The sequence below is a fragment of the Stenotrophomonas sp. YJH_SMC_123 genome, from assembly GCF_059368215.1.
This window is the reverse complement of sequence record NZ_JCAFRM010000002.1, coordinates 619295-674914: the sequence shown is the minus strand read 5'-3', so window position 1 is coordinate 674914 and position 55620 is coordinate 619295. Positions and strand designations below refer to the sequence as shown.

Below are 55620 nucleotides of genomic sequence, written 5' to 3'. Positions count from 1 at the left end.
GCACTCGTTGCGACGGCGAGTGCAAGCGTCAGGCAACGGCCGGGGGACATCACGTGCATGGGCATTCCATTGCAGGGTTCCAGCGCCACTATAGGGAACCGGGCGTCAACGGAACAGGAACCGCGTCGCAGCCCTTCACGGCACCAGGCAGCGTTCCACCTGCAGCGACAGCGCCTGGCAGGCGTTGAACAGACCTTCGACCACGGCGGCGGAGGGACAGCAGGCAGGATCGTCGTTCTCCCGTGCCACATGCGCGGCATGCAGCACCGCGGTCAACGCCGTGATGCCCGAAACGCTGCGGGTCGCCAGGGCCATGTCGAAGGCGCGGCCGGGGCTCAGGCACATTTCACTCCAGGCCTCGCCATCAGCGCGCAGGTTCCTGCCGTGGCCTTTCAGGTGTGCAAAGAATGCCGATGGGGTGACGAACTCGGCTGATTCGCGGAGCGCGTCCTCCAGCGTTTCGGCCAAGGCAGCGGGAAGATCAAGTACAGCGGCACCCAGCAGCGCGTGCAGGCGGGGATGGTCGGGAAGACGTTCGGGCATGACGGCAACCTCACGATGTGGCCACCTGCAGATGCAAGGTGGCGGACGGTGCGGGTTGGCGTGCCGGATACGTACCGCTAAAGCCGGCGGATCGGAAGATCCCCACGCACCGTCCACCATGAGCCGGTAGGCGGTGCATTGTCGCGGTTGCAGCTTCGGCTGCAATCGCGACCGGTAGCGGTACGTAAGTTCGGGACGCCAATCCCGGCCAGGGCGAGTGCCTTGGCGCGGCGATGATGGGCGCACTCCATCGCCGAAGCAAAGTAGGAAAAGTCCGCGCTGACGCGTTCCTACGCTGGTTGCGTCACAGGATGGCGAACCGTCCACCGACTGACGTGCTTCGTTGATACATCGCGCCTGCCTGCGCGTACTACCCAACGATCACATCGAGCCGAACGCGACACGCCGACCATGGCGATCGCGCAGAAATTCGCAATACGCACGGCCTCCGCCTTCAGCTGGAGCACAGACGTTCCGCGCTGGATGCACACCGGGAACGCTTGCATGGAGGAGCCCACAGGCACATTCGAGCGCGATCTGATCACAACGAAATGTCTGCGCCACGCCATTTTCGTACGAGATCCGCGAGGTGAGGACTATAGTCGCCGACCTCAATGGATCAAGAGCTCATTATGGAATTCACTTCCTGGCGCAACATTCTTGTTGCCGCTGGCGTGGCGGTCGCACTTTCCGTGGCCGCCTACAACGACCATCACCGTCATGCCCTCACTGACGGTGCTGAAGGGCGCGATGCAGTGGGCCTCGTCACCGAGGTGCATTGGGATGAGAAAAGGGGCAGAAAGAGCAACTTCGTCCTGAATGTCGAGTTCGAAACCGAAGACGGCCAATCACGCGTCGAGAAGATCGCGGTCTCCAACGACCTTGGCAATCGGATGCGTGCCACCGACGAGGCGGAAGAGATTGATATCCGCTACAACGCCGAGGATCCATCGGTGGCTGTGGCTGTGGCCGCGGGCGAAGCGGACAACTCCCTGCTGTTGTTGTGGCTGGCAATCGCCTCCGCGCTGGTCACCCTGGCACTGCTGGCCACCCGGGTGGTGCAGGGCCGGAAAGCGCAGCCGGCCTGAGCCATCCAGGCGCGGGCGCATCCAGAATGCGCTCGCGCAGAGCCAAAAGTGTCTTCAACTCTGGCAATCGCCTTCCGTGCTTCCATGGCCGCGATAGGTTTCACCCCACTCGCGCATGGCCAGCAGCACCGGCACCAGCGTGCGCCCGAACTCGGACAGCTCGTATTCCACTTTCGGCGGCACTTCGGGGTACACGTGGCGGATCACCACGCCATCGGCTTCCAGTTCACGCAGCTGGCTGGTGAGCATGGACTGGGTGGCATTGGGCACCCGTCGCGTCAATTCCATGAAACGCCGCTTGCCGGTCATCAGGTGAAACAAAATGATCGGCTTCCACACGCCGCCGATCACCGACAGCGTGACTTCCACCGCGCAACCGCTCTTGCCGTCCCACCGTTTGCTACGCATGCATACTCCGGAAAACCATAGTACCTACGGAAAATCGTCGTTCTTGTTGCGATAACGGTGCGAGCCTAGCATGGGGCCATCCACTGAACGTGAGCCCCCAACCATGAGTTTCAAGGCACTGCTGACCCGCAAGACGAACGACGGCGTATCCACGGAACTGGTCGATTTCAATGAAGCCGACCTGGTGGACGGCGACGTCCTGGTACAGGTCGAGTACTCCACGCTCAACTACAAGGATGCGCTTGCCCTCACCGGCAAGAGTCCGGTCATCCGGACGTTCCCGCTCATTCCCGGCATCGATCTGGCAGGCGTGGTGCTGGAATCCAGCAGGGCCGACTTCAAGCCAGGCGACCGCGTCGTGCTCAATGGCTGGGACCTGAGCATGGGCCACCACGGCGGCCTGGCACAGCGCGCCCGCGTACGCGGCGAATGGCTCAACCGGATTCCCGGCAACCTGAGCACCCGCGACGCCATGGCCATCGGCACCGCTGGCTATACCGCGATGCTGTGCGTGCTGGCCCTGGAGCATGCAGGGGTGACGCCTGCACAGGGCGATGTGCTGGTTACCGGTGCCAACGGCGGCGTCGGCTCGATTGCGGTGGCGATCCTTTCAAAGCTGGGTTATCGCGTGGTGGCCGCCACCGGGCGGCCGGAGCACGCCGAGTATCTGCACAACCTGGGTGCGGCCGAGATCATCGATCGTGCGCAGCTCTCGGAGCCGCGCGAGCGGCCGGTGAGTGCCGAGCGATGGGCCGGCGTGGTGGATGTGGCCGGCGGCCCAACGCTGGTCAATGCCATCGCCGAAACGAAGTACCGCGGTGCCGTGGCCGCCTGTGGCCTGGCCCAGAGCGATGCACTGCACGGCTCGGTGCTGCCCTTCATCCTGCGCAATGTGACCCTTGCGGGCGTGGATTCGGTGAATGCCCCACAAGAGGTTCGCCAGCGCGCCTGGGATCGGCTCGCGACCGACCTGGACCCGCAGAAGCTGGAAAGCACCGTGCAGCAGATCGGCCTCGCCGAGGTGCTGGATGTCTATGAGCAGATCATCCCCGGCAAGGTGCGTGGCCGCATTGTCGTGGATGTGAACGCCTGACGCCTGCCGCGCCGGCGAGGGTGCAATGCCATCGCTGGCGCGCGTGCGCGAGTGACCGGAAACCCAGCGTGCCATGCCAAGCGGCCTTATCATGGGGCGGCAAGGGCACTTTACGCCCGGTGACGTACGCAAGGCAGTATCTGGATGTCTATGGAATGGCGCCCCTCGGGCTGGGGCCAGCGTGTGACCCGCTCGCCGGACTGGCAGTTGCGGCTGGATGGCGAACAGCTCGCGCTTTTGATCGACGGCAGGCAATACCACCAGCATGTGGCGAACGAACACAGCGTGCGGGTCGTTCGCGGCGTGCTCTGGTCCCGGGTCGAACTGACGACCGAGCGCGGTGAAGCACTGTCCGTGGATGGGCTGCCCAACAGCCAGGGCTCCCGGCTTGCGGCGGCGCTGCAGCAGGTGCGCTTTGCGCGCACCACACGGGGACGCAAGGCCCTGTTTGACACGATCCTGGAGCAGATCCAGGCGTGGTTGCGCGCTGCCGATGCGCTCATCGACCGCGGCAGTGCCGGCCGCCGCTGGATCAGCCACGAACAGCAGCAGGCGTTGCTGGCCGACCGCCCCGCCCTGCCCCTGCCGCCCGCCGAGCTGGAGCAGCTGTTCCTCGACGAGGAGGTGCACGACGACCTGCACGCGCCCGGCCACCGCATGGCGCTGGACGCCCTGCACGACTGGCAGCTGGATTGGCCCGCCGTCTGGGCCGAGGCCAACGCGACCATGGCAGAGCGCGAGCGGGTGCTGGCCAAGGACTTCCTGGACCGGATCGAGAGCAAGCCCCTGACCGAGGAACAAGCCCACGCCGTCATCTGCTTCGACAACCGGGTACAGGTCGTGGCCGCGGCCGGCTCTGGGAAAACCTCCACAATGGTCGCCAAGGCCGCTTATGCCATCGACCGCGGCTTTGTCGAACCCGAACGGATCGTGATGCTCGCCTTCAACAAGGACGCCGCCCAGGAGCTGGAGGAGCGCGCGCAGCGATGCTTCGACCGGCTCGGCATGGGCGACACCGTGGTGGAAGCCCGGACTTTCCACGCCCTGGGCCTGTCCATCATCGCCAAAGCCACAGGGCGCAAGCCGGATATCCCGGAATGGGCGGTCGACGCGACGCTGGGCTTCAACAAGCTGGCCGAACTGGTGGACGACCTGAAGGACCGCTCGACCCATTTCCGCACCCAGTGGGACATGTTCCGCCTGGTGTTCGGGCGCGACCTGCCGCCGTTCGGTGCCGACATGATGGCCGATGGTTACGACCGCGATGGCACGCCCTACATCCGCACCCTGAAGGGTGAGCGGGTGAAGAGCCTGGAGGAGTGCGTCATCGCCGACTGGCTGTTCTACAACGGCGTGGCGTACGACTACGAGCGGCGCTACGAATTCGATACCGCGACAGACACCCATCGCCAGTATCGCCCGGACTTCTACTATCCGGACGCCCAGTTGTATCACGAGCACTTTGCGCTGGATGCCGATGGCCAGCCGCCGAAGCACTTTGCCAACTACAGCGAAGGGATGCACTGGAAGCGCCAGCAGCATGTGGCGCGCGGCACCGCTCTGGTCGAGACGACGTCGTTTGGCCTGCGCAGTGGACAGGCCCTGCAGCATCTTGCCGAGCGGCTTGGCGCGTCTGATGTCGAGCTCGACCCGAACCCGGACCGCGAGCTGCCTGATCAAGGCGCCAAGCCGATGCCGGACGCAGACCTGATTGGCCTGATGCGCACCTTCATTGCCCATGCCAAGAGCAACTGCCTGACACTGGACGATATGGCGGCGCGCCTGCGGCAGATGCCCGAGGATCAGTTCAAGGAACGCTACCGGCGCTTCCTGGAGATCGCCGGGCCGGTTTTCCGGGCCTGGGACAACGCACTGGCTGACGAGCGCAGCATCGATTTCGAGGACATGCTCAACATGGCGGCCGGGCTGCTGGAACAGGGCCACTATGAATCGCCCTACGAACTGGTGATGGCCGACGAATTCCAGGACGCATCGCGCGCCCGCGCGCGCCTCTGCCGTGCGCTGGTCAGCCAACCGGGCCGCCATCTGTTTGCGGTGGGCGATGACTGGCAATCGATCAATCGCTTCGCTGGCGCCGACGTTGCGGTGATGACTGGATTCCGCGAATGGATGGGCCATGGCCAGGTGCTGAAACTGGAGCAGACGTTCCGCTGCCCACAGGCGCTGTGTGATGTGTCCAGCCGCTTCATCAGCCGCAACCCCGCGCAGATCGCCAAAAACGTTCGCTCTGCTGCGCCGGCAATGGGCCCGGTGCTGCAGGCGTTCCAGATGAACCGGCGCGAGGAGGTGCAGGATGGCGTTCGCCAGTACCTTGCGAAGCTGCACCAGCAACTGTTGTCAGGTGCAGTGCCGCAGGGCCGCACCGGGCGCGTGACGGTCTTTGTTCTGGGGCGGTATCGCGCGGATCGCGGTGCGATGCCTTCGGATTGGAAGACGGCCTTCGGCAGCACGATGGACGTCGAGTTCCTTACCGCACATCGATCGAAGGGGCGCGAGGCGGACTACGTGATCCTGCCGGGCATGATCAACCGCAGCTTCCCGAGCCTGCGCGCGGATGACCCGGTGCTTTCGCTGGCAATGCCGGACGGCGATACCTATCCGCTGAGCGAAGAACGGCGCCTGTTCTATGTCGCGCTGACGCGTGCGCGACGGTCGGTCGCGATGTTCACCCTGCAGGGCAAGCACTCGCCATTCCTGGATGAGCTGGTGAAGGACGGGGCAGTGGAAGTAACCGCGATTTCAGGCGCGGCCATCCACGATGAGCGCTGCCCGGTGTGCAAGGTGGGCGTATTCGTGGACCGGAATGGGCCACATGGGGCTTTCCGGTCGTGCTCGAGTTACCCGTTGTGCCACAACAAGCCAACAGGTGGGCGTCGGGGCTGAATGCCGCTCCCTCCACATATGCCTGCCTGCATCAGGGCACATAGGCACCGTCTCGGTTTCGCCCCCGGCACGATGCGCGCCATGGCGTTTCCGGAAGCGAAAAAGCCCCGGCAGGACCGAGGCTTTTGTCTGGAGGGTGGCAAGGTTGCAGGGTATCGCAAGGTCCCCAGACGTCCCCGCCGCGCCCTGCTACGGGATAATGCAGCCGTTCAGACGCAGGCATTGCATATAGTTGCGGGTACAGATACTCAAGTTTGTACCTGACGCCTCGCACGCAATGTATTGGACCTCGCAGACGGAACATGGGCCAGGGGCTTTCGCCGTGGCGCTGCTGATTCCAAAGGTCAACGCACAGGCCGCAACAGCAACAGAAAGCTTGAATCCAATCTTCATGCCATGACTCCGTTGGTCGCCCTCCTTGGGCATCCGAAGCCTAGCGCGGGTGTCTGGCACATTCAAATTGCCCGGCGCCAACGTCAGCGCTTGTGCACCTGCAACGATTACGTCCTTGAATGAAGCAATTCCCTGTTGGGTCAGAGGAATGCACCGGTTCATTCGTTCACCTGACCTTGGTTGCCGGATGGCTGGCCAGCAAGGGCCGTAGAAACAGAAAAGCCCCTGCTTCCAGGGGCTCTTCTGAACTTCTTGGCGGAGAGAGTGGGATTCGAACCCACGGAAGGTTTAACCCTTCGCCGGTTTTCAAGACCGGTGCCTTAAACCGCTCGGCCATCTCTCCAATCGGGTCCCGGTCGCCCGGGCAGCGCCGTATTCTCGCACGTGAAGGGCATTTGCCCAAGACCACCTTGCCCCTGCCCTCCGCATCCGGCACGGTGGGGGCCTTCACCGCACTCGGAGCCGCCATGGCCCATCTCGATCTGGCCAACCTGCGCACCTGCTTGCTGGACGACACCCAGCTGGCCGCTGTGGCCCTGCACCGCACCTTCGCCGGGCACCTGCCGGTCAGCAGCGGGCATCTGGTGGTCTGCGATCCGTTGGTGCAGGCCGAGGCGCCTGCGCTGGCCGACTACACCGCCCCGCTGGGCCGGCATCCGGTCGAGATCATCGTGCACAGCGGCCGCCCGGCGTTGGCCGTGGTCTGGTTCAAGCCACGCGAAGCTCTCACCGCGACCGCCCTGCACTGGCAGATGGCGCGCTGGACCACGCAGGACCTGACCGGACTGGATGAGGACAGCTTCATCGGCTACCCGGTCGACGCTGGCATCGGTTGCTTCATGGACACCGACACCCAGCAGGCGCTGCTGGCCCTGATCGAACGGGCCGATGGCGACGAAGAGAATGAATGGTCGGATGCACTGATCGACCACGATGGCCTGGATGAAGGCGCCGAATATCGCCCCTGGGGCGAGGACTCGCCGCACGGCCTGGTGGTGTTCACCAGCGGCTGGGGCGACGGTGTCTATCCCAGCTACTGGGCGCTGGATACGTCCGGCATTCCGGTCGCCCTGGTCACCGATTTCCTGTGCATCCAGGGCGGCGACGGGCGCGACGAGCGCGAGATTGCCGACCAGGCCTATCGCGACAACCTGCCAGCTGCGGAAGCCGAGGCGCTGGCGCGGCTGGTGGCTGCAGTAGAACGAGACGACGCGGAGGCATTGCAAACCCTGTTGGAGGATGCGCCGCAGCGCGCCAACCTGATCGAACCGGGCTGTGGCGGCACCGCCCTGTACGAGGCGATCCGCCTGGATCGTCCGCAGGCATTGCGGGTGCTGTTGCAGGGCGGCGCATTGCCGGCAATGCCCGAACGCCTGCACATGAGCAAGGTGACCAGCTATCTGGACTATGCGCGATTCCTGAAGAAGCCACGCAGCGCGGAACTGATGGCGGTGCTGGAAGCGCCCGTCGTTGCAGCCGGACCGCCACCGGCCGCACCGCGACGCCGTAGTTTCTGGGACCGGCTGTTCGGCCGGAACTGATCGGCGCCGGAATACAGCAACGCCGGGCATGGCCCGGCGCTACCTTCGCGCCTTCTCAGCCGGCATCCACCGCCAGCGCACCCAGTGCACTGGCCTTGATCCGCTCCTTGGCCTTTTCACAGGCGCCACCGCAATCCAGGCGCGAGGCCTCCAGCTGCGGCGGCAGGTGCTCGGCCAGGAAGTCGATGAACACGCGCACCGCCGGCAGCAGGCCGCGGCGCGAGGCGAACACGGCGTGGCACACGCCCTGCGGCAGCGACCAGTCCGGCAGCACCACTTCCAGCTCGCCATTACGCACGGCGTCGGCGCACACGGTTTCCGGCAGCATGGTGATGCCGAAACCGTCCTTCACCATGCTCTGCAGCAGCGGGAAGTCGAAGCCGGCCACGCGCGGCTGCAGGTCGACCCGGCGCACTTCGCCTTCCGGGCCATGCAGTTCCCAGCGCTGGCGGGCTTCGTCTTCGCTGATGCTGAGGGTCACGTGCTGGGTCAGCTCTTCCGGGTCCTTGGGGCGGCCGGCGCGGTCGAGGTACTTCGGGCTGGCCACCAGCAGTTCCTGCACCTGGCCGAAGCTGCGCATCACCAGGCTGCCGTCGTCGTCCAGGCGCGAACGCACGCGCAGGGCCACGTCGTAGCCTTCGTTGATGATGTCCACGCGGCGGTTGCTGATGTTCAGCTGCAGCCGCACCTTCGGATACTGCTCAAGGAACTTGGGCAGCAGCTTGGGCAGCTGCATCTGCGCCAGTGACACCGGCACGCTGGCGCGCACCACGCCGCGCGGTTCGGCGCTGAGGCGGTCCACCACTTCGCGGGCGGCCTGGGCCTCGGCCAGCATCGTCTGCGCATGCCGGTGCACGCTGGTGCCGACATCGGTGACCGCGAAACGGCGCGTGGAGCGCTGCAGCAGGCGCACGCCCAGGTCGGTTTCCAGCTGGCTGATGCGGCGGCTCAGTCGCGACTTGGGAATACCCAGCGCCCGCTCGGCGGCGGCGAATCCGCCGTGGTCGACCACCATCGCGAAGTAGTACAGGTCATTCAGGTCATGCATGCCCGAGTTCCATATCTAGAACAATACGTGGCATTCAATCACCTTTATTCCGCCCTTGCAACAACCTATCGTTCTCTCCGTCGGCGGGGCCACCCCGCCCCCTTCCTCCCAGAACATAGGTGACTGCCATGAAGCTTCTGCATCTCGACGCCAGCGTGCTTGGCGACAACTCCGTCTCGCGCCAGCTGTCGGCCGCCGTGGTCGCCCGCCTCGCCAGCCAGATCGACGGCCTGCAGGTCGATTATCGCGATCTTGACGCCAATCCGGTACCGCACCTGCGCAGCAGCTCGCTGGCCAAGACCGACGCCGCTGAAGCGACCGATGCTGAACAGGTGATGCAGCAGTTCTTGGAGGCCGACATCGTGGTGATCGGCGCGCCGATGTACAACTTCAGCATCCCATCCACGTTGAAGGCCTGGATCGACCGCGTGGCCGTGGCCGGCCGCACCTTCAAGTACACCGAGAACGGCCCGGTGGGCCTGGCCGGTGGCAAGCGGGTGATCATCGCCAGCAGCCGTGGCGGCATCTATACCGACTCGCCGGCCGACTTCCAGGAGCCGTTCCTGCGTCAGGTGTTCGCCTTCATGGGCATCAACGAAGTCGAGTTCGTGCGCGCCGAGGGCATCGCCTACTCGCCGCAGCACCGTGAAGACGCCATCGCCGGTGCGCTGGCGGCGCTGCCGTCGCACGAAGCGGCCGAAGCCGTCGCGGCGTAACGCGTTCCAACGTTCGGCGCCCCTCTCTCCTCGTCTGGGCGTTGAACGCGGGCCGGGATCCCCTCCCCCTCCCGGCCCACCCTGGCGGCCCCGCTGTGCGGGGCCGTTTTCTTTTGCGGCGCGCTAGGCTGGGGGCATGAACTACATCGTGACGGCTGCGCACCGCAGCGAATTTCCGCACCCGATCATCCTGCGCCGCGGCCAGGCGCTGGTGGTGGGCGAACGTTATGAAGGCCCGGAGGGCTGGGACGACTGGTTCCTCTGCGAGGCCGAGGGGCAGCAGCCCGGATTCGTGCCGGCGCCGGTGATCGGCCGCGATGCGCAGGGTGGCGCGTTTGCCACGCAGGATTACTGCGCGCGCGAACTGGATGTGGACCCCGGGCAGACGCTGCGCGGGATGCGCACGCTCAATGGCTGGGCATGGTGCGTGCCGGAGAACGGCGAACCGGGATGGGTGCCGCTGGAGAAGCTGCGGGCCATAAAGGAGAGCCGAGCATAGGCTCGGCTCTACACAGATCTGTAGCGCCCGAGCCCATGCTCGGGCGGCGGCGCGCAGCGCCGGCTATCAGCCAATGGTTTCCAGGCCACCCATGTACGGGCGCAGGGCCTCCGGCACGGTGATGCTGCCGTCGGCATTCTGGTAGTTCTCCATCACCGCGATCATCGCGCGGCCAACGGCCACACCCGAGCCGTTCAGCGTGTGCGCCAGCTCCGGCTTGCCGGTGGCCGGGTTGCGCCAGCGCGCCTGCATGCGGCGGGCCTGGAAGTCACCACAGTTCGAGCACGAGGAAATCTCGCGGTAAGTTTCCTGCGACGGCAGCCAGACTTCCAGGTCGTAGGTCTTCACCGCCGAGAAGCCCATGTCGCCGGTGCACAGCAGCACCTTGCGGTACGGCAGGCCCAGCTTTTCCAGCACCACTTCGGCGCAGCGGGTCATGCGCTGGTGTTCGGCGTCGCTGTCTTCCGGGCGGCTGATTGAGACCAGCTCGACCTTCTCGAACTGATGCTGGCGGATCATGCCGCGCACGTCGCGGCCACCGCTGCCGGCCTCGGCACGGAAGCACATCGAGTGGGCGGTCATGCGCAACGGCAGGCGCTCGGCGTCGACGATCTCATCGCGCACGATGTTGGTCAGCGGCACTTCCGAGGTCGGGATCAGGTAACGCGTGGAGTCGCCCACGGCGGTCTTGAACAGGTCGTCCTCGAACTTCGGCAGCTGGCTGGTGCCGCGCAGCGAGTCGGCGTTGACCAGCAGCGGCACGTTGGTCTCCTCGTAGCCGTGCTCGCCGGTGTGCAGGTCGACCATGAACTGGGCCAGGGCGCGGTGCAGGCGCGCGATCGGGCCACGCAGCACGGTGAAGCGCGAGCCGGACAGCTTGGCCGCGGTCTCGCCGTCCAGCCAGCCGTTGCGGGCGCCCAGTTCGACGTGGTCGAGCACCTTGAAATCGAACTGGCGCGGGGTACCCCAGCGCGCCTGCTCGACGTTGTCGTTCTCGTCGGCACCGGCCGGCACGTCGTCGGCCGGCAGGTTCGGAATGCCCATCGAGATCGCTTCGATCTTCTCGCGCAGTTCGTCCAGCGCCACTTCCGAGGCCTTCAGCTCGTCGGCGAAGGCAGCGACCTCGGCCATGATGGCCGAGACGTCCTCGCCCTTGGCCTTGGCCTGGCCGATGGCCTTGGAACGGCTGTTGCGCAGGCTCTGCAGCTCCTGGGTCCGCACCTGGATGCGCTTGCGATCCGCCTCCAGGGACTCCAGGGCAGACACGTCGAGCTCGAAGCCGCGGCTGGTGCGCAGGCGTTCGGCGAGGTCGGCGGGCTGGTGGCGGAGCAGGGCTGGATCAAGCATGGCAGGTGTCGTGGTGGGTATCAGGGATGGGATTATCGCTTGTTATACGGATTTCTGCCGCCCGGTTCATTCCTGGCGTGGCAGAATCGGGCTATTCCGTACTGGTCCGGTCCATGTCTGCACCCCGCTCGTCGTCCGCCAAGTCGTTCACTGTGCATATCCCGCGCAACGCCCTGAAGATCGCCGGCATCGCTTTCGGCGTGGGCGTGCTGTTGTTCGTGCTGGTCTGGTTGACCGGCCGCGACAAGGAGTTCTTCCGTGCCGATCCGGCCGCGCAGACCCCGCAGGAGACCGCGCAGGTGGAACCGCTGCCGGAGCCGCTGGCCGCCGCCGCAGGCTCCAGCGACATGCCCGATGCCAAGCCGGCCCCGGTAGAGGACGACGCCCCGAAGCTGGTCGAAACCGCCCCGCCGCCGCCGGCGCCCATCGCTGAACCGGCCCCGGCCACGCCGAGCCCTGCGCCAGCCGCCACCGGCAACAGCCAACCGATGCCGATTGCCGGCCAGTCGCCGCCGCCGGCCTACCCGGCCGCGGCCCTGCGCGCGGGCGAGACCGGCAGCGTGGTGGTGCGCGTGGACGTGGATGCCACCGGCTACCCGAACAATGCCACGGTGATCCAGCGCAGCGGCTCACGCGAGCTCGACCGTGCCGCCACCGACGCCGTGCGCCGCTGGCGTTTCACCCCGGCGCAGAGCAACGGCCAGGCCGTACCGGGCAGCATTGAAGTGCCGTTCGACTTCAAGACCCAGTAACTGAACGTTTCCCGGCAGGCAACCTGAACCCTGCCGGTGACGTTGACGCAACGCTGACACTTCCCGCCACTGGCCCGCGCAACACTCTCCCCGTCGTCCATTGACGGAAGGAGTTTGCGATGACCGCCACCACCCACGAAGACCTTCATTCGCCGCAGCTGCAGCAGGACGCCAGCGAACAGCACAAGCCCACGTCGCCCTGGATGTGGATCGCGCTGATCGTGGCGATGTTTGCCGCCGCGTTGCTCTGGCTGCGTCACTCGAATCAGGAAGACGTGGCGCCGGCACCGGTCGGCGAGCGCATGCTGCCCGCCCCCGAGCAGGCGCCGGTGGCCGACGCGCAGGAGCCGGCGGCCCGCCAGGCCGCACCGGTCGGCAACCAGCGCAAAGCCGCCCCTGCGGTACGCAATCGCGAGGCGCGCCCGCTGGCAGGCAACATCAAGCCGACCTACCCCGCCGCCGCGCTGCGTAATGGCGTACAGGGCAGCGTGATCGCCAGCCTGAATGTCGATAGCCGCGGCCAGGTGACCAATGCCGCGATTGTTTCGCGCAGCGGCGAACGCAGCCGTGACCTGGATCGCGCGGTGCTGAGCGCCGTGCAGAACTGGAAGTTCCAGCCGGCGATGCATGAAGGCCGTGCAGTGGCCAGTGTGGTGCGGGTCCCGGTGGATTTCCGTACCGAACAGCGTTGATCGCGGACGAGGGGTTCGTGATGTTTAGACGGAGGCTTCGGCCTCCGTCCTTTTATCTGGAGAGGCGTGCCAACCAGGGTTGGCACCTGCCGGGTGATGTGAGCGTGCCAACCAGGGTTGGCACCTACCGGGTGATGTGAGCGTGCCAACCAAGGTTGGCACCTACCGGAAAACGCGATCCGCCGATCAGGCCAGGTTGAAGCCGGCGCTGCGCGCCAGGCCATCGAAGTCCGGGAAGGACGTGGCGACGTTGGCGATGTCGTTGATGCGCACTTCGCCGTCGCTGATCTGGCCGGCAATGGCGAATGCCATGGCGATGCGATGGTCGCCGTGGCTTTCGATGGTGCCACTCCCCAGCCGAGCCCCGCCGTGCAGGGTGGCGCCATCCTCGGTCTCGTCCACCTGCATGCCCAGCGCGCGCAGGCCAGTGGCCATCGCCGCAAGACGATCGGATTCCTTCACCCGCAGTTCGGCAGCACCGCTCACCACGGTCTGGCCTTCGGCGGCGGCGGCGGCCACGAACAGCGCCGGGAACTCGTCGATCATGTCCGGCACCAGTGCTTCGGGAATACGCGCGCCCTTCAGCGGAGCGTAGCGCACCACCAGATCGGCCACCGGCTCACCGCCCTGCTCGGCCGGATTCTCTTCGCTGATATCCGCCCCCATCAGGCGCAGCGCGTGCAGCAGGCCGGTGCGACGCGGGTTCAGGCCGACCTGCTTCAGGCGCAGTTCGGAACCGGGAATGATGCTGGCGGCGACCAGGTAGAACGCGGCCGAAGAGAAGTCGGCCGGCACCACGATGTCCGTGGCGCGCAGGCGCTGGCCGCCCCGCAGGCGCGCCTCGCCCGGCGAGAATTCGATGTCCACGCCGAAGGCGGACAGCATGCGTTCGGTGTAGTCGCGGGTCGGGTGGGGTTCCACCACGCGGGTTTCGCCCTGCGCGTACAGGCCGGCCAGCAGCACGGCCGACTTGATCTGTGCGCTGGCCACCGGCGAGGCGAAGTCGATGCCATGCAGCGTCTGGCCGCCATGCACGTGCAGCGGCGGCGTGCCGTCGTCCTGGGTATCGATCCTTGCGCCCATCTGCGACAGCGGGCCGGTGACACGGCGCATCGGGCGGCCGGACAGCGACTCATCGCCGATCAGCGTGCAGTCGAACGCCTGGCCCGCCAGCAGGCCGGCCAGCAGGCGCATGCCGGTGCCGGCATTGCCGCAGTCCAGCGGTGCCTCCGGTGCTTTCAGGCCGTCGATACCCACACCATGCACGATGCGCTGCGACGGGCTGGGGGTTTCGATGCGCACACCCAGCTGGCTGAAGATGCGCGCGGTGGCGCGGGTGTCCTCGCCTTCCAGGAAGCCTTCGATATGCGAAGTGCCATCGGCCAGCGCGGCGAACATCACCGAGCGGTGCGAGACCGACTTGTCGCCGGGAATGGTCAGGCTGCCCTGCAGCGGCTGGCCCTTGCGGGCGATCCAGTGTTGCGCGTTGCTCATCGTTCGATCGTTCCGTAAACGCCGGCAGCGCCGGCGATGCATCAGGGAGCGGCGGCCAGGGCCGCCACAGCAGCACTCAGGGCACGGCCACCGGGTAGGAGCCCAGCACCTTGATCTGCGCCGAGTGCGCTTCCAGTTCGGCCAGCGCCGCCTGCATCGGCGCGTCGTCGATGTGGCCGGCCAGATCGATGAAGAAGCCGTATTCCCACTTGCCGTGGTGCGACGGCCGCGACTCGATGCGGTTCATGCTGATGCCGTGGCGGGCGAACGGGCTGAGCACATCGAACAGCGCACCGGGCTTGTCATGGATGAACACCAGCACCGACGTGCGATCGTGGCCGGAGGTCGGGAAGATGTTGCGACCCACCACCAGGAAGCGGGTGGTGTTGTCGGCATCGTTCTGGATCGGCTTGGTGACCACCTTCTTCAGGCCGTACACGTGGCCGGCGCTCTCGCCACCGATGGCCGCCGCATCATCGGCGTTGCGCGCGCGACGCGCGCCTTCGGCGTTGCTGGATACCGGAATCTTCTCGGCCTTCGGCAGGTTGGCGCGCAGCCACGCCGAGGTCTGCATGAACGACTGCGGGTGTGCGTAGATGCGCTCGATGTCCTCGATGCGGCCGCTGCGCGACATCAGGTACTGCTGCACGCGCAGTTCCACTTCGCCACAGATCTTCAGGTTGGAGGTCAGGAACATGTCCAGGGTGATCTGGATGGTGCCCTGTCCCGAATTCTCCACCGGCACCACGCCGAAATCGGCGTTGCCCGCTTCCACTTCCTGGAACACTTCCTCGATGCTGGCCATCGGCAGGCCCAGCGCGGAGCGGCCGAAGTGCTTGAGCACGGCCTGCTGGCTGAAGGTGCCTTCCGGGCCGAGGTAGCCGATCTTCAGCGGCTCCTGCTGGGCCAGGCAGGCCGACATGATCTCGCGATAGACATGCACCAGCAGCTCGTCGCTGAGCGGGCCTTCATTGCGGTCCACCACCATGCGCAGCACCTGCGCTTCGCGCTCGGGGCGGTAGTAGTCGACAGCGGCGGCCAGCTTGCCCTTGGCCTTGCCGACCTGGTGGGCGAAGCGCGCGCGCTCGGCGATCAGGCTCTGGATGTCACGGTCGATCTGGTCGATCTTCGAGCGCACATCGGCCAGCGCCAGCGGTGCCAGGGTGGGTGCCGGGTTCGAGGCGGCCTTGGCCTTGCCCTTCGCCTTGCTGGGCGCGCTGTCCTTGGCCGGTTCGGCCTTCTTCGGCGCCTTCTTGCTGGATTTGCTGCTTGCCATCGGAATTCCTTGTTGCGGGACCCGCACCCGACGGTGCGCGCCGTTCATTGCTCAGCCGTGACGCTGCTGGAAATCGGCCATGAAGGCGACCAGCGCCTCGGCCCCGGCCAGCGGCATGGCGTTGTACAGCGACGCACGGATGCCCCCGACCACCTTGTGTCCCTTCAGCGCCAGCAGGCCGGCAGCCTTGGCTTCGGCGACGAAGCGGGCATCAAGCCCGGCATCGGGCAGGAAGAACGGGATGTTCATCCGCGAGCGTGCCGCATGCGCGACCTCGTTGCGGTAGAAGCCGCCGGAGCCATCGATGGCGCCGTACACCAGTGCCGCCTTGGCGGCATTGCGCCTGGCGAATTCGGCCACGCCGCCTTCGGCCAGCATCCACTTGAACACCAGGCCGGCCAGGTACCAGTTCCAGGTCGGCGGGGTGTTGAGCATCGAATCGCGGGCGACATGCGAGCGGTAATCGAAGATGTCCGCGCGCGGCTGGCCAGTGCGCTCGAGCAGATCGCGGCGGACGATCATCACTGCGATGCCGACCGGGCCCAGGTTCTTCTGCGCGCCGGCATAGATCACACCGTAGCGGCGTACATCCAGCGGCTCGCTGGCGATGGACGAGCTGAAGTCCGCCACCAGCGGCACATCGCCGGTATCCGGCACATCACGGAACTCGACGCCGTGGATGGTCTCGTTGGCGGTGATGTGCACATAGGCGGCGTCGGGCGAGAGCTGCCAGTCGGCGCGGGGCGGCAGCGTGCGATAGCCGTCGGGCTCGCTGCTGGCGGCAATGTTGACGTCGACGTAGACGCCGGCCTGCTTGACCGCAGTCTTTCCCCAATGGCCACTGACCACGTAGTCGGCGCGCTGGCCGGGGCTGGCGAAGTTGAGCGGGATCAGCGCCTGCTGGGTGGTGGCACCACCGGACAGGAACAGCACCGCGTAGTCGTCGGGGATATCGAGCAGGCGGCGCAGGTCGGCCTCGGCCTCGGCGGCCACGGACATGAATTCCGCGCCGCGATGGCTCATTTCCACGATCGAGGCACCACTACCATGCCAGTCCAGCATTTCCGCCTGCGCCTGGCGCAGGACCGATTCCGGCAAGGTCGCAGGGCCGGCACTGAAGTTGAACGCGCGCGTCATGTCACACCTGTGGGGCAAGACCCCTAGTATGCCGCAGTGCACCAGCCTTGCGGCCTAGTGCGGCAAGGGAAATTTGGTTTCATTGGAATCCATTCGCCGCCGGCGTGGCGCTGGTAGTCGCCGACCTTGGTCGGCGTACGCCGTCAGGCGTCATGCCCGCCGAAAAAGCGTGCCGACCAAGGTCGGCACCTACCAAAGCCATGCGCCGTCGGGCGTCATGCCCGCCGAAGAGGCGTGCCGATCAAGGTCGGCACCCACCAGCGCGCGGACCCAGCGGATTCAGATCAGCAGCAAAGCCCCGGTAGTCGCCGACCTTGGTCGGCGTACGCCGTCAAGCGTCATGCCCGCCGAACAAGCGTGCCGACCAAGGTCGGCACCCACCAGGGCGCGGACCCAGCGGATTCAGATCAGCAGCAAAGCCCCGGTAGTCGCCGACCTTGGTCGGCGTACGCCGTCAGGCGTCATGCCCGCCGAACAAGCGTGCCGACCAAGGTCGGCACCTACCAAAGCCGTGTGCTGCCAGGCGTCAAGCCCGCCGACGGAGCGTGCCGATCAAGGTCGGCACCCACCAGGGCGCGGACCCAGCGGATTCAGATCAGCGCGCGCCGAACCAGAGCAGCAGGCTGAGCAGTGCGGCCAGCAGCAGCGCACTCACCAGCAGCCACGGCCAGCGCCGGACCCTGCGCGGCGCGGCCGGCAGCACCGGCGCCTGCTCGGCCTCGTGGCTGGCGTCGTCCTCGGCGGGCAGCGGCCGCCGGCGCGGATCGTGCGGCACTTCCAGCACGAACCGGTGCTGGCCATCGAACACGACCTGGTCGCCGGCCTGCAGCCAGCAGTGGCGCACGGCCACGCCGTTGACCCGGGTACCGTCGGCGCTGCCCAGGTCGCGCAGCAGCACGCGCTCGCCGTGCACTTCCACGCGGGCATGCTGTTCGGCGAAGGCCGGGTCATCGATGGCGATGTCGGCCTCGTTGCCGCGGCCGATCAGGCGGGCCTGCGACAGGGTGAAACTGCGGCCATGGTGCAGGCCACCGACACCGCGCAGCAGTCGTTGCTGCTCGTCGCTGCCATCCTCGTTCTTCGGCGCAGGCGCCTGCAGCAGGCTCTCGACTTCGCCCTGCAGCACCATCTCCACGCCATCCACGTATACCGCATCGCCCGCGCGCAGCAGGGCCATCCGGCGCACCGGTCGACCATTGACGTGGATGCCGCGGATGCCATTGCCGACCTGCAGCCAGAGGCCGCGATCGTCCATGCAGAACTGGGCCAGCAGCAGGGCGCCGTGGCCGGCATCACCGAGCCGCACGCTGCCGTTGGCCTGGCGCACGATGCGCTGCACCCCGGGCCGCAGGGGCTGGTCGGGCTGTTGTTGCTGACTGAAGTGAACTAGCAGGTTCTGCACGCGGCGCAGCCTAGCAGGTTGGTCGCCAACGAAGAAGAACCCACGATGAGTGCTTGGCGCGGCGGCCCTTGATGCGCACAATGCTCGCCCTCTTTGATCATCCCCGCCCTGCGCCAGGAGCCTGCATGTCCACCATCGATGTCCGCCACGCCCACGCCCTGCCCGACGCACAGGCGCGCGCCGCGATCGAACAGGTCGCTGCCAAGCTGTCCGAGCGCTTCGGCCTGAAGTCGTCCTGGACCGCCGACGTCCTGAACTTCTCCGGCAGCGGTGTGGACGGTGCGATCGAACTGCAGCCGGGCGCCGTGCGCGTGACCGCCAAGCTCGGTTTCCTGCTGTCGGCGATGAAGGGCATGGTCGAAGGCGAGATCCAGCGCGTGCTGAAGGAAAAGCTGGGCTGAATCCTGGCGGCGGCCATCACGGCCGTGCAACGCCACCGCGCGCTACTCTCGGGGCAGGCCCAACTCCCACGGGAAGTGCGATGAACCACTACGAGAACGACGACCGCCGCAACGACGACGCCTCTTTCGGTGACCAGGCCGAGCGCTTCTCGCGCAAGCTCAGCGATTCGGCGCAACAGGTCTGGCTGGCCGGGCTGGGTGCGCTGGGGCGCGCGCAGGCCGAGGGCAGCCGCTTCTTCGACGGCCTGGTGAAGGAAGGCGAAGCCTGGGAAGCCCGCCGCCGTGAACGCAGCGGCGAACAGGGCCCGGGCTGGCGTGACAACGTCGAAACCTCACTGGACGAGGCCCGCGAGAAGGCCTCCGGCACCTGGAACAAGGTCGAGAAGGCCTTTGATGACCAGGTACAGGGCGTGCTCAAGCGCCTGCATGTACCCACTGCCGACGAGGTGACCGCGCTGGAAGCCCGCATCGATGCCCTGCACGCGCGCCTGGCCAGGCTGGAAAACCGGGCAGCTTCGGGTGCAGATGCCCCCGCCCCGGGCAGCCATCAATCGCCGGACAGCATTCCCTGAGCGCAATTGTTGCAATGCAATAAATTTTGATTAACAATCGCGAGCAACCCGCCAATCGCTTCGGCTGCCGTTTGTTCCCTCCCCTCACGGCTTCAGGATTGGCGGGTTTTTCGTGTCCGCCGTATACCGATCTGCGCGCTCCATCACGCTTCCTGTCAGGAACATCCTGACCCAGCCGGGCACCGCGACCTTTACACTGTCGCTCTCCGCTTTCGCCCCTTCCGCCCTACTCCTGCATGCTCCCCTGGATCCTGGCCCTGCTGTCGGCCCTGCTTACCTGTTCCCTGGCCGTTGTCTATCTGTGGTGGATCAAGCGGCGGCAGAAGGAGATGCAACTCGGCCTGCAGGCTCTGGCAGGCATGCACTGGCGCGAATTCTCGGTTCTGGTCAAGCGCATGCTGCGCGAACAGCGCGGCCTGCGTGAGCTGATCGATCCGGCCGAAGATGCCCGCGAGCCGAGCAGCGACTTCCTGCTCAGCGATGGCCCCAATCAATGGCTGGTGTCGTGCAAGCACGGCCTGGCCTACCGCATCGGCACCGCCGCAGTGAACGAACTGGGTGCGGCCGCGCGCCTGGCCGGCGCCAAGGGTGGCGTGCTACTGACCGAAGGCCGGATGGAACGCGACGGGCGCAGCGCTGCCGAGAAGCAGGCGGTCGAGGTGCTGGACGGTCCACGCCTGTGGCCGCTGCTGCAGCCCTACCTGCCGGCGGAAATCGAAACCCGTGTGCGCGCCAGCGCCCGCCATGAAGCCCTGCGCCGGATCGCCATTGCCGCGCTCGGCGCGGTCACGCTGGGCCTGCTGGTGGGATTGAGCCTGCAAGGCTTGCATGTGCAGGACACCGCGCCTGTTGCCGAGGTGGCGGATACCCCCGCGCCGGTTGCGCCTGTGGTTGAAGCGGCACCCGAACCGGCGCCGGCCCCCGCCACCACGCCGCCGGCCGCTGCGCCTGCACCAGCCGCGCCCTCAGCCGACGCGCGCAGCAATCCCAACCCGGATGCCGCCACGCTGGAGCGCTTCCAGGCCGATCTGGCCCGCGCCCTGGCCGGCAAGCCCGGCATCGCCAGCGGTGTCTGGCTGACCCGGCAGACGCTGGCGATCAACCGCACCGGCGAACTGGAAAAGGTCTGGCCGCAGGTCTGCGAGGAAGTGCTGCACTACCCCGCCCTGCGCAACGTGCGCATCCAGCTCAACGCCCGCCCCGGCGTGGATGAGCCGGTGCGCTGGCGGCAGTGCGCCACGTACTGATGGGGCCGCATCCACGCGTGGCGTGGATTTACTGAACCCCGATGCGCGACCCCTTGGTAGATCCACGCCACGCGTGGATGCCTTTGCAGAGTTGAGCCACACGCGAACAGCAGCCGAGCATCGGCTCGGCTCCACATGGCGCCAGCTCAGCCCAATGCCGCGAGATGGGCGATGTAACTGGAGCGCGATTCACCCGCCGCTCTGGCCTGCGCATCCAGCCTCGCCAGGATCCGGCGTGGCAGGCTGATATTGACCCGCTCGATGGTATCGTCCAGCAGAGCCGGATCAATGCAGATGTACGCAAGAATCCAACGGAGGTCCTTGGATGCCTCGGCGGCGATCTTCTGCGGCGCGGAAGGTGTCGGAATCGAGCGCCCCTCATCCAGGGCCGCATCAATCCAGGCGAGTGCAGCTTCCTCGGCAGCGCTGAGCGCATCGTCAAGCGTGTCGGCCGCCGAGAAGCACCCCGGCAGATCTGGAACGACCACACCCCACGCGGTGCGCTCATCGCCTGCCTCGATCAAGACTGGATATCGCATGGGCCCTCCTACGTCAGTCCTGCGAGCTTCCGCAACGCCTGCACCAGCCCTTTCCCCAGATCCTTCCTTGGGTGAGGAACGGTGATGATGTGAGGGTGCTGCGAGTGCACGAATACATGATGGAATCCGCGGATCCGACGACAGATCCAACCTGCCGCTTCCAGTTCCCGGATGAGGTCCCTGCTCTTCATGCAGCGACGATACACATCGCACACACGCCCCGACAGAGTTCAAGGCGACAGTCGTTTCGGCAGGGTAGATCCACGCCATGCGTGGATGGAATCCCTATCGCGCGCCCGGCGCGAAGCGCGCCACCAGGTCCCAGGCATCCCCCAGGAACACCTGGCGAACGCGGGTGATCGGCTGTTCGCCACGCCAGGTCAGGCGTTCGATCACCAGGCAGGCGGTACTGGGCTTCACATCCAGCAGCCTGGCGGTGGCAGTATCCGCGCCCCAGGCACTGATGCGATGCTGGGCACGGGTCCAGGACACGTTCTGCAGCAGCCAGCTGCCCGGGGCGGTGGTGCTGAAGTCGACCTCCAACACCTCGGGCACGCCCACCGGGCTGATCAGGCGGTGCTCCAGTGCCAGCGGGCGGCCATCGGCCAGGTGCAGGCAGCGCATCGCCAGCAGCATTTCGCTGCCGGCCAGCTCGACTTCGCCGGCATTGCCGGCATCGGCCAGGCGCAGGTCGCGCTGCAGCAGTCGATAGGCGTACTGATGTCCCCGCGAGCCGACTTCCATCGCGATATCGGGAATCTCCAGCGCCACCTGCTCCAGGTGCGGTGGCTGACGCGCCACGAACGAACCCGCGCGACGGCGGCGCTCGATCATGCCGCTCTCGGCCAGTGCGGTCAGCACCTTGTTCACCGTCATCCGCGAGCATCCGTACTGCTCCATCAACTCGTGCTCGTACGGAATCCGGAAGCCCGGCGCCCACTCTCCACTGAGGATGCGGCTTTCCAGATCGCTGCGGATACGCTGGTTGAGCGTGGCGGACTTGCTGGCCTTCACGTAATGGGGTCTCGGTGGCGGTAGGCGATCAGCCCAGCACGCCGCGCAGGGCGGCAGCGAAGGCGCTGGTGATCGCCTCGCGCTGCAGGTGGCGGCCCTCGGCCACGCACTGGCGGCCATGGCGCCAGACCGATCGCAGCGCGCCATTACGTGCGGCGAACACCCAGCTGTCAAGCCATGCGTCATCCTGTCGCGCCTGCAGCGCCGGGTGTGCGGCGTCCAGTTCAACCAGGTCGGCACTGGCGCCGACCTGCAGGCCGGCGGCCACGCCCAGCGCCTGTGCGCCACCGTGCAGTGCGCCTTCGAACAGGAAGCGGCCGGTGCTGCGGGTGGCATCCGGGGCCAGTACGTTGCGACCGCGCAGGGTAAGCCGCTGGCCGTACTCGAGCAGGCGCAGTTCTTCGGCCGCGTCGATCAGCACATTGGAATCGGAACCGACGCCGAAGCGCCCGCCCTCGCGCGCGAACGCCTGCATCGGGAACAGGCCGTCGCCCAGGTTGGCCTCGGTGATCGGGCACAGGCCGGCCACGGCCTGGCTGGCGACGATGGCCGCGCGCTCGTCATCAGTGATATGGGTGGCATGCACCAGGCACCAGCGCGCATCCACCGGCGCATGGTTGTACAGCCACTGCACCGGGCGCTGGCCGCTCCAGGCCAGGCAGGCCTCCACTTCGCGCACCTGCTCGGCGATATGGATGTGCACCGGGCCGTCGGTCAGCGGCAGCAACGCACTCAGTTCCTCGCCGGTGACCGCACGCAGGCTGTGCGGTGCGATGCCGAGCACCGCGTCGGGCAGCGCGGCCAAGGCCGGCTTGGCGGCCTCCAGCAGCTGCGCGAAGCCGTCCACGTCGTGGATCAGGCGCCGCTGCGCTGGATTCGGCGCCGCCCCGCCGAAATCGGCATGTGCATAGAACACCGGCAGCAGGGTCAAGCCAATGCCGGTCTGGTCGGCGGCGGCGGCGATCCGCGCACTCATCTCGGCGCGGTTGGTATACGGCCGGCCGTCGGCATCGTGGTGCAGGTAATGGAACTCGCCGACGCGGGTGAAGCCACTTTCCAGCATTTCCATATAGGCCTGGGCGGCAATGGCCTGCACCGCGTCTGGGCGCAGGTGGGCCAGGAAACGGTACATCAGCTCGCGCCAGCTCCAGAAGCTGTCACCGTCGCCGCCGCCGATCTCGGTCAGCCCGGCCATGCCGCGCTGGAAGGCATGGCTGTGCAGGTTGGGCAGGCCCGGCACCAGGATGCCGACCCGGGTGTCGCCCGCCTGCGCGCCCTGCCCCGTGCTGATGGCCGCGATGCGACCGTCCTGCACCTGCAGGCGGACATCGCGGACCCAACCCTCGGCCAGCAGGGCGTGGGCGGCATGGAAACTGTGCGGGGAACGCGAATCGGACATGGCTGGACAACCCGAAATGGACGCCTATATTGTATAGACATATAAGCACAGCCGCGTTGTGGATGCCATGCACGTCGATACCCTCTGGTCCAACGTCCACCTGATCACCCTCGATGGCGAAGGGCTGGGTGTCATCCGCGATGGCGTCCTGGCCTGCGCCGACGGCCGCATCGTCCATGTCGGCGCGGCCGGCAGCGATGCCCACCTGCAGCCGACCACCCGCATCGACGGCGAAGGCCGCTGGATTTCGCCCGGCCTGATCGACTGCCATACCCACCTGGTCTACGCCGGCAACCGCGCCAACGAGTTCGAGCAGCGCCTGCAGGGCGTCAGCTATGCCGAGATCGCCCGTGCCGGCGGCGGCATCGTTTCCACCGTGCGCGCCACCCGTGCCGCCACGCCGGAACAGCTGGCCCGCGAAAGCCGGCCACGCCTGCTGGCGATGCGCGCCGAGGGCGTGACCACCCTCGAGATCAAGTCCGGCTACGGCCTGACCCTGCCCGACGAGCGCAAGCAGCTGCAGGTGGCGCGTGCGCTGGGCGAGGAATGCCGGGTCAACGTGGTAACCACCTTCCTCGGCGCACACGCGGTTCCGCCAGGCCGCGAAGCACAGGAATACACCGACGAGGTGTGCAACGTGATGATTCCGGCCATCGCCGCCGAAGGCCTGGCCGAAGCGGTGGATGTGTTCTGCGAGAACATCGCCTTCTCGCCGGCGCAGGCGCGCCAGGTCTTTGAAGCGGCGCGCGCCAACGGGCTGTCGGTGAAGATCCACGCCGAGCAGCTGAGTAACCAGCATGGCGCCGAACTGGCGGCCCGCTTCGGGGCACTGTCGGCCGACCATGTCGAACATCTGGACGATGCCGGCATCGCCGCGATGGCCGCTGCCGGTACCGTCGCCGTGCTGCTGCCCGGTGCCTTCTATTTCACCGGCGATACCACCCTGCCGCCGATCGCCGCACTGCGTGCGGCCGGCGTACCGCTGGCGCTGGCCACCGACAGCAACCCGGGCACTTCGCCGCTGACCAGCCCGCTGCTGGCGATGAACATGGGCGCCACCCTGTTCCGCCTGACCGTGGACGAGTGCATCGCCGGCTTCACCCGTGAAGCGGCGCGCGCACTGGGCCATGGCGAGCGCATCGGCCGCCTGGCGGTGGGCATGGACTGCGACCTGGCGATCTGGGACATCGATGCCCCCGCCGACCTGGTCTATCGCATTGGATTCAACCCGCTGCACGCGCGCGTGGTGCGCGGACAGCCCGACCTGCCTGCCTCCTGGAGCAACACATGAGCAACACCCTGGTTCTTCGCCCCGGCCATGTCACTCTCGCCCAGTGGCGGCAGGTCTATCGCGGTGCGCCGCTTGCACTGGACCCGGCCGCGCTGCCGGTGGTGCGCGCCAGTGCGGCGGCGGTGGCCGCCATCGTCGCCAAGGGCGCGCCGGTGTATGGCATCAACACCGGCTTCGGCAAGCTGGCCAGCGTGCGCATCGAGCGCGAAGATCTGGCCACGCTGCAGCGGAACATCGTGCTCTCGCATGCCGCTGGCGTGGGCGAGCCGATGCCGGCCAGCGTGGTGCGCCTGATGATGGCGCTGAAGCTGGTCAGCTTGGCGCAGGGTGCTTCGGGCATCCGCGAGGAAACCCTGCTGCTGCTGGAAGCGATGCTGGTCAAGGGCGTGCTGCCGGTGGTGCCCGCGCAGGGCTCGGTGGGTGCCTCGGGTGACCTGGCGCCGCTCTCGCACCTGGCCAGCGTGATGCTGGGCGTAGGCGAAGCCTTCATCGGTGACGAGCGCCTACCGGCAGCCGACGCACTGGCACGTGCCGGCCTGCAGCCGATCGAACTGGGCGCGAAGGAAGGCCTGGCGCTGCTCAACGGCACCCAGTTCTCCACCGCCTATGCGTTGGCCGGCCTGTTCGAGATCGAAACCGTGTTCCAGGCCGCACTGGTGACCGGCGCGCTGTCGGTGGAAGCTGCCAAGGGTTCCGACACGCCCTTCGACCCGCGCATCCACGCGATCCGCGGCCAGCGCGGGCAGATCGCCACCGCCGCCACTCTGCGCGCGCTGATGCAGGGCTCGGACATCCGCGAATCACACCGTGACAACGACGTGCGCGTGCAGGATCCGTACTGCCTGCGCTGCCAGCCGCAGGTGATGGGCGCGGCGCTGGACATCCTGCGCCAGGCCGCGACCACGCTGGAAATCGAAGCCAACGGCGTCTCTGACAATCCGCTGGTGTTCACCGATACCGGCGAAGCGTTGTCCGGTGGCAACTTCCACGCAGAGCCGGTGGCCTTCGCGGCCGACATGCTGGCGATGGCGGTGTGCGAGATCGGTTCGATCAGCGAGCGCCGCCTGGCGATGCTGGTGGACCCGGCGCTGTCCGGCCTGCCCGCCTTCCTGACCCCGCGCCCCGGTTTGAATTCCGGTTTCATGATTCCGCAGGTGACTGCCGCGGCGCTGGTCTCGGAAAACAAGCAGCGCGCCTACCCCGCCAGCGTTGACTCGATCCCGACCTCGGCCAATCAGGAAGACCATGTGTCGATGGCCGCGCACGGTGCGCGCCGCTTGATGCAGATGGCCGAGAACGCGGCCAACGTGATCGGCATCGAACTGCTGGCCGCTGCGCAGGGCTGCGACTTCCACGCCCCGCTGCGCTCCAGTGCCGCGCTGGAAAGCGTGCGCGCCACCCTGCGTGCGCAGGTGCCGACACTGGAAGAAGACCGCTACTTCCATCCGGACATGGTGACCGCCACGAATCTGGTGCGCAGCGGCGCGCTGGCGCAGGGCCTGACCGACCTGCTGCCAACCGTGGAACCGCAGGCATGAATACCCATCCCGAATGGCTGACGGTGCACGAGGGCGATGCCCCCCTCATCGTCAGCTTCCCGCATACCGGCAGCGAGCTGCCGCACGACCTGATCGGCGACTACCACTCACCGTGGCTGGCCCGCCGCGACGCAGACTGGTGGGTACACGACCTGTACGACTTCGTGCGTGGCATGGGCGCGACCACGGTGCGCTCGGCGATCTCGCGTTCGGTAATCGACCTCAACCGCGATCCCAGCGGCGTCTCGCTGTATCCGGGGCAGAACACCACCGGCCTGTGCCCGCTGACCACCTTCGACAACCAGCCGCTGTATCACGCCGGGCGCGAACCGGACGAAGCGGAAATCGCCCGTCGCCGCGACACGTATTTCCTGCCTTACCACGATGCGCTGGCGGCGCAGATCACGCGCCTGCGCGCACACCACAGTACCGTGGTGGTGTACGACGCGCACTCGATCCGCTCACACATCCCGCACCTGTTCGAAGGCGAGCTGCCGCAGTTCAACCTGGGTACCGCCGGCCCCTCCGGTGCACCGGACACCTCCTGCGACAACGCCTTGAGCGATGTGGTGGAGAACCTGCTGGCGCTCAGTGGCATGAGCCAAGTGCGCAACGGCCGCTTCAAGGGCGGCTGGATCACCCGCCACTACAGCAACATCCCGGGCGGCGTGCACAGCCTGCAGATGGAACTTGCCTGCCGCGGCTACATGCACGAGCCGCTGCCCGGCCAGGTGGACGAACACAGCTGGCCCACCCCGCTCGACCCCGCCCACGCCGCACCGCTGCGCCACACCCTGGCGCAGGTGCTCAACGCCTGCCTTGAATTCGCTACGAACCGGAGCGCCGCATGACCCGCAACGACCCGTCCCGCACCATTGCCGCGCCGACCGGCACCACGCTCAACGCCAAAAGCTGGCTGACCGAAGCGCCGCTGCGCATGCTGATGAACAACCTGCACCCGGACGTGGCCGAGCGCCCGCAGGAACTGGTGGTGTACGGCGGCATCGGCCGCGCCGCGCGCGACTGGGAAAGCTTCGATGCCATCGTCGAGACGCTCAAGCGCCTGGACGACGACCAGACCCTGCTGGTGCAGTCGGGCAAGCCGGTAGGCGTGTTCCGCACCCACGCCGACGCGCCGCGCGTGCTGATCGCAAATTCCAACCTGGTGCCGCGCTGGTCCAACTGGGACCACTTCAACGAGCTGGATAGGAAAGGCCTGGCCATGTACGGCCAGATGACCGCCGGCAGCTGGATCTACATCGGTGCGCAGGGCATCGTGCAGGGCACCTACGAGACCTTCGTGGAAATGGGGCGCCAGCATTTCGGCGGCGACCTGACCGGGAAGTGGCTGTTCACCGGTGGCCTCGGCGGCATGGGTGGTGCACAGCCGCTGGCTGCCGTGATGGCCGGCGCCTCCTGCCTGGCCGTTGAGTGCCGCAAGAGCAGCATCGACATGCGCCTGCGCACCGGCTACCTCGACACCTGGACCGATAATCTGGACGAAGCGCTGCGCCTGATCGACGAGTCGTGCAAGGCCGGCACGCCGAAGTCGGTGGGCCTGCTCGGCAACGTTGCCGATGTGCTGGCCGAACTGCTCAAGCGCGGCGTGAAGCCGGACCTGCTGACCGACCAGACCTCTGCACACGACCCGGTGAATGGCTACCTGCCACAGGGCTGGACGGTCGAGCAGTGGGACGAGAAGCGTGTGAGTGCACCGAAGGAAGTGGAGAAGGCTGCGCGTGCATCGATGGCCAACCACATCCGCGCCATGCTCGGCTTCCACGCGCTGGGCGTGCCGACCGTGGACTACGGCAACAACCTGCGGCAGATGGCACTGGAAGAAGGCGTGGCCAATGCCTTCGATTTCCCGGGGTTCGTGCCGGCCTATATCCGTCCACTGTTCTGCCGCGGCATCGGCCCGTTCCGCTGGGCCGCACTGAGCGGTGATCCGGAAGACATCGCCAAGACCGATGCAAAGGTGAAGGAACTGATTCCGGACAACCCGCACCTGCACCGCTGGCTGGACATGGCCGCCGAGAAGATCAAGTTCCAGGGCCTGCCGGCACGCATCTGCTGGGTCGGCCTGGGTGATCGCGATCGACTCGGCCTGGCGTTCAACGAGATGGTCGCCAACGGCGAACTGAAGGCGCCGGTGGTGATCGGTCGCGACCATCTGGACAGTGGCAGCGTCGCCTCGCCGAACCGCGAAACCGAAGCGATGGCCGACGGCTCCGATGCGGTGTCCGACTGGCCGCTGCTGAACGCCCTGCTCAACACCGCCAGCGGCGCGACGTGGGTGTCGCTGCACCACGGTGGCGGCGTGGGCATGGGCTTCTCGCAGCACGCCGGCATGGTGATTGTCTGTGATGGCACCGAAGCGGCGGCGAAGCGGATTGGCCGCGTGCTGTGGAACGACCCGGCCACTGGCGTGATGCGCCATGCCGATGCGGGGTATGGCATCGCGATCGACTGCGCGAAGGAAAAGGGACTGGATCTGCCTGGGATCCTCGGCTGATCACGGAGGTGCCGGCCAGGGGCCGGCACTACCGAAACGTGTGGTAGTGCCGGCCGCTGGCCGGCTCTCCCCGATGCGGGAATCGGCGGCCTTGACCCGCTCGTCGGTCGTGACCAACATGCGCCATCACCGCTGATGGATCACCGCGATGTACCGCACGCTCGCTGCCGCATTGCTCTGCACGCTGTTTGCGATCCCGCCCGCTTCGGCGCGTGACGTCCCCACCAATCTCTCCACTCAGCTAGACGCCCAACTGCAGAGCAACCGCGAGCGCTACGGCATCGCCGGCCAGGCGGTACTGGTCGCACACAACGGCCAGGTGCTCTACCAGGGCGCCAGCGGTGAACGTGATCCCGCTGCCCATGCCCCTGCCACCGTCGAGACCATCTTCGCCGCGCAGTCGATGGCCAAGCTGCTGACCAGCACGCTGGTGATGCAACTGGTCGATCAGGGCAAGGTGGATCTGGATGCGCCGGCCAGCCGCTACGTGCCGGGCCTGCCGATTGCATGGCAGGCGATCCACGTGCGTGATTTCCTCAACCACAGCTCCGGCATCGGCGAGTACTACGACCGGGTGGATAACCGCTGGGTGAGCAAGGGCTACCCCGGTGTAGCGCCTGACCTTGGCGCGGCACTGAAGGTGGCCGGTGCGGCACCGATGCAGTTCGCCACCGGCAGCCGCGTGCAGTACACCCAGGCCAACTACCTGGTGCTGACAGCGCTGCTGGAAGCACACTACCGCACGCCCTACCCGGCCATCGCGCGCGAACGCATCCTGCAGCCATTGAAGATGACCAGCACGTCATGGGGCATCGCCAACGTGCCGGTCGAGCGCGCGGCGGTGCCGTACATCGGCAAGGATGGCGCGTTGCAACCGGCCAATGAAGATCCCTGGCCCAACTACGGCTGGGGGCATGCCGACCTGCAGACCACCGTGGGCGACATGAACCGTTTCCTGCAGGCGCTGGCGACCGGCAAGCTGGTGCGCACGGCGACCCTGGAAAAACTCTGGCAGCCGCAGAAGCTGAGCGGTGGCGGCAGCAATTTCTTCTCCACCGGTTGGGATACCACCCGCAGCGATGGCTACACCCAGGTCGGTCATGATGGCGGCACCCGCGTTCGTGCGCGGTTGGCCTACAAGGGCACGCTGGCCAACGGTTACTGGGTGTTCGTGTACCTGACCAATGGCAGCGCCCGCAATGTCTGGTCCAGCACGCTGGTGGAGAGCGCGATGGCGGTGGTTGCGCCCGGGGAGTTTCCGCATGCGGTGTTGTCCGAGCGGCTGATCGGCTATGCGCTGGATGACAGCACCGATGCGAAACCGCAGATGCGTAGCTGGCTGCGCGACAGCAATGGCGTTCCCAACGGCGAACTGGAACGTGCGATCAACAGTGATGGCTATGCCATCCGCGAAAGCCTCGGTGCACGCAAGGCGCTGAAGGTGTTCGCGCTGAACACCGAGCTGTATCCGCAGTCCGCCAACACGTGGGACAGCCTGGCCGAGTGCCACGCTGCATTGGGGGAGAGGGAAGCGGCTGATCGGCTGTACGCGAAGGCCAAGAAGCTGGCGAAGCCCTCGCCATAAACCCTGCTGTAGCGCCGAGCCCGTGCTCGGCTGCTCTTCGCCGCGATGGCAGACAACCCGCGCTGCGCGCGATTAGCCGAGCGTGGGCTCGGCTCTACAGGAACACGGCGGGCGGCCATACGCCGCCGGCGGGTGACGCGGCGCTGCCGACCTGTTAACTTGCGCGCAACTTTCGTGGTTTACAGCATTCCCGCATGTCGCTTCCGTCGTACCGCCCCCACCCGTCGCTGCTGTTCCTGGCTGTTTCCCTCGCCCTGGCTTCCACCGCCGCCGCCGCCCCGCAGGCCACCACCCTCGATGCCGTGCAGGTCACCGCTGCCGCCGATGCCAGCGCGCAGGCGCGCGAGGCCCTGAAGCGCATCCCCGGCGCCAGCAACGTCATCGACGTGGCCAAGGCCGACAGCCGACTATCCACCAGCGCCGATGTGCTGGCCTACCAGCCGGGTATCAGCGCGCAGTCGCCGGGTAATGAGGGCACCAAGATCTCGATCCGTGGCTCGGGCATCAACCGGGGCCCGGGCGCGCACGCCTCGGGCATTGCGGTGTCGATCGACGGCCTGCCACTGACCGGCCCGGGCGGCACGCCCTACGAGCTGCTGGAACCGCTGTGGCTGTCGCGCGTGGAAGTGCTGCGCGGCGCCAACGGCTTCGAGCGTGGCGCGCTGGCGCTGGGCGGTGCCATCGACTACGTCAGCCGCAGCGGTCGTGATTCGGCGGGCGTGCAGCTGCACTACGAAGCCGGCAGCCGTGGCTACCAGAAGCGCGGCATCAGCTGGGGCGGCGTCAGTGGTGATGTCGACTACTTCCTGGCCTACACCGATACCGAATTCGACGGTTACCAGCGTCATGCGCGCGGCGACGGCAAGGGCGCGATGGCTAACATCGGCTGGCAGATCACGCCCGACCTGCAGACGCGTTTCTTCGTGCGCTACCGCGAAACCAATCATGAAACGCCCGGTCGCCTGACCCGCGATCAGATCCGTAACGATCCGCGTGCCGCGAATGCGGCCAACCTGGCCATCGATGCGCGTCGCCCGCAGCCGGGCAGCACCTGGGTGGGCAACGTCACCACGCTGCAGATCGATGAAGACTCCTCGTTGCAGGCCGGGCTGGTCTATCACACGTACCCGATGGACTTGAACGAGAGCCTGTACCGGCAGCAGCTGGACTACGCCAACCTCAACGCCACGCTGGACTACCGCCGCCGCCACCGGCTGTTCGGCCTGGACAGCGAAACCACGGTCGGCCTGCGCGTCACCCACGATCTGGACGCCGATGTGCGCGAGTCGCTGCGCTTTGCCAGCAACGGCTATGCCGCCGGCACGCGCACGCGTGACTTCCGGCACCACGGCACCGACAGCACGCTGCACGTCGGCAACACCCTCACCTTCAATGACCGCCTGCGCATGCAGGCCGGGCTGGCACTGATCAACACCCGTCGCGATGTGCAGGTGACCTGGCCGAGCAGCGGTGGCCGCCTGCGCGACCACGACTGGGACCATGCGCCGCGACTGGGCTTCACCTGGCAGCACAGCGCCCAGACCCAGTGGTTCGGCAACCTCAGCCGCTCGGTGGAGGCGCCGCACCCGTGGTCGATGATCTGGGGCTCGAACCAGTACTTCGGGCCAGGCAATGGCCCGTCTACCGGCCGCCAGCGCGCGCCGGTGCCGATGCAGAACCAGACCGCCACCACGCTGGAACTGGGCGCGCGCGGTGACGCGGCGCTGGGCCGCTGGGAACTGACCGGCTACTACGCGCACGTGAACCACGAACTGCTGAGCGTTGAACTGCAACCGGTGCCGAACCTGTTCATCGCCGAGAACAACGCCAGCCCCACCGTTCACCGCGGCATCGAGGCCGGATTGGACAGCACGCTGTGGCAGGCTGCACCGGGCCGGCTGTCGCTTCGCCAGGCCTATACCTTCAGCGATTTCCGCTACCGCCACGACGCGCGTTTCGGCAGCAACCGCCTGCCCGGCCTGCCGCGCCACGCCTACCAGGCCGAGCTGCGCTTCGATCATGCATCCGGCCTGTACGCCGCGCTCAATACCGAATACGCCTCTCGCATCGCCGTCGACTACGCCAACAGCTACTGGGCCGACAGCCATGTGATCTTCGGCAGCCGCATCGGCTACGACGCACCCGGTGGCCGCTGGCAGGCCTGGGTGGAGATGCGCAACCTCGGCAACCGCCACTACGCCGCTACGGTCACGCCGGGTTACGACGACGCCGGCAAGGATGTCGCGCGCTCGACCCCGGGCGAAGGTCGTGGCGTCTATGCGGGCATGCGCTGGCGCTTTGACTGATTGCCGCAGGCGGCGCCGGGTGTGATCCGGCGCCGCCGTTCCAGTGTCAGCCGATACGCCAGGCCGGCAGGCGCTCGCTGCGCTTCCAGATGGAAGGCGCCAAGCCGATCAGCACCAGTGCCGCCAACCACTTCGGCGAGGTACTGAGCAGTGTCGAGGTGAGCGAGCCATCGACGGGGGCGGCCATTTCCTGCCACGGGTTGTAGCCCAGGTAGACGACGCTGCCAGCCCACCACAGCAACGCCACACCGACACCCACCAGCAGCAGGGCCAGCGTGCGGCAGGTCCAGCGCTGCGAGGTAGTGCCCCATTCCCGCGACGCCGCGGTCAGCAGGCCCACCACCAGCAGCGACACCAGTGCCACCAGGCCGATATCGACCTTGGTTCCAATGCGCTCATAGGTACAGGCGCGGCACTGCGCCTCTTCCGCGGCGGTGGCGGCTTCGGCGCCATCGGCCTGCCCGGCTGCGGGCTGCGCCAGTGCTGCAAACGGCAACAACGCCGCCAGCAGCGTCACCATGATCCAACGAAACAACGTCCTGTTCCTGCGTGCAGCGACATCCATGCGCTCTTCCTCGTCAGTGGTTGTGTGTCCCAGTGGGCGTCCGGCCATCCAGCGCCCCTGTTTCAGATGCAGTACGACAAGCTCCCGATAGGTGACACCGCCGGGACACGAATCCCGGCCGACCGCGATCATAGCCTACTGTTCAGTGCAGCTGAAAACGGGGCGGGTCCAGGCGATATGAAGGAGCCAACCGCACTCCCCCCCCCTTGGATGACCTGCAGCAGATGGCTCGCACCCGGCACGCATTCCTGCGCGAGCCAGCCCAGTACGGCGAAAAACAGCAGCAGGCCGAGCAGCGGCCAGATCGTATGCGACACGCATACCCGCCACCATCCCTGTTCCTGCATGCCCTGCATGCGAGGCGATGGGCTGCCACCGCCCACATCCGGCGACAGTCCCTCCAGTACGCTGCCCAGCGCCAGCGGATCCAGATCCACACCAGCAGCAGGAACACGCCATAGGCCAGCAACACGGCCATCGGGTAGCGAAGCAACATCGCGTCGATGCCGGCCAGGCGCAGCAGGTACGAGGCAAGGAATCCGGCCGCACCGGTCAGGGCGACGATCAGGGCCATCTGCAGGCGTGGCCAACCCCCCTGCTGCAGGTACCGGCGCGCACGCACGACTTCGCTGCCGTGGTTTACGGGCAATTTCAGTGGACTGCGTGAAAAATGGCGCGAGCGCTTCATGCCGCCGCGAGGGGGCGGGAGGCAGCGCGGCAAGGGACCTCGGGAACCTGATACTGCATGCGGACATCCTTGCCGGGCACGCGTAGGCGGTGGTGGACGGATTCCAGCGCGATGGGGCCGTGGGTCCATCACCCACAGGCCGCACTGGCGCCGGCCTTGTACCCGCGCGCCGGCGGCTGGATCATGACTTTCCGCCACGAAAAAGTATGCTCTACGGCATGCACGTCTACCAGCTCACCCGCTCCACCGCCCTCGTGATGTTCGTTCCAATGATTGGCCTCGCCGGTTGGGGTTCGTGGTTTGGTAGCCGCTGCATCAGCGATGGCTGCCTCGGCGTCCTGGTGGCATGGCTTGCCGCCGTGGCCACCTTTGCGGTGCAGGCGTTGCTGGTGCTCCCGACGCATGCCTGGGCCCTCAAGCGGCAGGGATCCCCCGCCTCCCGCAGCTACCTGCGTTGGTTGGGCGCGTCGGCCATCGCTGCCTTCCTGCCCATCGTGCTCGGCTGGGGCTATCTGATGATCTTCCGATGACCTGCTGCGCGTCTTCCGCACGCGGATAGCCGGATCAAGGACGCGCGGCCGCCTTCAGCAACTGCGCGGTCACCTGGTCGAACGGGGCGATGTCCTGCAGTGCGCGGCACATCGCCACTGCGCCTTCCACGCTGGCAATCACCAGGCTGGCCAGCTCGCCCGCCGCTGCGGGGGCGCGCCCTTCAGCGACGAACGCCGAGGCGAGGTGCCCCTGCCAGCGCGCGAACACTTCGGCAGCGGCAACGCGTGCCTGGCTGGGCACGGCCTCCACCGGCTCTTCCACTGCCGCGGCCAGCACCGGACAGCCCGCGCGGAACCCGGAACGCAGCAAGCGCTCACGCCACATCGCCAGGAACTGCTGCAGGCCCTGCACCGCCCCCCCCTTCAGCAGCTCCACCAGCAGCGCTTCTACCTTGTCGCCAGCCATGTGGGTGGCGCGCGCCAGCAACTCCTGCTTGCCGCCGGGAAAGTGGTGATAGGTGGAGCCCAGCGGTGCCTCGGCCAGCTTGGTCACCTCACGGATGCTGGTGGCATTGAGACCCACGCGCGCCAGCATCTGTGCCGCAGCATCAATCACGCGTTGTGGCGCATCAGAGGGACGCGGGCTCACGGCGGGCTCCTTGCTAAGACAGTCGTCATAGATTAGCGTACCGGCGATTCTATAACAGTCGTCATAACCATGAATCTCTGGTTCCGCCTGCTCCACCTGCTGCTGTACAGCCTGTTCCGGCCGAAGCTGGAGGCCCCGTTCGGGGTCTCGCGCCTGCAGTTCCGGGTGCTGCCCAACGATCTGGACAGCAACCTGCACATGACCAACGGTCGCTACTGGAACATCTTCGATCTGGGCCGGCTGGACCTGATCCTGCGCATGGGCCTGGGCCGGGTGGCGCTGCGCGAGAAGTGGGCGCCCATCGTAGGCGCCGGCACCATCCAGTTCCGTCGCGAGCTGAAGCCGTTCCAGCGCTTCACCCTGGAAACGCGCCTGGTGGGCTGGGTCGGCTCGCGCGGCATCATGGAGCAGCGCGTGCTGATCGGCGCCGAGCAGAAGATCGCCACGCGCGCGCTGCTGGTCACCGGCATCTACGACCGGCGTGCGCGGCAGTTCCTGGGCATGCCGAAGATGATGGAAGCGATCGGCGTGGTCGCCCCGCCGTCGCCGCCGCTCAGTGCGGCCGCCGAAGCGTTGCTGGCCGCCGATGCGGCGTTGAAGCAGGACGACGCCTGAGCTTCAGGGGGCCGCCACCGGCACCGCGTGCGGTTCGCGCGACACGACCTGGGTGCGCCCTCCCACGTGCAGCACGTACTCGAAGGACTGCCGCATGCGGCTGTATGCGCCGCCATCCGGCACGCCGTAGTTGGCACCCACGCTGAGGGTATGCCGGCCCGGCGGCAACGGCTTGAGCATTACCCAGTAGCCGTCGGCGGCGGCCAGCCGAGAGTGTTCGTCGCCGGCATCCATGCGGAAGCAGCCTTCGCTGCGGACCCGATGCCTGCGCATGTCGCCCAGTGGCTGGCCGTCCAGCAGCACCACCGCGCTGATCAGGTAATCGTTGTTGACCGCCGCCCCCGCCTGCAGCTCCTTGCAGGACACAGCCTCATCCACCTGGTAGTGCGCCATGTTGATGATCGGCAGCAACAGGTACTTGCCAGCCGGCACCACGCATTCGCGATGTGGCCGGAAACGGCCATTGGTGCCGGCCAGGTTCCAGACCGGGCCTTCCTGGCCCAGATCACACACACGGCCATCCGGGTCGAGATAGGGCGCGCCGCCCTGGGCGTCGGCCCAGCGCCACCAGCGGGCGGTCCATTCGGCCAACGAAACGCCGCCCACCGGTTCACGCGTCAGCGGCGAAGGCACCGCCGTGTCTGCACTGAACGCCGGCACGGCGGCCAGCAGCAAGGCCATCGTTGCGCCACTGCGGCAAAGCCATCCCTGGATTCCCTTCCGCATCACCCACCCCATCGTCCCTGGCGGCCACGCGGCGTGGCCAGCTTCGGCGCCACTGTACCTTGGCGGGCTGGATCCTGTGCAGTGCGGGTACTGTGCCTACTCCAGCGCCATTGCGCGCTTGACCGCCGCCTCGGCCAACGGCGCCATCACCGCATAGCCCTTCGCGGTGGGATGCACGCCGTCGTCGGCCAGCTGCGGATCCAGCCCTCCAGCGGCATTGGCCATCGGCGTGTAGTAGTCCAGATAGACCAGCTGCTTCGCATCGGCATAGCGCTTCAATGCCGCGTTCAATGCGCGCACCTTGGGCGCAGGTGCCGTGCCCGGCAACCACGGGTAATCGCTGACCGGCAGCACCGATGCCAGCACCACGGCAATGCCATGTGCACGAGCCAGGTCCACCATCGCGTGCAGGTTGTCTTCGATCATCGCCTGCGTGGACGGGCCGGTGTTGCCGGCGATGTCGTTGGTGCCAGCCAGGATCACCACCACCTGCGGCTTGAGTGCCAGCACGTCCTGCGGGAAACGCACCAGCATCTGCGCCGTGGTCTGGCCGCTGATCCCGCGATTGAGCCAACCCTTGCCGGGAAAGAACGTCGCGCTGCCCTCCCTGCCCCAGCCTTCGGTGATCGAGTCACCGAAGAGCACCACGCGTGGTTGCCCCGGTACGGCGGCAGGCAATCGCGCGTTGGCATCGCGGTAACGCTGCAGTTCCGGCCAATCGGCCAGGCGCTGCTGCATGAAGCGCACCTCGTCCGGGCGCAGTCGCTCGACAGGTTCCACCAACAACGGGTTGATGGCGGGCACGTCGGCCGCCATCCCATGGGCGCTCATCGCGCTACCGAGGGCAACCGCGGCCAAGCCAGCGGACAAGGAACGCATGGGGTCTCTCCGTTGAATGTCTGCGCCAGTCTAGCGCGCGGCCCCGCGCTCAGCGTGCCGCCGACCGCGCCGCCACGCCTGTCACCTTGGCCGGCATCCACATGCCTGGCGTCCAGCCACTGGCGGCCAGGATCGCCTTCGGGTTGTCCTGCTGGATCAGCGCACGCACCGCGTCACGCTTGTCCTCGGCCTGCAGGTAATAGGCCTTGGCGATGCGATAGCCCACCCAGTAGCCCAGATCATAGGGTTCCTGCGAACCGGGCTTGTAGTTGTACAGCCACGGCGACAGATCGGTGCTGTCCACATCCAGTGCGAAGGCGCTTTCGATATGTACTTCCCGGCCACGGGTCCAGGCCGCGTGGCGACCGTTGCCGACATTGCCGGAAATCAGCTCGCCGATGAACTCGGCGATGCCTTCGCCCAGTGAAACACGCAGCACCGTCGCATGCGGGTCGCCCGGCTCGACGTCGGTCAGGCCGGTCTGCTGGATGTGCACGTACTCGTGCGCGATCACGTGCACGAAGCGGTCCTGCACATTGGGATTCATGAAATCGGCTGCGCACAGCGCTTCCAGGCCGATGATCACCCCGCTCTTGGAGGTCAACCCGACCGGTCGGCCGCGGCCGACCGCGATGGTCACCGGCGGAAACGCGGCCTGCGGATAGATCGCCTGCAGGTTGCCGAACACCTGCACCAGGCGCTGCTTCACCGCCGGCAGCTCTGCAAGGCAACCGCGTCCCTGCGCATACACCCCGGGCTGGCTGGCAATGGCCTCGGCCATACGCTCGGGCGTGACCCGGCGCGCCTTCGCCAGTTCACCCAAGCCCGGACTGCCTTCGGCCAGGTAACCGGCCAGCTGGGCGATGCTGGGCTTGCCGCCGGTGCTGTCGTAGAGCGCGTAGAAGCGGCTGGCATCGGTGGTGAGGATCTGCGGCCCCGGCGGGGTTCCCGCCGACGCCACGCCGACCGCCCCGGCACAGGCCAGGGCAAGCAGGCAACGCAGGAAACTGGACATCGCTCCGTCCTTGGTGGAGTGCATGCGAAGCGCGCAATCTACCACTCCGCCCCGGCCACCGCAGCGGGCACATGCAGGCCCTTCGGGGCTGTGCCAGACTCACTCAGGCACCTGCCATGGATGATGGAGCACCGCACGATGATGATCGTTCCCGCGTACTGGGCCGAAGCCCGCCTGCAGGCCCGTTTCCGTGGCCGGCCGATGGTCGTGCGCCGCTTCGGCTGGTCCGACGAGGGGCCTGCCCAAGCCCAGGCCCACGCCGACGCACGTGCCCATGAAGCCCTCAACGCCATCATCGCCGGGCAGGTGCTGCCGCGTCGCGAAGTGCGCAGCAACTACGGTGTGGAGGGCGTGCCGATCCGCGAGCAGATCGTACAGCGCGATGGCGATGTCATCATCACCCGCAACAGCTATGGCGCGCTGTGCCTCAACAGCCCCGACGTGCTGTTCGCCGACATCGACCATGCGCAGCCACCGGCTGGATGCGTGATACCGGCCATCGTCGCGGCGGTCGTACTGCTTGCCGGCGCCGTCATCGGCACCGTGCTCTGGCATTGGCTGGTGGGCCTGGTACTGGGCGTGGCGGCAGTGCTGCTGGTCAACGCGGCACTGCTGATGCGGCGGAAGCAGCGCCTGGCCGCTGCCGGCGGTGCTGAAGGGCTTGCGCTGAAGCGCGTGGACGCCTTCAGCGAGCAGCATCCCGATTGGCATCTGCGCGTCTACCGCACCCCGGCGGGGCTGCGCGTGCTGGCGATGCATGCCACGTTCTCACCCGAGGACGAGCAGCTCCAGTCATTCTTCAAGGCACTGGGCACCGACACCCTGTACGCGCGCATGTGCCGGCTGCAGCATTGCTTCCGTGCCCGACTGACACCGAAGCCGTGGCGCGTCGGCCTGCGTTATCGCATCAGGCCACCGGTGGCTGCGTGGTCAGCCGAACAGGCCAACAACCCGGACCGGTTGGCCTGGATTGCCGATTACGAAAAGAAGAGTGCCGGCTTCGCCGCCTGCGCCTACCTGCGCAGCTTCGGTGATACCACCCGGGTGCATGCCAAGGCCGAGCATGTGCGTGACCTGCATGACCGGCTGTCACGCGCGCAGGATCGCCTACCGCTGGCGTGAGAGTGGCAGACGCTCAATCAGCGCCCTGCACGAACGGCTGCCCTGCCAAGGTAGTGCCCAGCTGCACCGCGATCTGCTGCCCGCCCTTCTCGAAGATTGTCGCGCACTGCTTTCCGCCCTTCTGGCATCCGACTTCCGGAAAGCCCTCAAGTGACTCGGGGGCGCCCTGTGCCGGACTCGCCTGCCAACCTGCCGCATCCAGCAGGCGCTTGGCCTTGGCATAGGGCATGCCGGCGACGATGCCCAATTGCGTCAGCTCAGCAGGAAACGACTGGGCATGGGCGGTTGAAACCAGGGCCAACGACAACGTTGCAGCAAGGAGAATGGCTTTCATCGCAGTGACCTGAAACGAGCTATCAGGTTCAGCCTAGATCATTTGCGTGGCGTGCGAATGTGCCGGTAACACGCCGTTACCGTGTCTCCACGGTTGATTTCAGGACATGCGCAATTGATCACATGGCGGATTCCCTGCCCCTGGCGCCACAGTCCAGCGACTCCATCGCGAGATCCCTGCGCAGCCGGTCATGCAACCAGCGCGTCTGGAAACGCCTGCGTGAGTCTTCCCCTTCCGGCAGCAGGGCAATCACCGCTTCGCTCAGTTCCGGGTGCCACTGCTCCTGCGCGTTGTCCAGGTCCTGCTGCTCGAAAACCACCGAGGGCAGGCGTTTCCAGGGCAGCATCATTACCTTCTGTGAGGTCGACACCAGCACCACATCCGGACGCCCCGGCCGGCTCACGACAACCGTCATCATCGGCACATCATCGGTCCAGAGCCCGGAGAAATGCCGGTCGACACGCGACTGCAGGCTCCGTCCGGACAGCGCCTTGCGCGCCCACGCGCGCTGCTGTGCGAACGAGCAGGCATCCGTGTCCAAGCTGTGCAGCCCCGGGTCCAGGGACAGTATTTCGGCGCGATCCAGCCGCGAAGCGATCCGCTGCACCGCGGCCGCCCTGGTCAGCGGGGCGGTCTGCAGCGCGGTGTCGAGCGCCGCCATGGCGCCAAACGGCAGCAGCTCCGGCAATCGCGCCTTGCCGTCGGGCCTCTCCACCACCTGCACGCGGGTGGTCAGGCCATAGGCATCGCGCCGGATCACCCAGTGCTCCGATACCGAGCCCCAGCCGTACCAGTCGTATCTCACATCGACGCTCATCTGTGGCTGTGCCGCCATCGCCGCAGACGATGCGCACACCGCTGTCAGTCCCAACAACCAAGTCTTCATGGAGCTGCCTTGCCTCTGGGGTTCCGGCGAACGGCAGCCGAGCATGGGCTCGGCTCTACAGAATGGAGGAAGGCCGCTCTGAGGCGGCCTTCCTGTTCCTTCACTTGGCGTTCTTCACGTAGGTATCGAACCAGTTCAGCATTTCCGCCACCAACTGTTCGTTCGATTCCAGCGCGGTGTACCAGTGCGGCTCGTTCGGCAGCATCACCAGCCGGGTGGTGCCGCCGTTGCCGCGGATCGCCTGGTACAGCTTGCGCGACTGGAACGGCTCGGTGCCCGGGTTGGCGTCGTCCTCGCCGTGGACCAGCAGCAGCGGCAGCTTGATCTTGTCGGCATAGAAGAACGGCGAGGCCTTCAGGTACACGTCCTGCGCCTGCCACACCGAGCGACGCTCGTTCTGGAAGCCGAACGGGGTAAAGGTCTTGTTGTACGAACCGCTGGTCGCCACACCGGCCTTGAACAGCTTGGTGTGCGCGATCAGGTTGGCGGTCATCAGGCCGCCGTGGCTGTGGCCGGTCACGCCGATGCGGTTGCGGTCAACCACGCCCATGTCCACGGCCTTGTCCACCGCCGCCTTGGCGTCGGCTTCCAGCTGCTCCAGGTAGGTGTCGTAGGCGTTCTTCGGATCGCCCACGATCGGGAACGAGGCGTTGTCGATGATCGCGTAGCCGGCCAGCAGCATCAGGCGGTACGGCTGCAGGCGGGTGAAGGTCTGCTGCGAACCGGACACCTGCCCCGCCTGCGCGGCGTTGGCGAAGTCGGCCGGATAGGCGTACAGGATCGCCGGCACGCGCTGGCCTTCCTTGTAGCCCGGCGGCGTGTACAGGGTGAACGACAGGTCCACGCCGTCGGCGCGCTTGTAGGTCACCAGCTGCTTCTTGATCTGGCGCACTTCCGGTGTCGGGTCGACCAGCTTGGTCAGTGCGGTCGCAGTGGACGCGAACTGCGCCTCGCCGGCCTTCGCATCAGCCACCGCCTCACCCTGCTGGCGGACGAAGGCATTCGGCGGATCGATCACCGACTGATGCCAGGTCAGGTAGCGGCCCGGCGTGTTGCTGAAACCGAGGAACTGTTCGTAGGCGTCTGCACTGCTGCGGAACAGGCGCTCGCTCTTCAACGTGGCCAGGTCGAGGCGGTCGAGGAACGGACGGTCGCCCTGCGGCGAGGCACCGCGGCCGCTGAGGAACACATGGTTGCCCTCACGGCGCACCACCTGCGCGCCATTCGGCAGGCGGGTGAAGACCAGATTGCCAGGGTTGCCGTACAGCTCATCGCTGGACATGTCCCACAGCAGGCGGCCTTCCTTCTTCGGCTGGTCCACATCCACGATGCGGGTCTGCATCCAGTGACGATTCTCGTCGTTCTCGTACTGGAAGGCCACGGCCGGATCGGCGGTCCACGCGAAGCCTTCGAAGCGCTGCGCGGTGCGGGTGATTTCGGTCGGCTTGCCGTTGAACGGCGCCTTCAGCATCAGCACGCGATCGCGATGCGGCACGTTGACCTTCCAGTCGCCCTTGTCCAGCGCTTCGGCGTAGACCAGGGTAGCCGGATCGGTGGCGCGCCAGTCGAAACCGCGCGGGCCTTCCGGCACGCCGTGCACCGGCACGCGGTCGGCCAGCGGGAGGCTGGCGATCGGCGTGCTGCGGCCACTGCTGATATCCAGCACGGCCACGTCGTTGGCGAAACGCTGGTAGGTCACCGCGTGCGAATACGGTGCCTTGATCGATTCAGTCAGCACGTGCACGCCATCGGGCGCGGCGCTGACTTCGTTGAACAGTGCCGGCTGCCCGACCGGGCGCACGCTGCCTGCGGCGGTATCTACCACGGCCAACTGCGAGGCACCGTAGTAAGCGAACAGCTTTTCGTCGTGCACGCTGGTCAGCGTGTCGCGGGCCTCATAGGTGCTGCTCTCGCCACTGCTGCCCAGCGACTCCTGTGCATCCGGGCCGGTCGGTACGCCGCCGTTGGACGGTGCCGGGCCCTGGTTGGCCGGTACCAGTTTCACCAGCAGGTTCTGGCTGCCGCCCAGCCACTGCACGGTGTAGCCGAAGATCGGGTTCAGCTGCACGTTCGGCACCTGCTTCACCTGCCCGGTGGCCGCATCGCCCACCCACAGCTGCACGCTGGTATCGACCGCATTCTGGAAGGCGAAATGGCTGCCATCGGCCGACCACAGCGCGCCGGTGGCACAGCCCTGCGGCAGGTTGACCTTGGTCTCCTTGCCACTGCCGATGTCGACCAGGGTGAAGTCGGCCACGCAGGCCGGAATGCCGTAGCCACCCGGCGTGTCATGGCGGCTGCGGTTCTTCGGCTCCAGCCGCACGCCGGCCAGCTTCAGGTAGGGCTGGGCGACGCGGCTGATCGAGGGATAGGTCTGCGCGGTGGTCAGCAGCAGGCGCTGGCCGCCCGGGGCCACGTTCGGCGCCGGCGGTGGCGGTGCCTTCAGCACCTTGAGCAGGTGTTCCGGCGGCTTGGCGTAGTCGGCCGAGGCCGGGCCAGCGGCCAACAGGCCGACGGTGGCAACGGCAACAGCCGCCGCCAGAGAGGTTCGACGGATCAGCATCCTTATCCCCTGGGTGTGAATGGGTACCCGGAATCGGGCATGGACCCGAATCTAGCACCGCAGGGGATGGGGTGAATGGGCCGGAAGGGCTAGAGGCCGGATGGGGCAAAGTGGGACACGCCCGGAGAGGCCGGCGATGGACCGGCATCTGCCAGGCGTGGTCTGTCGTCACTGCTGGGCGTGCAGGTCCCAGGCGGTCAGGTAATCGGGGTCGACCACGATCATGCCACTGTTCCGCATGCGGTATTCGCCTGGCTCGGCCCGCTGGTACTGGTCGAGCATGGGCGGCAGGTAGCGCTCATGACCATCGTCTTCGTCGGCCAGCACCACGCCTTCGTCGGCGCTGATGCGCAGCACGGTGCCCGCGTACTGCTCCAGACCCTGTACTTGGCCGTCGCCACCATAGCGGGTGACACCCACCAGCACGACCTTGCCGATCATTTCCTCGGCCTTGGCATCGTCCAGTGGGGGCAGCATGGCATTGAATTCGTCGTTCATCGGTGCACCTCCAAAGCCTGTGGGGATAGCGTGGGTTCGGCGGTCCCACGCTGCCAGCGTCGACGGCAACGCAGGAATCTCTCTCGGGGCGCAAGTAGCTGGATCGCAGGCCCGACCGGGCAACGCGGGGGTGCGATGGGTGAAAGGTGTCTGGAACTTGGCTGGAACTGCGGCGGATGGCCATCTGCGCCGATGGCGTGACCGTGTCAGGTCAAGATCAACACCACGCGTTGCGTTGCATACACGGTGAAGCGTGACAGCTGCACTGTAGTGGCATGAGCGCCTCCTGTTGAAGGTCACACGCGGGTGCGTTGCTCCGTTGGAACGAATGCTGCCACTCCACGCGGAAGGAACAAGTGAAGATTGCAGGCGACCTGCAACAAGCGGTTCGCGCGGTACCCGTTCATTAAGCTGGCGCCCCGCTCTGCTGCGGCACGCCTGCCCTGGCAGGACGCTAGAATGCGTCCATGCGCACCGTACATGCCCTCCGCTACATCACCCCGTTACGGGAAGGCGGCTCCCTGCCCGCCGTGGTCGAGACCGACGACGACGGCATGGCCGTGCTGAAATTCCGTGGAGCCGGCCAAGGCCCGAAGGCGTTGATCGCCGAGCTGATCGCCGGCGAGATGGCACGCACGCTGGGCCTGCCGATTCCGGAAATCCTGTTCGTCGAGCTGGACCGCGAGTTCGCCCGCACCGAGCCCGACCCGGAAATCCAGGAGCTGATCCGCGCCAGCGAGGGCCTGAACCTGGGCCTGGACTATCTGCCCGGTGCAATCAATTACGACCCGGCCGCGATGCCTGTGGATGCCGAGCTGGCCTCGCGCATCGTCTGGTTCGATGCATTCACCAGCAACGTCGATCGCACCACCCGCAACCCCAACCTGATGGTATGGCATCGCAAGCTGTACCTGATCGACCACGGTGCGGCCATGTACTTCCACCACGACTGGGCCAGCGCCGGCGATGCCTGCGAGAAGCCGTTCGTGCTGATCCGCGACCACGTGCTGCTGTCGTTCGCCAGCCGCATTGCCGAGGTGGACGCAGAACTGGCTGCGTGCCTGACCGATGCCGAAATCGAGCGCATCGTTGGCCTGGTGCCGGACAGCTGGCTGGTGGACGAACCGGCGTTCGACAGCCCACAGGCCTATCGCCAGGGCTATATCGACTATCTCAAGCACCGCCTGAAAGTGCGTGCAGTGTTCGTGCAGGAGGCCATCCGTGCCCACGCTGCACACGTATGACTATGCGGTCATCCGCGTCGTGCCGCGGGTGGAACGCGAGGAATTCATCAATGTCGGGGTGATCGTCTCCTGCCCTGGCGCGCGCCATCTGGAGGCGGCCATCGAAATCGATCCTGAGCGCCTGCGTGCCTTCGCGCCGGCGCTGGACCAGGACGCGCTGCAGCCATGGCTGGATGCAATCGTGGCTATCTGCCGTGGCGACGCCAGCGCCGGACCCATCGCAAAGCTGCCCGCGCGCGCCCGCTTTCATTTCCTCACCGCCAAGCGCAGCTCGGTTGTGCAGATGTCGAGCACGCATGTCGGCCGCACTGCGGACCCGGCGGGTGTGGTGGAACACTTGATGACGAAGATGGTGCGGGTACCGGAATGAACGGCACCTGCCGCATTCACAGTGGCAACCTTCGCGCGATGTAGTTGACCACATTACCGATCGCATCCGGATCGACATTGGCCAGGCCAACGATCACATAGCCCTGCGCCGGCAGCACCACGATGGCACTGTTCGATCCGGGCGCACCGCCTTCGTGGCCGTACTGATGCTCCCTGCCCTCGCCCTGAACCACGAAACCAAAGCCATACCAGCCCTTGTGGTTCTGCGCCGTGGTGGCCTGCTGCAGCAATGCAGGTGAAACCAGCTTCCCGCCTTGCAGTGCCTCGGCGAATTTCACCATATCGGCCACTGTGCTGTAGCCACCACCGGCCGACATGCCGCGCCAGGGCAGCGACTTCGTTTCACGGACCCATTGCCCATCGTGCTTCGTGTAAGCGACGGCACGCTTTGGAACGCTCGCTGTTTCCGGCTCGAAGCCGGTGCCGGTCATGCCCACCGGGTGCAGGATGTGCTCCTCCACATATGCGTAGTACGACTGCCCCGATACCGCCTCGATGATGCGTCCCAATACGATGAAGCCATAGTTGGAGTAGCTGTCCTGGCTGCCGGGCGTGAACTGCGGCGCATCCCTGGCGAACCGCTGCACGTAGTCATCCAGCGTCTTCAGGGACGCGGAATACTGTTCGAAACCATCGCCAAAGAAGTCCCCCAGGCCACTGGTGTGTGACAGCAACTCGCGCACGGTCACGCTGCTGGCGACAGCCTTGTTCGGATAGTCCGGCAAGTGCTTGCCGATCGTGTCATCGAGACTGAGCCTGCCATCCTGCACCAGCTGCAGGATGGCCACGGCGGTGAACATCTTGTTGGAGGACGCAAGGCGGAACTGCGTCTCCACGCCCACTGCAATTCCAGTGCTGCGATCGGCATCACCACCGCGCCAGTCCAGCAGCACCTTCCCATTCTGTGCCACCTGCAACGCGCCCGACAGCGCGTCCTGTGCCCGCAGCGCCTCCAGCTTTGCTGTGACGTCGGCCATCAGGGCAGGCAATGCAACCCGTGCCGGCTTGTGCTTGTCCGGCGTTTCAGTGCCCTCGATCTGGAACTGCATCAGGTGCGACGGATTGGCCGGGTCCATGACGGCGGTCACCCACATCGCGCGTTCGTTCATCTGGCCCATCACCAGCAGCTTCGCTTGGCCGGGTGCACTCTCGGTTGATTCGAGTACGCGCAAGGGGCCTGTGCTTTCGCGGAACTCGAGATAGTCCTTGGGACCGCTGCCTTGCTTCTTCGCGTATCTATCGGCGAATGCCTGCAACCCCTCGAGGCTGCCCGCATTGAAGGCCGCAAGCCAGTCACCGATGGCGTCCTGCGCATGCGGATGTGCACGCACGCTGGAGGCGGCGCCCACTGCCGGAACAGCCCAAAGCGTCATCAGCACCGAACAGGCCAGTACTTTGCAGAGCAGCAGGCATCCAACAGCCTTCATGGCAGTTCCTTTGCGGGTATCCCTGGGCGCATCCTAGATCATGGAACCGCCCGCTGCATCCATGCCAGGGACCCTGCCGCAGCACCTCAGCCGTGACGATGAACGCCTCGATGCGATGCCAATCGCCCCGCTCATGCGGCAGCGATTCCACGCCCATGCCGATCTGGTACCTCACCGCATCCGGGCCGTCGCGCCAGTAGTACGGCGCGCCATTGCTCCAGCCGCAACAGGCGTAGCGCAATGCAGGCATGGCAAAGGTCTCGCGCAGATAGGCTTCCACCTTCACTGCCTGGGTACCTGGAACGCGGTAGTGGGCCTGCATGGGTTTGATGCAGGACGCGTCGTCCTGGCTGCAGCCGCTGTATTCCAGTCCCGCAGGCTTCCGGCCCATCGCCTGCAGGAAATCCTGGCATTCGATATCCGGTCGCGCCAGGCCATCCGCACGCCCCTGCGCTTCCCATGCGGCCAGCGCCTGCGCAGGCGTCTGCTGCGCAATCACCTTGGCGGCGAACAGCAATGCCGCCAGCCCCAGCAGCAAGCGCGCGCTACGCAGCGGCAACCGGCCAATCGTCTCAGGGCGATCCTTCGCAGGCAGTCACAGGAATGCCAACCGATGCCGTGCTATCGCCGTGCCATCGTCTGCTCGCTGAAGCGTGCCACGCAGAAGTCCAGGAAACTGCGCAGCTTGGGCGTCAGCTGGCGGTCGCGCGGGTACACCAGGTTGATCCACGTCGACACCGGCACGTAGTCCGGCAGCACTTCCACCAGTTCACCACGCGCCAGCGCGGCGGCAAGCATTTCATGGGGCTGCAGGATCAACCCCAGCCCACCGACTGCCGCGGTCAGCAGCGGCTCGGCCTGGTTGACCATGAAGCGGCTGGACACCGGCACGCTCAGCACGCTGCCGTCAGCATCGCGGAAGCTCCAGCGCGTGCGGATGATCGAATGGGCGAAGCCCAGGCACTCGTGCCGACTCAGATCGGCCGGATGGACAATGGCCGGGCGCGATGCGAGGTACGCCGGCGATGCACACAGCACCAGCGGATACGGCCCCAGCCGTCGCGCCACCAGCCCACTGTCGGCCAGATCACCGGTGCGGAATACCAGATCAAAGCCGTCCTCGACGATGTCCACCAGGCTGTTGGACAGGTTCAGATCAACCTGCACGTCCGGGTACTGCTGCAGGTAGGCCACCACCGCCGGCCCCAGTGCATGCACGCCGAAGGTGACCGGTGCGCTGACGCGCAGGCGCCCCATCGGCCGCCCGCGCGCTACTTCGGCCAGCTGCTCGGCGCCTTCCACCTCCTCCAGGATCACCCGCGCACGCGCCAGATAGGCCTGGCCGAAGTCGGTCAGGCTCTGCTTGCGCGTGGTGCGGTTGAGCAGGCGCACGCCCAGGTGTTGTTCCAGCGACTGCACGTGTTTGCCGACCAGCTGCGGCGACAGGCCCAGCGCGTCGGCGGCAGCGGCGAAGGAGCCGACCTCGGCCACTTTGACGAAGGTCCGCAGGGGAGCGATCAGGTCCATTGCAAACAATTGGTTTTCAATGAAACGCCAGATTACCCCTTATTCTGGAGGCAGGCCACGCGCACAGTAGCCTCCACCTTTCCGCCGGCCCCAGCGCCGGCCTTGCCCAGGAGCCCCCCATGAGCCAGGTTGTCCGCATCCACGAATATGGCAGCGCCGATGTGCTGCGCATCGACGACATCGATGTTCCCGCCCCCGCCGCCGACGAGGTCCAGATCCGGGTCAAGGCCATCGGCCTGAACCGTGCCGAGGTGATGTTCCGCAACGGCGCCTATCTGCAGGAGGCGCAGTTCCCCAGCCGGCTGGGCTATGAAGCGGCCGGCATGGTCGAGGCGGTCGGCAGTGCGGTGAGCGGATTCACTGCTGGCGATGCGGTGAGCGTGGTGCCGCCGCTGGACATCGCCCGCTGGGGCACCTACGGCGAGCTGGCCAACGTGCCGGCACGACTGGTGGTCAAGCACCCGCAGGCGCTGGGCTTCGAAACGGCGGCTGCGGTGTGGATGCAGTACGTCACCGCCTGGGGCGCACTGTTGGAGCAGGCGCAGCTGGCCGCCGGGGATTCCGTCATCATCACCGCTGCCAGCAGCAGCGTCGGCCTGGCCGCGATCCAGATCGCCAATGCAGTGGGTGCCACGCCGATTGCGGTGACCCGTGGCACGGGCAAGCGCCAGGCCTTGCTCGATGCCGGTGCCGCCCATGTCATCGCCACCCAGGAACAGGACCTGGCAGCCGAAGTGGCGCGCATCACCGGCGGTGCCGGCGCCCGCGTGGTGTTCGACCCGATCGGTGGCCCGCAGTTCGTGCCGCTGACCGAGGCAATGGCCCGTGGCGGCATCCTGCTGGAATACGGCGCGCTGAGCAGCGAACCCACCCCGTTCCCGTTGTTCAACGTGCTGGGCAAGTCGCTGACGCTGAAGGGCTACCTGTACTCGGAAATCGTCTCCGACGATGCCGCGCTGGCACGTGCCAAGGCGTTCATCGTCGATGGCCTGGACAAGGGCACGCTGGCGCCGAAGATCGCGAAGGTGTTCCCCTTCGCGCAGATCCAGGACGCCCACCGCTACCTGGAATCGAACGAACAGATCGGCAAAGTGGTGGTGACGCTGTAAACACCCTGCCGGCAGCGACGGACCCACTGCGGGCACGTCGCTGCCGCAGGCTCAGGCCATTGAAGGCCCGCGGTTCTCATGCTGGCGGCTTTCGAGGGTGAGCTGGTGCTCGCGCTGCCGGTTGTCACCGGCCAGATCATTCACCGTTTCCTCCATCGAGCGCGCCGGCTGTGCCGTATCCACACTGGCGCGCTCACCGGGAATCAACCCGGCAACCCACAGGCGGTCTCCGGCCATCATCACCCGGTCGACGCGCGCGGCATCATCGATGCCGTTGCGCTTGGACTCCAGCACTGCCTGCATGACGTGCTCGTCGCCGATGGTGCCAGGTACCCCCTGGCGGATGCGCTCGAACAGCGCGGCGTCCCTGGGCGACAGCGATTCCATGCCATTGGGCTGCGGTGCGGGCTCCGGCGCGGCCGGACCAGCGACCGGTGCATTCGCCGCTGCCTGCTGCCGCGCCTGCACCTGCTCCGGCTGGAACTCCGCCCGCGTATAGGGCGGACGCTGCGGCGGCCAGTTCTCCGCGCGGTCGAACTCGGTGGTCGGCGCATGCTCGCGAGCGACGGCGGCATCGTTCAACTGCCGGCGCGCATCCGCGTCGATGACGCCGCCGGGGCGCAGCGGCAGGCCATAGTCCTGCTGGAAGTTGCGCATGGCCGCCTGCATGCCGGCATCAAACGTGCGCGCATCGCGCTCGGCACGTGGGTTCGGTTCGGTCAGGTACCCCAACGCCTCCAGCTGCCGGCGCATTTCGAACACCGGCTCGCCCTTCTCACCGGGGCTCAGGTTGCCGTCGGCCAGCGGCCCGGTCAGGTCGGTCACCGTCCGGCGCTTGAAGTCCGGATCGACCGCCAGCGTGTCGCTGCGCATGCGTTCCAGCAGCGCAGCGTCGATGCGGCCATTGGCCGGGCTGATACCCCGCTCGGTCTGGAAGCGGCGCACGGCCTGCTCGGTGGAGGCGCCGAAATCACCGTCGGGCTTGATCGCGGCATTGGCGTTGTTGCGGACGTCCAAGCGCTGCAGGTACTGCTGCGCTTCCAGCACGTGCTGGTTGGCGTCACCCCGGTGCAGGTCCATCGCCCCGGTGGGCGCCTGGGGGGTCGGCACCGGCATCTGGAAGCCTGGTTGCTGCACACGCTGGACCAGGCCGGCAACCTGGGATTCCCATTCAGTGGCCCGTGTGGCGATGGCGTCTGGATAGGGACTGCCGTTGTTCAGCTCACCGCCATTGACCGAGGCCCGCGCCTGCCGGTAGTCGGCATGGTTGGCGTTGACGTTGTCGGACAGCCGCGCACCGAACAGGCCGTCGCGCATCCCCACCACCAGCACCTTGGTGGCGATGTCTGCCTGGGCAGCCCGTTCCGGATCCTCGACCAGCTCGCGGCCCATCCCCAGCGCCTCGCCCAGCCGCTCGTAGTTGTTGACGTGGGTGAGGTGGGCAAAGCCCCGGCCGAAATACTCCTCGCCGCCGAAGTAGCGCAGGTCCACCGCCTGCTTCCTGCCCCAGTCTTCCTCGGGCGCGGCGAAATCACGCGATTCGTGCTGCGCCGTGGCCAGCACATAGGCAATCTGCCGATGGTCGGTAACGCCGTTGTCGATGCAGGTACGCACGATCATCTCGACCGACTGGTCCCGGGTCAGGCCGAAGCCCGACCCACCTTTTCCATAGCCTTCGCTCATCCTTCAGCTCTCCAGTTCCGGAACGCATCCATTCGTCGGGGGAAGACCTACTTCAGCAGGTCCGATTCGGTAGGGGCCTCGCCCCTGCAGGTGTCATAGCGGCGCTGCAGCAGCGTGCGCGTGCCGGTTCCGCGCAGCTGGATGACCTTGTCCTCGCGCTCGCACGGGCTGACCTTCGCGCGAAGCACGAACCGCCCATTGTCGATATGGTCGATGTCGCGCCCACCGATGGCCGCTTCCAACGCCTTGGCACGCACATAGCGGTTGCGCTTGGCATCGAACAGGTAGAACGCATGCACCGGAACGTTGTAGACACCGCTGTTGTCCTGCCACACCTGCAGGTCCGGCACGCCATCACCATTGAAATCCGAAACGGTCAGCAGCACGGCGGTCGCACCCTGGGCACCGGTGCCGGCGCGGGTCAGGCGCGGCTGCACGTCCGTGACCACCACGTTGCGCCCACCACGGGTCACGCCCATGCTTCGCACCTGGCAGGTCGTCACGCTGTCGGTGCCGCTGCAATCGGTCACCTGGAAGACCACCTGCAGTGCCGGTGTGAGCCTGCCCTCGCCGGGCCGCAGGACGATCCTGCCCTGCTTGTCGGGCGCGGCATCGGCGGCATGCACAGCGGCCTGCGCCGGCGCCGGGGCCGCCTTGGCTTCCGCCACCAGCGCCGCCGCACCGCCGCCCTGCAACTGGCGGGCACGCAGCAGGGTCATGTGCGTGCGGCACTGCTGTGAATCCAGCTGGGCAACGGCCGTGCTGCCTTCCGGGCACCGGTTGTCGCGCTGGCGCAGCCATTGCCGCTGCAGATCGCGCAGCACCTGCTGATCACTGGCGGTCAGTGTGGAGCGCGCCGCGCTGTAGGCGGCATTGAGTGCATCGTCGTGCACCTTGAGTTCAGCGTCGGCACAACGGCGACGGGCGTCCAGCGCGGTGCCTGCGGCCGCCATGCAAGGCGCATGAGCGGGGCTCAGAGAGCGCGCATCGCCTGCGATCAGTTCGGCACCGCTGGGCACCTTGCGTGCGGCGGGCTGGGGCGACGCCTGCGCGCTTGCCCACAGGCAAGGGCCAAGCAGAAGCAGTCCTGCCAGCAGCCGGGTGGCACGCCCCGGCAGGCGTTCGGAGGTCAGCATGCGTTTCCTTCCCTGGGGGCGTTGGCCGGCCCCGTCCTGTTCCGATGATGGATGCTGCCCGGTCGCCAGCGCAACTTCAGCGACAGCGGTCACAGCCCGCAGGTCGCATTCAGGCCGGCAGCGCTATTTCGGCAGCGCGTAGGCCATCACGTAATCGCCGTTCGGGGTTTCCATGAAATGGTGGCCGCCAGCCATGATCACCACGTACTGGCGCCCGCCCTGCGCGTACACCATCGGATTGGCCTGGCCACCCGCGGGCAGCTTGGCATGCCACAGCTCCTTGCCGGTCTTCAGGTCGATGGCGCGCAGCAGGTCGTCGGTGGCGGCGGCGATGAAGATCAGGCCGCTGGCGGTGACTACCGAACCGCCATTGTTCGGCGTGCCGATCTCGATGGGCAGGCCGGAACGGATGCCGAATGGTCCGTTGCCGCGCGCACTGCCGAACGGACGGTCCCACAGCAGCTTGCCGGTGCGCAGGTCGATGGCCCGGATGCCGCCATAGGGTGGCTGCTTGCACAGCAGACCAGTGAACGGCAGGCGCCAACCGGCGTTCACTTGGATGGCGTAGGGCGTGCCCACCTGTGGGTCGCCCGCGCCTTCGGCGCCGCCCTTGTCGAACCGGACCTTCTCGCGTGGCAGCCAGCCCAGCCTGTCGGCCTCGGCGCGTGGCACCAGCCGGTTGTAGTTGGGCATGTCGTTGTAGTTGGCCACGATCACGCCGCGGCGTGTATCGATGGACACACTTCCCCAATCCGAACCGCCGTTGTAGCCGGGATATTCGATGGAATGGCGATCACTGCTCGGCGGGGTGTAGAAGCCTTCGTAGTACGCCTTGCGGAACTGGATGCGGCAGATCAGCTGGTCGACCGGGGTGATGCCCCACATGTCGCGCTCGGTCAGGTCATGCTGCCGGCGCAGCGTGTGATACAGCGAGAACAGCTGCGTGGGTGAGCGTTGTTCCGGTTCGACACCGCCGACCGGCACCCTGCGCTCTTCGGCGGCGGTCAGCAGCTGGCCGTTGCGGCGGTCAAGGATGTAGAGATCACCCTGCTTGGTCGGCAGCAGGAGCGCCGGCACCTTGCCAGCCGCCGTCGGGTAATCGATCAGGCTGGCCTGCGAACCCAGGTCGTAGTCCCACACATCCTTGCGCACCGCCTGGAAATGCCAGGCCGGCTTGCCCGTGGCCACATTGATCGCCACCAGCGACGTCGCGTAGCGGTTCTGGTTTTCCGTGCGTGAGCCACTCCAGTAATCGCCAGCGGAATTGCCCAGCGGCAGATAGACCAGCCCCAGCGCCTCATCACCGGTCGCGGTGGTCCACATGTTCGGCGTGCCGCGCGTGTAGGTCTGCTCATGCGGCGGCAAGCCGCTGCGTTCGGGCTGGTCCATGTCCCACGCCCAGCGCAGCTTGCCGGTGATCGCATCGTAGGCCTGGATCACGCCCGACGGCGCGTCGCGGCGCTGACCATCCAGCACCTGGTGGCCGGTGACGATCACCCCGCGCACGATGGCCGGTGGCGAGGTGATCGACACATAGCCCGGTGGCACCTCGCCCATGCCCAGAGTGATGTCGACCTGGCCGTTGTTGCCGAAATTCGCACAGGGGCGGCCACTGTCGGCATCCACCGCGATGATGCGCCCGTCCAGCGTGCCCTCGATGATGCGCGCCCAGCATGCCGGACGACTGCCCGGTGCAGCGCTGCGGGTGGCACTGGGCGGCGGTTCCGGCAACGCCAGATCAGCAGCGGCATCGGCCAATGCGGCATCGGCGAGGATCGGCGTGGCCGGTTGCTCGTAATAACTCACGCCACGGCAGGCGGCGGTGTATGGAATCGAAGCGTCCTTTACCTTCGGATCGAACCGCCACACTTCCTTGCCGCTGGCCGCATCCAGTGCGATCAGGCGGTTGCGGGCGGTGCACAGGTACAGACGGTCGCCGATCTTCAGTGGCGTGGTTTCCGCACCCCAGCGCTTCTTCGGCATATCGCCGGTGCGGAACTGCCAGGCCAGCTGCAGCGTGGCCACGTTGGCCGGGGTGATCTGCTGCAGCGGCGAATAGCGGGTGGCGGCATTGCTGCGCCCCCACGCCGGCCAGTCCCCTTCGGCAGGCTGGTCGGCCGGCTGCAGGCCGGTGGTGTCGCGGGTCGGTTCCAGCCCGACGCTGGCCGCGCCTTCCGGGAACGGCTGGTGCCCGTCCACTTCGCCGTGCGGCGCGAACGCCAATCCGAAGGCAGCGACGAACACCAGCATCAGCACGCCGGCCACGCTGCGCGACAGGCGCCTGGAAACCGGTTGGTGGAGGGTGGGCGCCAGCAGCGCCAGCACGATGCCAAGCGCGGTCACCAGGCCGAGCCGCGGTACCCAGCGCCAGTAGTCGCTGCCCGACTCCCACCAGGTCCACAACAGCGTACCGGCGAACACCAGCGCATACAGCAGCGCGCCGCTGCGGCGATTGCCGAACAACAGGAGGCCACTGGCCAGCAGGCCGGCCCCGGCGATGGCGTAGTACGCCGAGCCGCCCAGGCTGAGCAACCACGCGCCGAGCCCGCCGATGACCAGGCCGAGCAGGACCAGCAGCAGCGACAGCACGGTAACGAGAGGATGCCGGGAGGCGCGGACGGGAGCAGGAGCGGACGGCGGCGTGGCGGACATCGTCGATCTCCGGGGGCAGCATGCGCCGTTATCCCACCGCGGACGTGAAGCGCGCGCGTATGTGCGGCATCCGGATACGACGACGCCGGCACAGGGCCGGCGTCGTCGCGTAGCTCAACCTTGCGGCAGGATCACTCCTGCGCGGCGTCCTCGCTGCTGGAAGCCGCCGGGGCGCCATCGGTCGTGGTCGCGGCCGGGGCCGGGCCAGGCACTGCCACCTCATCCTCGTCCTCGTCGATCGAGGCATCCATGCGCTCCACCGCCTGCAGCTTCTCGTCCTTGGACAGGCGGATCAGGGTCACGCCCTGGGTGTTGCGGCCGACGCGGCTGATTTCCGAGCCACGCGTGCGCACCAGGGTGCCACCATCGGAGATCAGCAGGACTTCGTCGCTGGAGCCCATCAGCACTGCGGCGACCAGCTTGCCGTTGCGCTCGGTGGTCTGGATGCCGATCACGCCCTGCGTACCACGGCCCTTGCGCGGGTAGTCCGGCAGCGGGGTGCGCTTGCCGTAGCCGTTCTCGGTGGCGGTAAGGATGTACTGAACGCTGGCGTCGTCGGCGCCGTCGATCACCGCGTCGCCATTGGCAGCGGCTTCCTCGACACCGCTGTCGTCCTCGTTCTCGTCCTCGCTGCCACCGGCACTTTCGGCCACGATCAGGCTGACCACTTCCTCGCCGGCC

The 55620-nt window shown here is 66.9% G+C and carries 51 protein-coding genes, 1 tRNA gene and 2 pseudogenes (2 of these 54 only partly in view); 23 read left to right on the top strand and 31 right to left on the bottom strand.

Features of this window, described 5'->3' with window-relative positions:
• Both AC5P5W_RS08105 and AC5P5W_RS08100 read right to left on the bottom strand, forming a co-directional pair.
• A pseudogene (locus AC5P5W_RS08105) lies at window positions 1-59 on the bottom strand (hypothetical protein); its annotated part reaches 205 nt to the left of the window's first position; the annotation flags it as partial.
• A gap of 76 nt (window positions 60-135) precedes the next feature.
• Window positions 136-543, bottom strand: a complete 408-nt coding sequence (locus AC5P5W_RS08100) for a hypothetical protein (RefSeq protein ID WP_014647606.1) — start codon at window positions 541-543, stop codon at window positions 136-138.
• Window positions 544-1175: 632 nt separating this feature from the next.
• Between AC5P5W_RS08100 and AC5P5W_RS08095 the strand changes: the two genes are divergently transcribed.
• Entirely contained in the window at window positions 1176-1631 is a 456-nt protein-coding gene (locus tag AC5P5W_RS08095; RefSeq protein ID WP_075076630.1) for a DUF3592 domain-containing protein, read from the top strand.
• A 54-nt stretch (window positions 1632-1685) separates the two neighbouring features.
• On the opposite strand, the gene AC5P5W_RS08090 is transcribed toward AC5P5W_RS08095, so the two are convergent.
• Window positions 1686-2039, bottom strand: coding sequence for a winged helix-turn-helix transcriptional regulator (locus tag AC5P5W_RS08090; protein WP_049415019.1), 354 nt, complete (start codon window positions 2037-2039; stop codon window positions 1686-1688).
• Between the two features lie 103 nt (window positions 2040-2142).
• Here AC5P5W_RS08090 and acuI point away from each other — a divergent pair, with 103 nt between their 5' ends.
• Together acuI and AC5P5W_RS08080 are read left to right on the top strand one after the other, a co-directional pair.
• Window positions 2143-3132, top strand: a complete 990-nt coding sequence (gene acuI, locus AC5P5W_RS08085; RefSeq protein ID WP_014647607.1) for an acrylyl-CoA reductase (NADPH) — start codon at window positions 2143-2145, stop codon at window positions 3130-3132.
• 150 nt (window positions 3133-3282) lie between these two features.
• A complete protein-coding gene (locus AC5P5W_RS08080) occupies window positions 3283-6036 on the top strand; it encodes a UvrD-helicase domain-containing protein (protein ID WP_197574421.1) in 2754 nt (917 codons plus the stop codon).
• A gap of 646 nt (window positions 6037-6682) precedes the next feature.
• Here AC5P5W_RS08080 and AC5P5W_RS08075 read toward each other — a convergent pair.
• Window positions 6683-6772 (bottom strand) — tRNA-Ser (locus tag AC5P5W_RS08075).
• Between the two features lie 124 nt (window positions 6773-6896).
• Here AC5P5W_RS08075 and AC5P5W_RS08070 point away from each other — a divergent pair.
• On the top strand, window positions 6897-7970 hold the full coding sequence (locus tag AC5P5W_RS08070) for a DUF4241 domain-containing protein (protein ID WP_197574406.1): 1074 nt from the start codon (window positions 6897-6899) through the stop codon (window positions 7968-7970).
• A 55-nt stretch (window positions 7971-8025) separates the two neighbouring features.
• On the opposite strand, the gene AC5P5W_RS08065 is transcribed toward AC5P5W_RS08070, so the two are convergent.
• Window positions 8026-9018 carry a LysR family transcriptional regulator gene (locus tag AC5P5W_RS08065; RefSeq protein ID WP_005410175.1) on the bottom strand — a complete coding sequence of 331 codons (993 nt, stop codon included), beginning with the start codon at window positions 9016-9018 and terminating at the stop codon, window positions 8026-8028.
• 128 nt (window positions 9019-9146) lie between these two features.
• Between AC5P5W_RS08065 and AC5P5W_RS08060 the strand changes: the two genes are divergently transcribed.
• The gene (locus AC5P5W_RS08060) at window positions 9147-9734 is read left to right on the top strand and encodes an FMN-dependent NADH-azoreductase (RefSeq protein WP_014647610.1); all 588 of its coding nucleotides are present in this window, start codon (window positions 9147-9149) and stop codon (window positions 9732-9734) included.
• A gap of 136 nt (window positions 9735-9870) precedes the next feature.
• The gene (locus AC5P5W_RS08055) at window positions 9871-10233 is read left to right on the top strand and encodes an SH3 domain-containing protein (RefSeq protein WP_053495993.1); all 363 of its coding nucleotides are present in this window, start codon (window positions 9871-9873) and stop codon (window positions 10231-10233) included.
• A 66-nt stretch (window positions 10234-10299) separates the two neighbouring features.
• Here AC5P5W_RS08055 and serS read toward each other — a convergent pair whose 3' ends face one another.
• The gene (serS, locus tag AC5P5W_RS08050) at window positions 10300-11580 is read right to left on the bottom strand and encodes a serine--tRNA ligase (protein ID WP_014647612.1); all 1281 of its coding nucleotides are present in this window, start codon (window positions 11578-11580) and stop codon (window positions 10300-10302) included.
• Between the two features lie 113 nt (window positions 11581-11693).
• On the opposite strand from serS, the gene AC5P5W_RS08045 reads away from it, so the two are divergent.
• Complete coding sequence (locus tag AC5P5W_RS08045) at window positions 11694-12332, top strand: energy transducer TonB (RefSeq protein WP_032961647.1); 639 nt, start codon at window positions 11694-11696, stop codon at window positions 12330-12332.
• Between the two features lie 119 nt (window positions 12333-12451).
• Window positions 12452-13024, top strand: coding sequence for an energy transducer TonB (locus AC5P5W_RS08040; RefSeq protein WP_046431429.1), 573 nt, complete (start codon window positions 12452-12454; stop codon window positions 13022-13024).
• A gap of 186 nt (window positions 13025-13210) precedes the next feature.
• Here the strand turns inward: AC5P5W_RS08040 and aroA are convergent, their stop codons facing one another.
• The 4 genes from aroA to AC5P5W_RS08020 form a co-directional block, all read right to left on the bottom strand.
• A complete protein-coding gene (gene aroA / locus AC5P5W_RS08035) occupies window positions 13211-14518 on the bottom strand; it encodes a 3-phosphoshikimate 1-carboxyvinyltransferase (RefSeq protein WP_014647615.1) in 1308 nt (435 codons plus the stop codon).
• A 76-nt stretch (window positions 14519-14594) separates the two neighbouring features.
• Complete coding sequence (gene pheA / locus AC5P5W_RS08030; protein WP_111207050.1) at window positions 14595-15794, bottom strand: prephenate dehydratase; 1200 nt, start codon at window positions 15792-15794, stop codon at window positions 14595-14597.
• A gap of 51 nt (window positions 15795-15845) precedes the next feature.
• Window positions 15846-16931, bottom strand: a complete 1086-nt coding sequence (gene serC / locus AC5P5W_RS08025) for a 3-phosphoserine/phosphohydroxythreonine transaminase (RefSeq protein WP_014647617.1) — start codon at window positions 16929-16931, stop codon at window positions 15846-15848.
• Window positions 16932-17526: 595 nt separating this feature from the next.
• A complete protein-coding gene (locus AC5P5W_RS08020) occupies window positions 17527-18333 on the bottom strand; it encodes an FHA domain-containing protein (protein WP_032961655.1) in 807 nt (268 codons plus the stop codon).
• Window positions 18334-18458: 125 nt separating this feature from the next.
• On the opposite strand from AC5P5W_RS08020, the gene AC5P5W_RS08015 reads away from it, so the two are divergent.
• The 3 genes from AC5P5W_RS08015 to AC5P5W_RS08005 all read left to right on the top strand — a co-directional run bounded on the left by AC5P5W_RS08015 (window position 18459) and on the right by AC5P5W_RS08005 (window position 20553).
• Entirely contained in the window at window positions 18459-18734 is a 276-nt protein-coding gene (locus tag AC5P5W_RS08015) for a polyhydroxyalkanoic acid system family protein (RefSeq protein ID WP_005417302.1), read from the top strand.
• An 80-nt stretch (window positions 18735-18814) separates the two neighbouring features.
• Complete coding sequence (locus AC5P5W_RS08010; protein WP_032961659.1) at window positions 18815-19306, top strand: phasin family protein; 492 nt, start codon at window positions 18815-18817, stop codon at window positions 19304-19306.
• Window positions 19307-19542: 236 nt separating this feature from the next.
• Window positions 19543-20553, top strand: coding sequence for a restriction endonuclease (locus AC5P5W_RS08005; protein ID WP_197575125.1), 1011 nt, complete (start codon window positions 19543-19545; stop codon window positions 20551-20553).
• Between the two features lie 146 nt (window positions 20554-20699).
• Here the strand turns inward: AC5P5W_RS08005 and AC5P5W_RS08000 are convergent, their stop codons facing one another.
• The 4 genes from AC5P5W_RS08000 to AC5P5W_RS07985 all read right to left on the bottom strand — a co-directional run bounded on the left by AC5P5W_RS08000 (window position 20700) and on the right by AC5P5W_RS07985 (window position 23505).
• Entirely contained in the window at window positions 20700-21092 is a 393-nt protein-coding gene (locus tag AC5P5W_RS08000; RefSeq protein WP_125892031.1) for a type II toxin-antitoxin system HicB family antitoxin, read from the bottom strand.
• Between the two features lie 8 nt (window positions 21093-21100).
• The gene (locus AC5P5W_RS07995) at window positions 21101-21283 is read right to left on the bottom strand and encodes a type II toxin-antitoxin system HicA family toxin (protein ID WP_197575127.1); all 183 of its coding nucleotides are present in this window, start codon (window positions 21281-21283) and stop codon (window positions 21101-21103) included.
• Between the two features lie 94 nt (window positions 21284-21377).
• A complete protein-coding gene (gene hutC / locus AC5P5W_RS07990; protein ID WP_495221017.1) occupies window positions 21378-22106 on the bottom strand; it encodes a histidine utilization transcriptional repressor HutC in 729 nt (242 codons plus the stop codon).
• Window positions 22107-22134: 28 nt separating this feature from the next.
• The gene (locus AC5P5W_RS07985) at window positions 22135-23505 is read right to left on the bottom strand and encodes a formimidoylglutamate deiminase (RefSeq protein ID WP_049442480.1); all 1371 of its coding nucleotides are present in this window, start codon (window positions 23503-23505) and stop codon (window positions 22135-22137) included.
• A gap of 67 nt (window positions 23506-23572) precedes the next feature.
• On the opposite strand from AC5P5W_RS07985, the gene hutI reads away from it, so the two are divergent.
• The 6 genes from hutI (at window position 23573) to AC5P5W_RS07955 (ending at window position 32740) form a co-directional block, all read left to right on the top strand.
• Window positions 23573-24796, top strand: coding sequence for an imidazolonepropionase (gene hutI / locus AC5P5W_RS07980; RefSeq protein WP_197575129.1), 1224 nt, complete (start codon window positions 23573-23575; stop codon window positions 24794-24796).
• Window positions 24793-26334 carry a histidine ammonia-lyase gene (gene hutH / locus AC5P5W_RS07975; protein ID WP_197575130.1) on the top strand — a complete coding sequence of 514 codons (1542 nt, stop codon included), beginning with the start codon at window positions 24793-24795 and terminating at the stop codon, window positions 26332-26334. Before hutI ends, hutH begins: the two co-directional genes overlap by 4 nt.
• Entirely contained in the window at window positions 26331-27185 is an 855-nt protein-coding gene (hutG, locus tag AC5P5W_RS07970; protein ID WP_049420801.1) for an N-formylglutamate deformylase, read from the top strand. The genes hutH and hutG overlap by 4 nt, the downstream gene beginning before the upstream one ends.
• Window positions 27182-28849: a urocanate hydratase gene (gene hutU / locus AC5P5W_RS07965; RefSeq protein ID WP_075076616.1), complete on the top strand. Its 1668-nt coding sequence runs from the start codon at window positions 27182-27184 to the stop codon at window positions 28847-28849. The genes hutG and hutU overlap by 4 nt, the downstream gene beginning before the upstream one ends.
• 148 nt (window positions 28850-28997) lie before the next feature.
• Window positions 28998-30434: a serine hydrolase gene (locus AC5P5W_RS07960; protein ID WP_197574908.1), complete on the top strand. Its 1437-nt coding sequence runs from the start codon at window positions 28998-29000 to the stop codon at window positions 30432-30434.
• Between the two features lie 194 nt (window positions 30435-30628).
• Window positions 30629-32740: a TonB-dependent receptor domain-containing protein gene (locus AC5P5W_RS07955; protein WP_197574910.1), complete on the top strand. Its 2112-nt coding sequence runs from the start codon at window positions 30629-30631 to the stop codon at window positions 32738-32740.
• A gap of 46 nt (window positions 32741-32786) precedes the next feature.
• Here the strand turns inward: AC5P5W_RS07955 and AC5P5W_RS07950 are convergent, their stop codons facing one another.
• Window positions 32787-33305 carry a hypothetical protein gene (locus AC5P5W_RS07950; RefSeq protein ID WP_197574912.1) on the bottom strand — a complete coding sequence of 173 codons (519 nt, stop codon included), beginning with the start codon at window positions 33303-33305 and terminating at the stop codon, window positions 32787-32789.
• Window positions 33306-33511: 206 nt separating this feature from the next.
• Window positions 33512-33993: pseudogene (locus AC5P5W_RS07945) on the bottom strand (hypothetical protein); the annotation flags it as partial.
• A gap of 206 nt (window positions 33994-34199) precedes the next feature.
• On the opposite strand from AC5P5W_RS07945, the gene AC5P5W_RS07940 reads away from it, so the two are divergent.
• Window positions 34200-34523 (top strand): hypothetical protein, encoded by a 324-nt coding sequence (locus tag AC5P5W_RS07940; RefSeq protein WP_197574913.1) that lies wholly within the window; start codon window positions 34200-34202, stop codon window positions 34521-34523.
• 34 nt (window positions 34524-34557) lie between these two features.
• Here the strand turns inward: AC5P5W_RS07940 and AC5P5W_RS07935 are convergent, their stop codons facing one another.
• Window positions 34558-35133: an LmrA/YxaF family transcription factor gene (locus AC5P5W_RS07935; protein ID WP_197574914.1), complete on the bottom strand. Its 576-nt coding sequence runs from the start codon at window positions 35131-35133 to the stop codon at window positions 34558-34560.
• A 69-nt stretch (window positions 35134-35202) separates the two neighbouring features.
• Here AC5P5W_RS07935 and AC5P5W_RS07930 point away from each other — a divergent pair, with 69 nt between their 5' ends.
• Window positions 35203-35748: a thioesterase family protein gene (locus tag AC5P5W_RS07930; protein ID WP_046431478.1), complete on the top strand. Its 546-nt coding sequence runs from the start codon at window positions 35203-35205 to the stop codon at window positions 35746-35748.
• Window positions 35749-35751: 3 nt separating this feature from the next.
• Here the strand turns inward: AC5P5W_RS07930 and AC5P5W_RS07925 are convergent, their stop codons facing one another.
• The 3 genes from AC5P5W_RS07925 to AC5P5W_RS07915 form a co-directional block, all read right to left on the bottom strand.
• The gene (locus AC5P5W_RS07925) at window positions 35752-36429 is read right to left on the bottom strand and encodes a hypothetical protein (RefSeq protein ID WP_075076610.1); all 678 of its coding nucleotides are present in this window, start codon (window positions 36427-36429) and stop codon (window positions 35752-35754) included.
• A gap of 141 nt (window positions 36430-36570) precedes the next feature.
• Window positions 36571-37353 carry an SGNH/GDSL hydrolase family protein gene (locus AC5P5W_RS07920; RefSeq protein WP_053495524.1) on the bottom strand — a complete coding sequence of 261 codons (783 nt, stop codon included), beginning with the start codon at window positions 37351-37353 and terminating at the stop codon, window positions 36571-36573.
• A gap of 49 nt (window positions 37354-37402) precedes the next feature.
• A complete protein-coding gene (locus AC5P5W_RS07915; RefSeq protein WP_049442474.1) occupies window positions 37403-38368 on the bottom strand; it encodes a DUF2268 domain-containing putative Zn-dependent protease in 966 nt (321 codons plus the stop codon).
• Window positions 38369-38506: 138 nt separating this feature from the next.
• On the opposite strand from AC5P5W_RS07915, the gene AC5P5W_RS07910 reads away from it, so the two are divergent.
• Window positions 38507-39490 (top strand): membrane protein, encoded by a 984-nt coding sequence (locus tag AC5P5W_RS07910; protein ID WP_049442512.1) that lies wholly within the window; start codon window positions 38507-38509, stop codon window positions 39488-39490.
• Window positions 39491-39503: 13 nt separating this feature from the next.
• Here the strand turns inward: AC5P5W_RS07910 and AC5P5W_RS07905 are convergent, their stop codons facing one another.
• The 4 genes from AC5P5W_RS07905 to AC5P5W_RS07890 form a co-directional block, all read right to left on the bottom strand.
• The gene (locus AC5P5W_RS07905) at window positions 39504-39824 is read right to left on the bottom strand and encodes a hypothetical protein (protein WP_049442473.1); all 321 of its coding nucleotides are present in this window, start codon (window positions 39822-39824) and stop codon (window positions 39504-39506) included.
• Window positions 39825-39942: 118 nt separating this feature from the next.
• Window positions 39943-40755, bottom strand: coding sequence for a hypothetical protein (locus AC5P5W_RS07900; protein WP_414611738.1), 813 nt, complete (start codon window positions 40753-40755; stop codon window positions 39943-39945).
• Window positions 40756-40810: 55 nt separating this feature from the next.
• Window positions 40811-43273, bottom strand: coding sequence for a prolyl oligopeptidase family serine peptidase (locus tag AC5P5W_RS07895; RefSeq protein ID WP_197574916.1), 2463 nt, complete (start codon window positions 43271-43273; stop codon window positions 40811-40813).
• 168 nt (window positions 43274-43441) lie between these two features.
• Entirely contained in the window at window positions 43442-43771 is a 330-nt protein-coding gene (locus tag AC5P5W_RS07890; protein WP_014647641.1) for a hypothetical protein, read from the bottom strand.
• Between the two features lie 467 nt (window positions 43772-44238).
• On the opposite strand from AC5P5W_RS07890, the gene AC5P5W_RS07885 reads away from it, so the two are divergent.
• Both AC5P5W_RS07885 and AC5P5W_RS07880 read left to right on the top strand, forming a co-directional pair.
• Window positions 44239-45015: a HipA family kinase gene (locus AC5P5W_RS07885; protein ID WP_046431494.1), complete on the top strand. Its 777-nt coding sequence runs from the start codon at window positions 44239-44241 to the stop codon at window positions 45013-45015.
• Window positions 44993-45385, top strand: coding sequence for a DUF3037 domain-containing protein (locus tag AC5P5W_RS07880; RefSeq protein ID WP_014647643.1), 393 nt, complete (start codon window positions 44993-44995; stop codon window positions 45383-45385). The genes AC5P5W_RS07885 and AC5P5W_RS07880 overlap by 23 nt, the downstream gene beginning before the upstream one ends.
• A 16-nt stretch (window positions 45386-45401) precedes the next feature.
• Here AC5P5W_RS07880 and AC5P5W_RS07875 read toward each other — a convergent pair whose 3' ends face one another.
• From AC5P5W_RS07875 to AC5P5W_RS07865, 3 genes are all read right to left on the bottom strand, one after another.
• Window positions 45402-46778: a serine hydrolase domain-containing protein gene (locus tag AC5P5W_RS07875; RefSeq protein WP_227863943.1), complete on the bottom strand. Its 1377-nt coding sequence runs from the start codon at window positions 46776-46778 to the stop codon at window positions 45402-45404.
• Window positions 46699-47391, bottom strand: coding sequence for a DUF4952 domain-containing protein (locus AC5P5W_RS07870; RefSeq protein WP_495221015.1), 693 nt, complete (start codon window positions 47389-47391; stop codon window positions 46699-46701). Before AC5P5W_RS07870 ends, AC5P5W_RS07875 begins: the two co-directional genes overlap by 80 nt.
• A 62-nt stretch (window positions 47392-47453) precedes the next feature.
• A complete protein-coding gene (locus AC5P5W_RS07865) occupies window positions 47454-48359 on the bottom strand; it encodes a LysR family transcriptional regulator (RefSeq protein ID WP_032962018.1) in 906 nt (301 codons plus the stop codon).
• A gap of 119 nt (window positions 48360-48478) precedes the next feature.
• Between AC5P5W_RS07865 and AC5P5W_RS07860 the strand changes: the two genes are divergently transcribed.
• On the top strand, window positions 48479-49468 hold the full coding sequence (locus tag AC5P5W_RS07860) for a zinc-dependent alcohol dehydrogenase family protein (protein WP_014647647.1): 990 nt from the start codon (window positions 48479-48481) through the stop codon (window positions 49466-49468).
• A 51-nt stretch (window positions 49469-49519) separates the two neighbouring features.
• On the opposite strand, the gene AC5P5W_RS07855 is transcribed toward AC5P5W_RS07860, so the two are convergent.
• The 4 genes from AC5P5W_RS07855 to gyrA form a co-directional block, all read right to left on the bottom strand.
• Complete coding sequence (locus AC5P5W_RS07855; protein WP_197574917.1) at window positions 49520-51151, bottom strand: peptidoglycan-binding protein; 1632 nt, start codon at window positions 51149-51151, stop codon at window positions 49520-49522.
• Window positions 51152-51198: 47 nt separating this feature from the next.
• Window positions 51199-52287, bottom strand: a complete 1089-nt coding sequence (locus tag AC5P5W_RS07850) for a lysozyme inhibitor LprI family protein (protein WP_014647649.1) — start codon at window positions 52285-52287, stop codon at window positions 51199-51201.
• Between the two features lie 123 nt (window positions 52288-52410).
• Window positions 52411-54939, bottom strand: coding sequence for a membrane-bound PQQ-dependent dehydrogenase, glucose/quinate/shikimate family (locus AC5P5W_RS07845; RefSeq protein WP_046431508.1), 2529 nt, complete (start codon window positions 54937-54939; stop codon window positions 52411-52413).
• Window positions 54940-55070: 131 nt separating this feature from the next.
• Window positions 55071-55620, bottom strand: the final stretch of a protein-coding gene (gyrA, locus tag AC5P5W_RS07840) for a DNA gyrase subunit A (RefSeq protein WP_049442467.1). The gene runs 2177 nt beyond the window's last position; the window shows 550 of its 2727 coding nt (coding positions 2178-2727); its start codon lies beyond the right edge, outside the window; its stop codon occupies window positions 55071-55073.

What these genes read in the sequence shown, in the direction of transcription:
- AC5P5W_RS08100 (WP_014647606.1), bottom strand. Translation starts at nt 543, where the DNA reads ATGCCCGAACGTCTTCCCGACCATCCCCGCCTGCACGCGCTGCTGGGT.
- AC5P5W_RS08095 (WP_075076630.1), top strand. Translation starts at nt 1,176, where the DNA reads ATGGAATTCACTTCCTGGCGCAACATTCTTGTTGCCGCTGGCGTGGCG.
- AC5P5W_RS08090 (WP_049415019.1), bottom strand. Translation starts at nt 2,039, where the DNA reads ATGCGTAGCAAACGGTGGGACGGCAAGAGCGGTTGCGCGGTGGAAGTC.
- acuI (WP_014647607.1), top strand. Translation starts at nt 2,143, where the DNA reads ATGAGTTTCAAGGCACTGCTGACCCGCAAGACGAACGACGGCGTATCC.
- AC5P5W_RS08080 (WP_197574421.1), top strand. Translation starts at nt 3,283, where the DNA reads ATGGAATGGCGCCCCTCGGGCTGGGGCCAGCGTGTGACCCGCTCGCCG.
- AC5P5W_RS08070 (WP_197574406.1), top strand. Translation starts at nt 6,897, where the DNA reads ATGGCCCATCTCGATCTGGCCAACCTGCGCACCTGCTTGCTGGACGAC.
- AC5P5W_RS08065 (WP_005410175.1), bottom strand. Translation starts at nt 9,018, where the DNA reads ATGCATGACCTGAATGACCTGTACTACTTCGCGATGGTGGTCGACCAC.
- AC5P5W_RS08060 (WP_014647610.1), top strand. Translation starts at nt 9,147, where the DNA reads ATGAAGCTTCTGCATCTCGACGCCAGCGTGCTTGGCGACAACTCCGTC.
- AC5P5W_RS08055 (WP_053495993.1), top strand. Translation starts at nt 9,871, where the DNA reads ATGAACTACATCGTGACGGCTGCGCACCGCAGCGAATTTCCGCACCCG.
- serS (WP_014647612.1), bottom strand. Translation starts at nt 11,580, where the DNA reads ATGCTTGATCCAGCCCTGCTCCGCCACCAGCCCGCCGACCTCGCCGAA.
- AC5P5W_RS08045 (WP_032961647.1), top strand. Translation starts at nt 11,694, where the DNA reads ATGTCTGCACCCCGCTCGTCGTCCGCCAAGTCGTTCACTGTGCATATC.
- AC5P5W_RS08040 (WP_046431429.1), top strand. Translation starts at nt 12,452, where the DNA reads ATGACCGCCACCACCCACGAAGACCTTCATTCGCCGCAGCTGCAGCAG.
- aroA (WP_014647615.1), bottom strand. Translation starts at nt 14,518, where the DNA reads ATGAGCAACGCGCAACACTGGATCGCCCGCAAGGGCCAGCCGCTGCAG.
- pheA (WP_111207050.1), bottom strand. Translation starts at nt 15,794, where the DNA reads ATGGCAAGCAGCAAATCCAGCAAGAAGGCGCCGAAGAAGGCCGAACCG.
- serC (WP_014647617.1), bottom strand. Translation starts at nt 16,931, where the DNA reads ATGACGCGCGCGTTCAACTTCAGTGCCGGCCCTGCGACCTTGCCGGAA.
- AC5P5W_RS08015 (WP_005417302.1), top strand. Translation starts at nt 18,459, where the DNA reads ATGTCCACCATCGATGTCCGCCACGCCCACGCCCTGCCCGACGCACAG.
- AC5P5W_RS08010 (WP_032961659.1), top strand. Translation starts at nt 18,815, where the DNA reads ATGAACCACTACGAGAACGACGACCGCCGCAACGACGACGCCTCTTTC.
- AC5P5W_RS08005 (WP_197575125.1), top strand. Translation starts at nt 19,543, where the DNA reads ATGCTCCCCTGGATCCTGGCCCTGCTGTCGGCCCTGCTTACCTGTTCC.
- AC5P5W_RS08000 (WP_125892031.1), bottom strand. Translation starts at nt 21,092, where the DNA reads ATGCGATATCCAGTCTTGATCGAGGCAGGCGATGAGCGCACCGCGTGG.
- AC5P5W_RS07995 (WP_197575127.1), bottom strand. Translation starts at nt 21,283, where the DNA reads ATGAAGAGCAGGGACCTCATCCGGGAACTGGAAGCGGCAGGTTGGATC.
- AC5P5W_RS07985 (WP_049442480.1), bottom strand. Translation starts at nt 23,505, where the DNA reads ATGTCCGATTCGCGTTCCCCGCACAGTTTCCATGCCGCCCACGCCCTG.
- hutI (WP_197575129.1), top strand. Translation starts at nt 23,573, where the DNA reads ATGCACGTCGATACCCTCTGGTCCAACGTCCACCTGATCACCCTCGAT.
- hutH (WP_197575130.1), top strand. Translation starts at nt 24,793, where the DNA reads ATGAGCAACACCCTGGTTCTTCGCCCCGGCCATGTCACTCTCGCCCAG.
- hutG (WP_049420801.1), top strand. Translation starts at nt 26,331, where the DNA reads ATGAATACCCATCCCGAATGGCTGACGGTGCACGAGGGCGATGCCCCC.
- hutU (WP_075076616.1), top strand. Translation starts at nt 27,182, where the DNA reads ATGACCCGCAACGACCCGTCCCGCACCATTGCCGCGCCGACCGGCACC.
- AC5P5W_RS07960 (WP_197574908.1), top strand. Translation starts at nt 28,998, where the DNA reads ATGTACCGCACGCTCGCTGCCGCATTGCTCTGCACGCTGTTTGCGATC.
- AC5P5W_RS07955 (WP_197574910.1), top strand. Translation starts at nt 30,629, where the DNA reads ATGTCGCTTCCGTCGTACCGCCCCCACCCGTCGCTGCTGTTCCTGGCT.
- AC5P5W_RS07950 (WP_197574912.1), bottom strand. Translation starts at nt 33,305, where the DNA reads ATGGATGTCGCTGCACGCAGGAACAGGACGTTGTTTCGTTGGATCATG.
- AC5P5W_RS07940 (WP_197574913.1), top strand. Translation starts at nt 34,200, where the DNA reads ATGCTCTACGGCATGCACGTCTACCAGCTCACCCGCTCCACCGCCCTC.
- AC5P5W_RS07930 (WP_046431478.1), top strand. Translation starts at nt 35,203, where the DNA reads ATGAATCTCTGGTTCCGCCTGCTCCACCTGCTGCTGTACAGCCTGTTC.
- AC5P5W_RS07925 (WP_075076610.1), bottom strand. Translation starts at nt 36,429, where the DNA reads ATGGCCTTGCTGCTGGCCGCCGTGCCGGCGTTCAGTGCAGACACGGCG.
- AC5P5W_RS07920 (WP_053495524.1), bottom strand. Translation starts at nt 37,353, where the DNA reads ATGCGTTCCTTGTCCGCTGGCTTGGCCGCGGTTGCCCTCGGTAGCGCG.
- AC5P5W_RS07915 (WP_049442474.1), bottom strand. Translation starts at nt 38,368, where the DNA reads ATGTCCAGTTTCCTGCGTTGCCTGCTTGCCCTGGCCTGTGCCGGGGCG.
- AC5P5W_RS07910 (WP_049442512.1), top strand. Translation starts at nt 38,507, where the DNA reads ATGATGATCGTTCCCGCGTACTGGGCCGAAGCCCGCCTGCAGGCCCGT.
- AC5P5W_RS07905 (WP_049442473.1), bottom strand. Translation starts at nt 39,824, where the DNA reads ATGAAAGCCATTCTCCTTGCTGCAACGTTGTCGTTGGCCCTGGTTTCA.
- AC5P5W_RS07900 (WP_414611738.1), bottom strand. Translation starts at nt 40,755, where the DNA reads ATGCTCGGCTGCCGTTCGCCGGAACCCCAGAGGCAAGGCAGCTCCATG.
- AC5P5W_RS07895 (WP_197574916.1), bottom strand. Translation starts at nt 43,273, where the DNA reads ATGCTGATCCGTCGAACCTCTCTGGCGGCGGCTGTTGCCGTTGCCACC.
- AC5P5W_RS07890 (WP_014647641.1), bottom strand. Translation starts at nt 43,771, where the DNA reads ATGAACGACGAATTCAATGCCATGCTGCCCCCACTGGACGATGCCAAG.
- AC5P5W_RS07885 (WP_046431494.1), top strand. Translation starts at nt 44,239, where the DNA reads ATGCGCACCGTACATGCCCTCCGCTACATCACCCCGTTACGGGAAGGC.
- AC5P5W_RS07875 (WP_227863943.1), bottom strand. Translation starts at nt 46,778, where the DNA reads ATGACGCTTTGGGCTGTTCCGGCAGTGGGCGCCGCCTCCAGCGTGCGT.
- AC5P5W_RS07865 (WP_032962018.1), bottom strand. Translation starts at nt 48,359, where the DNA reads ATGGACCTGATCGCTCCCCTGCGGACCTTCGTCAAAGTGGCCGAGGTC.
- AC5P5W_RS07860 (WP_014647647.1), top strand. Translation starts at nt 48,479, where the DNA reads ATGAGCCAGGTTGTCCGCATCCACGAATATGGCAGCGCCGATGTGCTG.
- AC5P5W_RS07855 (WP_197574917.1), bottom strand. Translation starts at nt 51,151, where the DNA reads ATGAGCGAAGGCTATGGAAAAGGTGGGTCGGGCTTCGGCCTGACCCGG.
- AC5P5W_RS07850 (WP_014647649.1), bottom strand. Translation starts at nt 52,287, where the DNA reads ATGCTGACCTCCGAACGCCTGCCGGGGCGTGCCACCCGGCTGCTGGCA.
- AC5P5W_RS07845 (WP_046431508.1), bottom strand. Translation starts at nt 54,939, where the DNA reads ATGTCCGCCACGCCGCCGTCCGCTCCTGCTCCCGTCCGCGCCTCCCGG.